The organism is Nostoc sp. ChiVER01 (assembly GCF_034531155.1).
Classification (GTDB): Bacteria; Cyanobacteriota; Cyanobacteriia; order Cyanobacteriales; family Nostocaceae; genus Nostoc.
In genome coordinates this window covers 115,343-173,013 of sequence record NZ_JAVRBS010000003.1, presented here as the reverse complement: position 1 = coordinate 173,013, position 57,671 = coordinate 115,343, and the positions used below count along the sequence as shown (strand labels likewise).

Genomic DNA, 57,671 nt, shown 5'->3' with positions numbered 1-57,671 from the left:
GATATCAGCTAACCTTGGCTAAAATGTCTAGGATAAAGATAGTCATTCACAGATTTTTGCAAAAAATATATTTTCCCTGTCTCAACATCCAAAAGTCTTGTTGTTATGCTTGCAAATTAACAGGATTAATATTAATCAGTTTAATTCCAATTTTAAATATGAAGTTTTCTCGAGATCATGCTTGGCCCTCGACGCTGGAAGAAGCCATAGTTATCCAAGAAAAGCTGCGCGATCAAGTAATTACTGAGGATCAACTCCAAGAACCTATCCACTTCGTTGCTGGAGTGGATATGGGTTTTGAAGCTGATGGAACCATTAGCCGTGCAGCTGTCGCAGTACTGAGTTTTCCTGATTTGCAAGTAGTTGAAACAAGCCTAGCACACCGTCCTACAACCTTTCCTTATGTTCCTGGGTTCCTCTCATTTCGGGAAATTCCAGCTGTTCTCGATGCCCTGGAGAAGATTCAAACAACTCCAGATATCATCTTGTGTGATGGTCAAGGAATTGCCCATCCCCGTGGATTAGGTATAGCTAGCCATTTAGGGTTGCTTATAGATATGCCGACAATTGGTGTAGCCAAATCTAGGTTAGTAGGTAAGTATGAGGAATTACCAGAAACAAAAGGCAGCAGCCAACCACTTATATATAAAGGTGAAACGGTTGGGGCAGTTTTGCGATCGCGCACAGGAGTAAAACCTCTCTACATCTCCAGTGGCCATCGAATTAGTTTACCTACGGCAATTAAATATGTATTACGCTGCACGCCTAAATATCGCCTACCCGAAACTACGCGCATCGCTGATAAATTAGCATCGGCTAAATAAATCTTGTTGAAGTTTTTTCTAAATACTTGCTTGCACCGACTCAATCGTGTTAGGAATCGCACAGAAAGAAGTTGAAGTAGCTAAATACGATTTACGAAGTTAGAACAATGAACGCACTAACTTTACAGTGGCACGATGCAGGCCAAGATAAAACTCAGAACATTTACGAACAACAGCCAAGTAAAAATCTTGGCACTGTTCGCATTGGTCGTGATCCATTCCGGTGCGATATTGTTCTGAGTCACCCCACTGTCTCTGGTTTACACGTTGAAATATTTTTTCATCATCAGCAACAACGTTTTTATATTAGGAATTTGCGATCGCAAAATCCCCCCCTTATCGATGGACGGCAATTAATCCAAGGTGAAATGCCTTTAACTCAGGGCAGTAGTATCACTTTGGGACAAATAAAACTCAACGTTACTAGCGTTTCTACGGGTAGCATTCCACCAACAATTTTGCTGCCACCCCATCCACCAGTACAGATTGGACATCACCAGTATTCAACAACACCCCCTGCATCACCGCCAGGAGTTTATGGCTTAGAATGCCCCAAATGTCATAAAGTTTCCCCAGGAGAAAATCTACAAATTGGCTGTCATTGGTGTGGAACATCTTTAGCTGCGGCTGTGAGTGTGTTGGTAGCAGGGAATTAGAGACAAGAGAGACGCGATGAATCGCGTCTGTACAAGATTTTTTTGCCATGCCCAATGCCCAATGAATGACAAATGACTAATGAACAAATCCAATTGAGTTGGGACGATCCAGCGACAGGTGAACGGCGAGAACCAAGGTTGAGTATGCCGATCGCTTTTGGTCGAGAATTCGCTCGTTTACCTGCTGAACTCAGAGGAGTACGGGTTTCTCGGATGCTGCTTAACAGTAACGAAGTTTCTCGCTACCATGCCCTAATTGACTGGGAACAAGACCATCTAGTAGTGATTGACCAAGGCAGCGTTAACGGTGTATATGTCAATGGTCAACCACAAACGCGCAGTGTTCTAGCTAATGGCGATACGTTGCAAATTGGCCCCTATTTAATAACAGTAACCTTTGCTGCCAACGTACCCGCACCAGATACCAGCCCTCCTTCAACAATTCATTTCAACGCAAATACCAATCTTCCAGACCCCAGCTTGCCTGTAGCCCAGCCGCTAACGCCCTTAACGAGTAATTTCCCGCCGCTAGCGTTTCAGGCACAGAAAGTCGCTGTGCAAACACTTCATGCTACAGGATTACCAGTAGATGAATCTGATTATCTAGCGATCGGGGCAGGATTGGGTAGCTTCGTTTGGGCTGATTTGCTGCGAATTAGTGGTGTTCGTGCTGACAAAATTGTGGCTTTGGGATTAGAGGCACAACCTTATGCTCGTTACAAGCGCCTTTGTTTGAATTCGCAAATTCCCTTATATGAAAGACTGCGCTCTAATTCTGACTCTTGTCCTGATAATATTTGGGGCTGGCCTAGTTATGCCTTGCGTGAAGCTTGGGGAGACTTAGCTAAGGGACAAATAAATTCAGCATTTAAATATTTGTGGCAAGTGTTTGCTGAACCAACATTTGCAGAAACTTATACTCCCCGTGCGGGTAACGTCTTTGATTCCATAGATAGAGAGGCGAAGCGCATTGGCTGGAATCAAATTTATCGCTATGGACGAGTTAGGGGAATTCGCAAAACTGATGATGGCAGGTATTGCATAGCCTATTCTCGTGCCCCAGGAAATTATGCTTTTTTAGTTAGTCGTTATTTACATTTAGCTACTGGTTATCCAGCAATTCAGTTTCTCCCAGATTTGCAAGCTTATAGAGAAAAATATCAAGACTTTAAATCTGTAGTCAATGCTTATGAAGCTCACGATCATGTTTATGAGCAACTAGAGCAACAAGGTGGTACGGTATTGATTCGTGGGCGGGGAATTGTTGCTTCGCGGATTATACAGCGCATTTATGAAGCCAGAAAAAGAAATCGGAATATTGCAGTTTTGCATTTAATGCGATCGCCTAAACCTCAAGGCAACAAATTTCAAAATACCCAGCGCCTAGTCAAAAATCATTACGAATTTCAACCCTTTAACTGGCCTAAAGCCTGTTGGGGCGGCGAACTCCGGGCAATGTTAGAAAAAGCCACCCCCGATGAACGCAAGCGTTTACTAGCAGACTGGGGTGGAACTACCACCGCCGACCGCCACGACTGGCAGCAAATTACTGCCCAAGGGTTAAGCGAAGGCTGGTATCAAATTACCTTCGGTGAGGTTCTGGATGTAGAACGAGATGCCCAAAACCGGACTATTACCCGTATCCGAGAACAAAGCTTTGGGGAAATGAAATTGCTAGCTGATTTTATTGTTGATGCTACTGGGTTGGATGCCAAAGTAGATGCTAATCCCCTGATAGCAGATTTGGTAAAACATTACAATTTGCCAGTGAATCATTTGGGGCGATTGACTGTAGCGAACAATTTTGAATTAGTAGAAATGCGTAGTGATAGAGGTCAAATGTATGCTGCTGGGGCTATTACTTTAGGTGGCCCTTATGCAGCAGTTGATAGTTTCTTGGGCTTGCAATATGCCGCATTAGTCGCCGTTGATGGACTCGCCGCCACCCGTGCGCCCGGAGTTCAAAGATTGAATACTATGAGTTCTTTTAGGCAGTGGTTAAAGTGGGTGTTAAATCAGTCACCTTAGTATTAGGAGGTAGGAGGGATATAGTATTTATCTAGCTGTTTTGAGTAGCAAATCTCAACTTCGAGGATAAAAAGTGCAACTTCGAGGATAAAAGGTGCAACGTTGAGGTTAAAAGGCTCAACTTCGAGGATAAAAGGCTCAACGTTGAGGTTAAAAGGCTCAACGTCGAGGATAAAAGGTGCAACGTTGAGGTTAAAAGGCTCAACGTTGAGGTTAAAAGGCTCAACGTCGAGGATAAAAGGTGCAAGGTTGAGGTTCAAAGGCTCAAGTGGCGATGTCTAGGACGGGCTACGCCTACGCAGAACTCTTGTTCTCTGATATCGTGAATTAAATCGGCGGTTAGAAACCACGCCTACACAGGCAAAACCCACCTCCGTGGGTTTCAAACCTTCAATTTTTTCTTAGTCCGCGTAGGCGGACTTTGTTTGTGTAGCCGCGAATTCTATTCGCCCTGGCTCTAAATTGACTACTTCTTATTTTCCCTTGTCGGCTGCACCATCACAGGCACTAAAGTTTTAATTAAACCCGTAATGGCCACAATCACAGAGGCAATTCCCCCAATCGACAATGAAGTTAAAATTGCCGCCGCCAGAATAATTTCAGTAGGGCTGTATCCATCTCGCATCCAGGTAGATGGATTCTCTATCGATGTTGGCGAGGCGGGTATTAATTGCGAAGTTTGGGTGGTTTGACTAGCCTTGACTGGAGTTGCTAGGGCAGTTTTCATGGCTGAACCTCTTCTAAATGTTTCTATGCAAATGGTATTTCTGCCAGGAGAAGAAAAGATTCCTTAGAAATGGAGACAAAGTAGAAAGAAGGTAGAAATTAAGTAGAATCGAGAATAAATCTCACAAGCTGTCTATGCAATGGGCTGATTTTCTAGCCAACGAAGCTGCTACTAATAGCTTATCCCCAGAGCAAACGGCAGCTTTTGTGGAGCGTTTGAGGACTGAAAACTCAGGAAAGAATGAGGCAAAACTTGCCAGCGAGTTGAACATCGGCGCTGCTGCTTTCAAAAAGCGGATGACTGAGGTTTATGATAAATTCGCCCAGAGTTATCCTGAGTTAGCCAATTCTGAAAGCCGGGGTAAGTTAGAAAAGTTACGGGCTTACCTCACAACGAAATATAATGGCGGGCAAGATGCCCAACCCACAACTAAAGAAATTCATCAAAATATTCCCCCTGCTGTTCCATTTGAAAAATTTGTGGGGCGTGAGGCGGAACTACAAAACCTGCACCAACAATTACAGACATCTCGGCAAGTTGCGATTGTAGCTGTGGCGGGTATGGGTGGAGTCGGGAAAACTGAACTCGCTACCCAATACGCCAAACAGCATTTGCAGAAATATCAAGGTGGGGTTTGCTGGTTATCAGCACAGGGAATAGATGTCGAAATTCAGATTTTCAGATTTGTTGAATTAAAATTCAACAAAATTGCACCAGATGATTGGGAATTAGCGGATAGGCTGAGATACTGCTGGCAGAATTGGCAACAAGGTGAAGTGCTGTTGGTGTTTGATGATGTCACCGACTACAAAAAACAGGTTCAGCCTTATCTACCACCAGAATCACCCCGATTTAAAGTATTGCTGACAACCCGCCTGGGATTTAATAGAACTTTGCCGCAATTACCTTTGGGTGTTCTCAAACCATTGGCGGCGATGAAATTATTAAAATCGCTGGTTGACAGAGAACGACTGAAAAGCGAACCTTGGGTTGCAAGAGAAATTTGTAAATCCTTGGGATATTTGCCTTTGGCGTTAGAGTTGGTGGGACGATATCTGGATACAATGCCAGATTTGTCTCTGGAAAAACTGCTGAAGCGGCTAGAGAAAAAGCGACTGGAACACGAAGCAGTAGCCAAGGCTAACCAATTGATGTGGTATAAATATGGTGTTGCTGAAGCTTTTGCATTGAGTTGGGAACAACTGGATGAAAAAGCACAAGGTGTTGGCTGTTGGCTGAGTTTGTATGCTTTAGCTGATATTCCTTTTTCTGTTGAGGCGATAGAAGATGACGATGAACAAGAACTCTGGGAGAAAGCTATAGCTGAGTTGCAAAAACTGCATTTGCTACAACGACAAAGTAAAGGAATTTATCGTCTACATCCACTGATTCGGCAATTTTTCCAAATGAAGTTGAATGAGTTAAGTGAGGTGGATAAGGTGAAAACTGTTTTTACAGCGCAGATGGTAGAGGTGGCAAAGCAAATTCCGCAACAGCCTAACCGTGAAGATATTTTCAACCTAACTCCACATATACCCCATCTTGCAGAAGTTGCAACTCACCTATTTCAATATCTCAGCGATGAGGATTTGACTTGGCCTTTCACAGGCTTAGGCTGGTTTTATCAAGGTCAAGGACTTTATCAGCAAGCAGAACCTTGGTTGCAGCAGTGTGTAAAAATTGCTGAAAATCGCCTGGGTTTGGAACATCCCGATATTGCCACTAGCTTGAACAATCTCGCCGCAATTTATAAATCTACAGGACGCTACAGCGAAGCCGAACCCCTCTATCAGCAGGCTTTAGAACTGACAAAACGCCTGCTGGGAGACAACCATCCTATTGTCGCCACTAGCTTGAACAATCTGGCAGAACTCTACCGTTATACAGGACGCTACAGCGAAGCCGAACCCCTGTATCTGCAAGCTTTAAGACTGAGACAACGCCTGCTGGGAGACAAACATCCCGATGTCGCCAATAGCTTGAACAATTTAGCATTACTTTATAGTTCTACAAGACGCTACAGCGAAGCCGAACCTTTGTTTCAGCAAGCTTTAGAACTAAAAAAACACCTACTAGGAGACAACCATCCCGATATTGCCATTAACCTGAATAATCTAGCAGCACTGTATAAATCTACAGGACGCTACAGCGAAGCCGAACCTTTGTTTCAGCAAGCTTTGGCACTGAGAAAATGCTTATTGGGAGATAACCATCCCGATGTCGCCGCTAGCCTGAATAATCTAGCAACACTCTATCAGTCTATAGGACGCTACAGTGAAGCCGAACCCCTGCATCTGCAAACTTTAGAACTTTGGAAACGTCTGCTGGGAGACAACCATCCTGATGTTGCCACTAGCTTGAACAATCTAGCAGGACTCTACTGTTCTACAGGACGCTTCAGTGAAGGCAAAGCTTTATTTGAGCAAGCTTTAGCAATTTGTGAACGTACTTTAGGTGTAGGTCATCCCGATACAATGATGGTTCGAGGAAATTATGCAAAATTTTTAAGAGAAGCATATCGCTAACGATCGCACCCTTTCACAAAATCACACCAAAGTTGTAGTTCAAATTTTAGCAGCGATCGCCCATCAATTCTAACTTCAAATGGCGATCGCTCTCTCTTACTTAAATTGAATCAACTTAAGAAAACAACGTTTCATCCCAGAAATATTTAATACATCTAACCAAGGTAAAAGCAAATAGTAGAATATACATCTATCAACAGATGTACTTACCCGCTCTTGTACAGACGCGATTAATCGTGTCTCTAACTTCTACCTCTCTTCCCTCCCCTCAAGTAATTTAATTGGTTCTCCAGTCGAACCATATAGCTCAACATATCTTTTAAATAGCAATGCAGCCTTGTGATTTGAAGTACTACTTAAATTGAATAAACGCCCTATATTTTTATCAGTTAAAGCTCTTAAATACGGCAAATCTTCAAATAGTGTCAAACAAGAAGCAAAATGCAATATTATTTGTAATAATGGCTTTGGCCACTCTAAATCACTATAAATATCTATAAAAAAGTGATGTTCTAAGTCATTTAACGGAAAAGCATGAAATATAACAACTATCCTTTTGTTATTGTAGACTGGAATACTCAGCTCAACAGTATAGGGAGTATGTAATATTAAATCCACCTCTACAATCGATTGACGCCAAATTCTCAGAGCATTACTTGGCGAATCTAATATTGTTTGGAATTTGATTATTCCACCTGTGCTTGTAGGCTGAAAGTGGCTAATTTGAAAAATTTTCAGGTTACTAAGACTAAAGCTATGAACTGTTTCTAAATGCCTTAAATTCAATAAATGATAAATTTGGCAAATATAAGGGAACGGTAAAATATACTCCTGGCTAATCATGTGGAGCTTTTTTACTTGAAGCTTGTTAGCTTGAGTACGGGCGACATATTCTTGATATTCGTTAGGGCCTAAATCATTACTGTTAAAGCTTTCATCAGGCTTGAGATATAGCCAACTCAGAAAAAAGAAAGAGGCTGTAAGTAATTGAAATATTTCTATAGGAGATAAATAACCATCAGCAAATGCAGCTATACTTCTATCGGTTATTCCAAAAAGCCAAGATGGAATACCAAATAGCCAGATATTGCTTTTGATTTGATCTATAAAAAGTGCTATTTCAACATTTGATATATTTCTATCCTTATTTATACTTGAATTCTCATTATTATTTTTAAAGCAATTAGTAAACATAGCCTTATAATTATTATTTAATACTAATGTACTATTTATATTAAGCTTAAATACCAAATATAGTAACAACCTCTATCTTTAGCTGTATATCTAAAATAGATTTTTCATAACTGTTTAATATCAAGCTTTTGTTAGATATAATCCCAAATTTTATGTATATCCAGTTAAAACAAAATTATTTGTAAGTCTTGCCAGTAAAGGATTTTATATTGACTTACGTAATGCATAAATTAAAAATAACAACTTTGCTAAAATCTTTCTGCTAGCTGAGTACAAAACTTGGAATTATCTCATTTTTTCAAAATCGGTATATCTAGCTAGCAAAAAAAGTTGATTTTCCTGACAATAAAGAATGCCGTACTCTCGGTGGTAATACAACGCCAATTAGCTCCAGTAGGGAAACCCGCCCACACAACTGGCTCCTCTACCTGTCTTTTCACGCAATCAAATAGAAACCCTATATAGAACTAATATTTATTTGGAAATTTTGCCTAAGTCCTGATAATTTATCTTGTTTGATGCCAAGCTATCTGGGGAGAATATGTCAAAACTCCAGTGAGGTATAACCAATGGTTAATCAGACATACACAGCGGATGTTTTAGTTGTTGGTGGGGGAACCGGAGGCACTGCGGCTGCTATCCAAGCGGCGCGACGGGGAGCCAAAACGATTCTGGTAAGTGAATTTCCTTGGTTGGGAGGAATGCTAACTTCGGCTGGAGTATCCGCACCCGATGGCAACGAATTAGAAGCCTTTCAAACTGGGTTATGGGGTGCGTTTTTGCAGGAATTGCGGCAACGACAGCCGGGAGGATTAGATAACAGTTGGGTAAGCTTTTTTAGTTACGATCCTCGGATTGGGGCAGAGATTTTTGCAGAATGGGTGCAGGAATTGCCAAATCTGCACTGGATTTCTGGACAAGTGCCAATAGAAGTGTTTCGCCAAGGTGATTCTATTACTGGTGTGCGCTTTGCTGATTTTGCTGTCACAGCCAAGATTATTCTCGACGGCACAGAATTAGGAGATTTATTGGCTTTAGCTGAGATACCCTATCGCTGGGGCTGGGAATTGCAATCTGAGTGGGGAGAACCCAGTGCCCCAGTAGCTTTTAATTCTTTAACTGAAAAATATCCAGTGCAAGCGCCTACTCATGTAGTAATTATGCAAGACTTTGGTGAAGCGATGTCTACGACGGGCGTAGCTACGGCACCAGAAATTCCGCCTGCGCCTAATTATAATCCATCGCAGTTTACAGGTGCTTGGGATAGCTATGGTGCAGAGACATTTTTGAATTATGGACGTTTGCCTAATGGCCTGTTTATGATGAATTGGCCAATCTGTGGCAATGACTACGGCGAAGGAATAGAGCGATTGATAGAGTCAAATGTATCCAGAGACGAATTTATCCAAGAATCTCGCTGGCACAGCCAAAATTTTGCCCACTTTATTCAAAATCAGCTTGGTCGTCGCTATGGTTTAGCAGAAAAAGTATTTCCTCACACCCCCACAGCTTTTGCACTGCATCCCTATTACCGAGAAAGCCGCCGCTTAGTAGGGCTAACTACTGTCCGAGAACAGGATATTTTGCCGATCGCTGGAGGTAGAGTTGCATCTATATATGAAGCGATCACCCTACAGCCCTTTGGGCATCCTACGGCAGGCGTTTGCGTTGGCGGAGCCTCTCGTAGAGAAGCGATCGCAATTGGTAATTACGCCAATGACCATCATTATCCTGGTGTTCAATTCCCACTGCAACCTAAATCTATCCAATGGGGGGGACGCTGGACTGGAACTCCTTTTACAATTCCCTACAGTTCATTAATTCCAGCCACAATAGATGGTTTCTTGGCTTGCGAAAAGAATATTTCTGTCTCCCACATTGCTAATGGGGCTACCAGATTACAACCTGTGGTTATGGGCATTGGTCAAGCAGCAGGGATGGCAGCAGCGATGTGTGTTGAGTTAAACTGCCAACCGAGGGATTTATCTGTTAGGGCGCTGCAAACAGCTTTATTGGAAGATAATCGCTCAAAAGCAGCAATTATTCCTTTATTTAATCTTCCACCCAATCATTCGGATTGGCTGCACTGGCAACTGTATTACTTAAATAACCCACAAGCCTATCCAGCTAGTGGTGATTGTCCTTGCCCATCGTCGAGTGAGTACCCCGACTCTACTTTTGGCAAGGGATTAATTCGGGAAAGTAACTGTTTCCAAGGCATTTTTTACCGCTTGGAGCAGCAGGAGTACAGATTCACTGTCACAGCACCAGCCGCATATCAAGGGCAAAATTGGCAGCTTGTGACTTTGCGATCGCATATCGATGAGCAATTACGCACTTATCCTCACGAACAATTAGTTACATTGTGGGGTCATCAAAACCACTCTGGTAATTGGTTATTAGTCGAGCATTTGAACGGAGGATAAGAAGAGTTTATTTTCAGTAAAACAGAATACTTTTTGATGAATTGTCCGGATATTAGTCAAAAAGCTAAGTATCAGTGAAGTGGAGAGTTCCAAAATAGACATCTGCTATGCGTGCTGCCATTTCTCTTTTAGTCTCGAGTCTGATGTTCGGCCCCTTAGCTTCTAACTGCCAAACAATGGTCAATCACTTATCCTATGGGCTGCCTTCCACGCCTACTTCGGAACAGTGGCGCTCGGCGGCATCTGAACAAGCTTCAGATGATGCGCCACGTCATCGCGGTAGTGGGCGTAGAGAAGTAACGTAAAAATCCGAAAATATCTATGTTGTGGTTTAAATACTGTAGGGTAATGCCTTTTTTTCAACGGAAACAAAGTGTCAGAAAACACAGTATTGTACTAACATCATTTATACAGCTTTTCTGACAGATATATATACAGTTGACACACGAAAATCTTCAGCGTTCGCTTAGTATTTCAACTGCAAACTTTGTATATATAGTTAGCGTAAATCCTGACGAGCAAAACGCAAATTAAGTTAAGTGCCTCGATTAACAGCATCACCAACTTCTCAAAAGTTATACAACTGTTGCTTATATTCGGTGGGAAACTTTGCGTTTCAATTCTCAACTGTTCTAGAACATAGATGTTACTTAGACTATCAGTTAATCTAAAACACATCTAAATTCAGACATTTTACTTGTTGAGGAAACTAGTCTTAGGCAAATCCACTTTATTCCCAAATAAGTTTTCTCATATATTGAGTAGCTGGCTATCTACAATTAGGAAATAATTGATCTTCTCCTTGGCGTGCTTTGCCCAAGCATAAAATCTTTTGCGCTGCATCTGAGCTTATCTAGAGTATAGATTCGCACAAGTAGTATAGGTTTATTGCACTTGGCAGCGAATCTTACTATTTTTAACTTTTGACTTTTTACTTCCCCAAAGGGGCTGACCTACACTTGCTTCAGGTTCCTTCTTCTCACAGATGGCTCTCGAAGAAATAAATATTAAGAAGGATCTGCTAATTCCTCTCAGTCCACTTAATTATTCTACACCCAAGGGCAGATGCAAAATTTTGCATTTGCCCTTTTTAGATAAAGTTTACTTAAAGAAAATGTTTGAGAAGGTTTTATGCTGGCTTATGAGCAATAAAATACTTACTCATAAAATGGACTTGCGTCTCAATATTCTCAAAGCCTACTCTCTGTAGACGTTCTAGCAAGTTATCAGTGGTGTAATGCCTGTAATAGGGTTCATGGAATGTTTCGTGGAAAGAATCCATTATATGTTCCAACTCAGGTGAATCACTCAACTGAATTGAGTCACAAATAATAAAGACTCCTCCTGGTTTTGTTACCCGGAAGCATTGCTCAATCACTGTCTGACGTGCAGTTGCTGGTAACTCATGGAAAAGAAAAACAGAAGTTACAGCATGAAAATAGTTATCTAGATAAGGTAACTCTTCGGCATTTGCTTGTAAAAGTTGTGGCAATTCTCCCGGAATTTGGGATAGTAGTTCATTTGCTTTACGCAAATAAGCTGGTGACAAATCCGTACCAAACAGGGATGCTTGCGGCAATGCTGCCCGAATCAACTTCAAAGTCCGCCCGGTTCCACAAGCTACATCCAAAATACGGGCTTGCCGTGGTGCAACTGGCTCAACTTTCAGCCCTTGCTTGAGAGGAGCGAGAATCCGCCGCCGCATTGGATCAGCTGCCCCACCAAAAAGAATTTCTACTTGTAAGTCATATAAATTAGCTGACAACTCACTCAAGTAGCCATTGCTTTGGTGATGGAAGTTTTGCACGTAGTAGCTGGGATAACCATCTGTGTCAATTTCGGGCGAAAAATCTTGGTAATTCTGTTGTTGAACCCGCTCCCACATTTGAGGGGAATCTAGCCATAGCAACGGATAGTAGCGGACAAAATCATCCCAAGGGTTGTCAAACAGCAAACTTTCTGGGTATATACCTTTTTGGGCATCTTGCCAGTCTGTTTCCAGCAACTGATTCAATCTCTGTTGAAGTTTGAGTAAAAGCTCATTCGGGATGGGTTTGGTCTTTTGTCCAAGTGTCGGATATACCAGGTTCATCAACCGTGAATTTAATATTTTGTGAGCCAGACCAAAGTAATTTTTGCCCTGCTGAAAGGTTTGATAAGTCAATTTAGTTAAACTCTCAGGCATAAAAATAGCTCAAGTTTTGATACGTTTATGTAAATAATTGTAACGAAAAATTACCTATTGTTGGAAAGGTAAAGGCTCCAAGGTGAGACAAATCTGAAGCTAGATGATTTTAGCTATCAAAGGTAGATTAGGAAAGATTTTTCGAACTTTGGGGAAAAACAGCTGATATTGTCAGCAAAAGTAAATATAAACTTTTATAAAAAGTAGCTTATGTTACAGAATTTTCGTTATTGTAGTTTATAGAGCAACCAAAAATTATATATTCACAAATAGAGAGGACTATGGTTATGTCTATCGCAGATAAATCTCGTGCGTTGATGGTGCGTGAACATCAGCAAGTCAAGAATCGCCAACAATCAATGCTGATGCGGGCTGCACAAGAACTTGGTCTTCCTGAAGAAGCATCCCACTACTGGAACCCGATTCAAGGGAAGGTAGACGCTAATACTCGGATGATTTATGGGCCAAGTCATGCTTCTATGAGCTAAGTTTCAGGAGTTTTAAGGTTGATTTGAGTGAAAGTCTCAACTGACAACTCTGGAAAAAAAGCCACCCTTTACTCTAGGGTGGCTAAACTTATATATTTAGATAGCTACGATACTTAATTAAGCATCGTAATAGAGGTAAAACTCGTAGGGATGAGGACGCAGCTGTAACTGCTTGACTTCGTTACCTAGCTTGTAGTCAATCCAATTTTCGATAAAGTCTTCCGTGAATACGCCTGATTCGGTCAAGAAGGCGTGATCTTTTTCTAGTGCTTGCAACGCCAGTTCTAAAGAACCTGGAGTTGAAGGAACTTTTGCTAGTTCTTCTGGAGAGAGTTCATAGATATTCTTATCTAAGGGTTCACCAGGATGGATTTTGTTCTTGATGCCATCAAGACCAGCACAAAGCATTGCAGCAAATGCTAAGTATGGGTTAGAAGTAGCATCTGGACAACGGAATTCTAAACGTTTGGCTTTAGGGTTAGTGCCAGATAAAGGAATACGGATAGAAGCAGAACGGTTCCCTTGGGAGTAGGCTAAGTTTACTGGTGCTTCATAACCAGGTACTAGGCGCTTGTATGAGTTGGTGCTAGGGTTGGTAATTGCCAACAGCGCTGGTGCGTGTTTGAGAAGACCACCAATGTAGTGCAATGCCATGTCGCTCAAACCAGCATACTTATCACCTGCGAACAGAGGTTGTCCGTCTTTCCAAATGGATTGGTGACAGTGCATTCCCGAACCGTTGTCGCCAAAAATTGGTTTTGGCATGAAGGTGACGGTTTTGCCGTGTTTTTTGGCAACGTTCTTGATGACATATTTGTAAATCATCAACCAGTCAGCCGCTTCGATCAACTTGCCAAAGCGGAAACCTAGTTCGCACTGACCACCAGTAGCTACTTCGTGGTGATGCTTTTCAATAGGTACACCTAATTGTGCCATCGTCAACAGCATCTCTGTACGGATATCTTGAAAAGAATCCGTCGGTGAAACTGGGAAGTAACCTTCTTTGAAGCGTGGTTTGTAACCTAAGTTGGGTTTGTTCTCTGTACCAGCTTTACCGGAATTCCAAGCACCTTCTTCAGAGTCTAAGAAGTAGTAGCCTTCGTTGGCGGTTTGGGCAAACCTAGCATTGTCAAAGATAAAGAACTCAGCTTCAGGGCCAAAGAAAGCTGTGTCACCAACACCAGTGGAAACCAGGTAATCTATTGCTTTTTGGGCAATAACGCGTGGGCAACGATTGTACCATTCACCTGTGCGGGGTTCCTTAATACTACAAACTATACTTAGTGTTGGCACTTCCATGAATGGGTCGATCCAAGCAGTGTTGGGGTCGAGTACCATCGTCATATCCGATTCATTGATCGCTTTCCAACCCCGAATGCTGGAACCGTCAAAAGGTACGCCATCAGTGAATGCAGTCTCATCGATTTGGTTTTGATACAGTGTGAGGTGTTGCCAAGTCCCTACTGTATCGATGAATTTGAGATCAATCAGTTCAATTTTTTCATCTTGAATTTTTTTCAAGACTTCTTGGGGTGTTGTCATTGTTACTCCTTCTCTACCAATTTCCTAAAGTAAACCAGAATCTTACATTGCATCCTAACCCTGCTGATCTCAATCAGGCCGTGACACACCAGAAATATCTTAAATACTAGACATTAGCTGATTTTGTAGTTTGTGTTACAGATATCTAGATTATCAGGTTATATTAACCTTTCAGGGATCATCTGTACAAAACTGGAAAGTTCATCATATAGGGGTCAACTTTGGCATAGAATCCATAGATAGTGGATAAATTGTTTTTGTGCCGAATCTATTTTTAATAGCACAAAAATTTACTGGTGCATAAGTGCAGCCAAATAAATATCAAACCATAAATAGTAATGATTGGGAGAAGAAGGAATGCGCGATGCGGTAACAAGTTTAATTAAGAATTATGACTTAGCTGGTCGGTATTTTGACCGGAATGCGATCGATAGCCTAAAGTCTTACTTTGACAGTGGTACAGCACGAGTACAAGCGGCGGCGGCAATAAATACTAATGCGGCTGCACTTGTCAAGCAAGCTGGTTTAAAGTTATTTGAAGAACTGCCAGAATTGATTCGCCCTGGTGGAAATGCTTATACAACTCGTCGTTATGCAGCTTGTCTGCGGGATATGGACTACTATCTGCGCTATGCTACCTATGCGTTGGTTGCTGGAAACACCAATGTATTAGATGAGCGTGTGCTACAAGGGCTGCGGGAAACTTACAATTCTTTAGGAGTACCTATTGGACCTACAGTTCGTGGTATCCAAATTCTCAAGGATCTGATTAAGGAACAAGTGGCAGCAGCAGGTGTAGTTAATACTACTTTTGTGGATGAACCATTCGATCACATTACACGTGAGTTGAGCGAGATAGATATTTAGATTTTAGGTGGGCAAGGTGTCTACCCCGACATAAACATAAATAGCGATCGCACTTTGGTTCAATGGAGCGATCGCTTTTTTGTGAACTCTAGACGTTGAGAAGGGCTTTATTCAAGATTTTGCCCTTTGCGGGCAAAATCATAACTCTCTAAAATTAATGGCACTAATAAAAGCCCTAAGCTATGGAGAATAAGGGTTATAGCTTTTAATACCATTGATCATTAATTAGATACGTTAGGCGATCGCAGTTGGCTTTTGTTTCGGGTTCTAGGAAAAGGAGTATCAACAAGGAGTATTAAATTAGATGCGTCAGGCATCGCGGTTTGGTGGCTTGCAGATGCAGTGAAAAAATAGTTCAACTTTACTATCAAAGGTGCCCAATTGAATTAGATTTGAGGCATTTAAAAACTACTTTGGGTATGGATGTTTGACGATGTAAAACATCCATACCCAAGTCGGTGTGCCATAGGTCACGCCGTCGTCCCTAAATAGCGAAATATGCAGGTCATCAGCTTCATTTATCGCTTTAAATCTTCTGCCGTGAATTATTTATTTTCTGAACTCATTTTCCACCTTTTTCTATCTTTTTGAATATTTTAGTCATCGTCTTTGCGTCTATCGTTTCCATATCAACTAGCTTCAGCGATTTGACCATTTTCTGCGTCGTGGTTTTATAGTGTTGGAAATGCGGGGTTTTGAGATGTGACTCGTATTCTTCGCGGCTGGCGTAGATTTCTAGAATCCTAACCTCAGTCGGATTTTCTTTTTGATACATCGGGAAAATCGAAATAACACCCGGTTCCAATCTGACTGATGCTTCAGATTCTTCTTTCAGAATGGCTTTATATTCATTGAGATAATTGGAATCTATTTCAATTTCCGAGATACGCACCATTATCTCTTTTTGCTGGGTGGAAGCCGCGCTGCAACTGACAAGCATAATTATCAGAATTAAAGAAATAACTATTTTTTGAAAACAGACGATAACTTTATCCATGTTCTTTGGTTCACGACAATAAAGTTTAAAAATAACAGCAAGCTTTTAACAAAATAGATTACTTGTTGTGCGCTGCCGATCGCTGATGAAGCCTGCCGTGATTTTTCTTACATTCTCTCAGATATTAAAATACTTTCGGCAAACAGTTCGCCGAATGAGTGCTACTGCTTTTTTTGTCTGGCAGCAATAACTTTCGCCAAAGATTTTCTGGCTGTTTCAGCCTGCTGTCGGCTGATGTTTTTTTCGATCAAACCAAAAGCCTCTCTTAACCCGCTTTCCGTCAGCCCGGTATTCATTCCCATTGACAAATGAGATTCTAATTGCGATTCGACACCCGGCATTGCGGCGAGTGCTGAAATAGTGGCTAGTTCGCGCTGCTGATAGTTCAAAATATCGCTGTCGAAAATATCGGCGAACAAATGCTCTTTCAAAAAGCGGTCAATCGTCGGACTAAATTCACCGAAACCTTTGGCAGGCTTGGATTGGGGCTGTCCAGTGAGCGTTTCCAATGTCTTTCTGCCTCGCTCGTATTTGTCGCCGGTATCATTAATCGGCGTTGCCGTTTTTCCCTGTGTATCAGCAATGCCCTTATTTTTTCTTTCTTTCAACGCTGTCATAAATGTGTTGATACCGTTTAAGCTGCGCGGAAAACCGCAGTAGGCATACATTTGAACCAAAACTTCTTTGACTTCATTAACGGTCAACCCGGCATCAAGTCCGCCATTTAAGGCTTTTCGCAGATTTTCCAAATCGCCGTTAGCGGTAAAGGCGGAGATCGTGACAATGCTTTGTTGTCGTGCGTTTAAGGTTTGATCGTTGTTCATTGTTTGTGCCTCCGACACAAATAAAAGGCTAAATATCACAACAGACACCAGTGCTAAGAATACGATGAGCTTTTTCATTGGAACTGCCTCCTTAATGGCGCTGCGTTCTACCAGGCGTAGGCTTTGGGTGCCTCGCCGCCGGGACCGGGCCAAATCTCGTCGAGCCGCCGGAGCGTCTCGTCCGAGAGAGATATTTCCAAAGCCCGCAAGCTCTCGGTTAGTTGTTCCACAGTGCGGGGTCCGACGATCGGAGCCGTGACGGCAGGATTGTGCAACAGCCAGGCCACTGCGACATCGGCGGGTCGCTCACCGAGCTTTTCACAGAGCGCCTCGTAGTCCTCGATCTGCGATCGATGCCGATCGATCTGCTGCTGCATCTTCGGCTCAGCTCGGCGACCTTCGCTTACCTTCTGCAGGACACCTCCCAGTAGCCCTTTGCCGCGCGGACTCCACGGAACCAGACCAATGCCATAGTACTGAAGCGCTGGGATGACCTCTAGTTCAACGGTGCGGGCGGTGAGGTTATAAAGGCTTTGCTCCGACACTAACCCCAGGAAATTGCGCGACGCGGCAATATTCTGCGCGGTGGCGATGTCCCACCCGGCGAAGTTGCTGCTGCCAATGTAGATCACCTTGCCTTGCTGTACCAGGAGTTCCATTGCCTGCCAAATCTCCTCCCAGGGTGTGCGCCGATCAACGTGGTGCATCTGGTAAAGGTCGATGCGATCAGTCTGCAACCGACGCAGGCTGTCTTCGCAGGCCTTTCGGATGTGGTAGGCCGAAAGGTGGCGATCGTTCGGCCCGTTACCCATCGGCTGGTACACTTTAGTCGCCAGGACGATCTGCTCGCGCCGTCCGCCCTGAGACAGCCACCGCCCGATGATCTCCTCGGAGATGCCGTAGCCCTTCTCCATGTCCGGGGACTGGGGACCCCCGTACACATCTGCGGTGTCCATATAGTTGATGCCGACCTCCAGAGCCTCATCCATGATCTTGAAGCTGGTGGTCTCGTCCGTCAGCTCCCCGAAGTTCATAGTGCCCAGACCGAGCCTGCTAACCTGTAGTCCGGTGCGGCCGAGATGCTTGTAATGCATTCTGGTTCTCCTCTTCTCCTAATTTTGTTACCAACAGGCGAGTCTCGTATTTGGAGTGCCAAAGCGTGATGACGCAATCTAGCGGCTTCAGCTTTACTTATCAATCTGGTTTTCAGTGAATTCATCGGCTAGATGTACCTGCAACCTGATCTGCAAAACGGCGACATTTATTTGCCTGTCTACTTTAGATAGGGATGGAAATTCTTTAAGCAATAAGGTTCGCCTAAGAGCTGATTCGTAAAGAAAATCTTAAGGATACCCAAATCGTTACCAGGTCTGAGTTTCAGCGAATAAGTGCTTGATTGGCTCAAATTCCTGAAACCCTTACAAGACAAGTACTTTACTTGAGTTTACAAATTAGCTCTAAAGGTCAATTTGGTTATCAATTGGCAAATCCCTTGCCTAGTCAAATCTGAGTTGTCTGTTTAATAAAATTCTAGACCTGACGATGAGTTGTCTGTTTAATAAAATTCTAGACCTGACGAGAAGCCGAAATCGTTTTTCATTGCTTTAACTTCATTATAGGAATCCTGAAAGGCAAGCAATAAAACAATTGTCTAAGATTATTGTACAATCCTACAAACTTACACCCATTTTGATTCAAGCCAATTTTGCGCGAAGATATTGTCTTGGGTTTCCATCCTGCTGAACTACGGCAATACACGGATTTTGCTGTATCTTAATTATCTGAACATTGTGTATTTGCAAAGAATAATACATTTAAATAGCGATCGCTCAATAGATTAAATGTATTAGCTTATGTTCTCTGAACTAAAACCACCATAAGCCACAATAGAAGTTGCCTATGTTTGAGGCGCTGATTATGGAAGAATTATTAACCCTAAAAGACTTGCTTATTAAGGGCGATGTTCAAGGAGCATTAATTATAGTTGAAGAATTAACGGAGATGAGCCGAAATGACATTATTAAGACGATTCGTAGCTATGCAGTGATTCTATTATTACATTTGATTAAACAACAAGCTGAAAACTGCACGACTCGCTCTTGGGAAGTCTCTATTCGGAATTCAGTTCGGGAAATTCAACGGGAAAATAAGGGGCGCAAAGCTGGAGGCTATTATCTCACGCCAGAAGAATTATTAGAAACCTTAGCAGAAGCCTATTTAAATGCCATTGATGAAGCAACGCTAGAAGTAGAGGAAGGTCGTTATGAGTCAGAAGAGTTAGAAGAGCTGGTTAACCAAGAAGAAATTATCAATCGTGCTTTGGCTTTAATCTTATCAGGAGAGTCTAGTTAATTGGCTAAACAGCGACTCGATACATTATTAGTAGAGTTAAATTTATGTTCTTCTCGCGCCCTAGCGCAACGGCTAATTCAGGCCGGGGAAGTTACTGTTAATCAGCAGTTAGTCGATAAACCTGGTACAGAAGTTGATATTGCTGCTCAAATAAATATTAAAGAGCGATCGCCTTTTGTTTCTAGAGGCGGTGAAAAACTCTCCAAAGCTTTGTCAGTATTTGCCATTCCCGTAGCAGACCGCATTTGTTTAGATGGTGGGATTTCTACTGGTGGTTTTACTGATTGTCTTTTACAAGCTGGAGCAAAACAAGTTTACGGCATTGATGTTGGTTACGGACAAGTTGACTGGCGGTTGCGAAACGATTCGCGGCTGATTTTACGGGAACGCACCAATTTACGGCAACTACGCCCAGATGAGTTATATGGTGAAAGCGACCCGATTCCTGATTTGGCGGTGGTCGATGTATCGTTTATTTCTTTAACAAAAATTCTGCCTGCTTTGTGGCAACTAACTCAAGCTAACCGAGAAGCTGTATTGTTAGTCAAGCCACAGTTTGAAGTCGGCAGATCCCGTGTGGGTAAAAAAGGTGTTGTGCGCGATCCAAACGACCAAGCTGATGCCATTTTTCAGGTGTTGCAAACAGCCCACGAATTAGGATGGAAATACAAAGGCTTAACTTGGTCGCCGATCACTGGCCCTGCTGGGAATATTGAATATCTTTTGTGGTTGGGAATGGAAAGTGAAACGCCGCCACCTGATTTAGAAGCAATTAAGCAAATAACGCAATCAGCAACAACTGATTTACGGAAGAATTAAACGTCGTAGATTAGACATTCTACGGATTCAGGATGGCGATCGCAGTAATTTTCCAAAGAGGTTTTCTTTGATTTTGCTTGCTGTTGATCGGATTTTTCAGCTTGTAATTCTTCCACAATGTCCCAGGCTACTGCACAACCAGCAGAATCACTGCCATCTAGCTCACAAGTTGTGCGGGCTTCAGTAATGGCTTGAATAATCGCTTCTTCAAGATTTGTTGCCTCAGCATTAAATGAGTTTAGGGTAGTTGTCATGTTACTTTTACCTTTAATTTACAGAGATAGATATTAACTGTGAGCTTTCAATGACCCAAAAAGCTCACACTCCGGGTGACGCTCCTGCGGACGCTCGTTCCGACGTTCGTTCCTCACTAACGCTGCGCTATCGCTACCGCTTCGCTAACGCCAGTCTCTCTTTGTTGGAGTAGTAAGACCAGGCTGGCTCATATTTCCAGTTTAGATAGGCTTCCTACAGTAGGTAGTGGTAAACACCGCCATCTTTTTAGCAAATTTGAGTGGGAATTACCCTCTTGTCATCTTTGATTCAAAAAGCTAAGGGAATTCTGCTAATTGAAGTCACTGTTAGAGATAGTCATGTTCTCAGTCTTGCATCCCAAATTCGGAATGTCAGTCAATTGTCAGAAGAGTTTGATAGAAGTTGATAAACACTTATAAACGGCAACAAAAGGGAAACAATTTTTATCTATTCTCAATACTTTATGCCTAATTCTTGTCGCAAGCGATACAGAATTGTATTTTGGTCAACTTGAGAGAGAATTTCTTGAATGACGCTGCTAGCGCCCAACTGCCCCCAGGTGCAGCCTTTTTCGAGATACACCTGAGCAGCTTTACCAACGGAGTATGCACCATAACCAGCGATACTAGCTTGAGCGATCGCACTGCCAGCAAAGGCAGTAATATTGCTGGGATTGTCACCACTGGTTATTGCAGCAGTAGTTTTACCCAAACCCAAAAGGAAGCTGCTACCTAATTCTCCCAGTAGCAAGCCACCGGAACTAAATAAAATCGTTTTTAAAATTTTCCCGGCTTCGTAGCTAGTCATTGGCAAACCATACAATCTAGCTAGGGCGCGAATTAAAGCCAAATCCGCAATAGTTCCGCCAAGGATATCCAAAAAGGCGATGGGATTGAGCATTACTGCCAAAGCTTTGTATTTGGTAAATTGCCAAATGATATCTTCAGCTTCTTGTTCGCGTAAGTCGATGGTTTTTTGAGCGATCGCAGTTTCTGCATCCCGTGCTTGGATAAGTGCATTTAAAGCTAAAAGCGATCGCCCTTCCCGATTGAGGATATTTAGAATTGTTTCTTTGAGTTCGTCTACTTCCGGTAGTGGTGTCTCCCATTCATAACTGATACGCCCATCAGGCCATTCAACCCGTACTTCCATTGGCGCTGGTTCCGCCGCCACCATGACAATTTCATCTGGTAGTAAAGGTTTCGCCTGGGGATGTCCGGCACCCAGTTGTTGCAAATTTTGGTAAATTGTTCCCTGGTCTGTATCTGGGTAAAGGTCTATTTTGTTAAATACTAAAATCAGAGGTTTTTGCGCTTTACGCAATTCCAGCAGTGCTTGATACTCAGTACGTGTGATATCACCAGACACGACAAACAAAACCAAATCAGCCTGATGCACGACTTCTCGCGCCATATCTGCCCGTGACTCACCTTCAATTTCATCTAATCCGGGGGTATCAATTAACTCTACTAATACCTTACCACTGGGCTGCCAACGGACGGAACGGGGCCATTGAGTGACACCGTTCAGGGGCCCAGTTTGCAGAATCTTCTCTCCCAGTAAGGCATTTAAAACTGCCGATTTACCACGACTCACCAAACCAAAAGCAGCAATTCTAATGACGTTAGAATCCAACTTGTTGAGTGTGGAGTTCAAAGCTTCTAATTCTGGTTTCAACAAACCTGCCAATTCTGGGTTGGATGAAAGCTGTCCTGACTTACGAAGATATCCATACCAAGCCAGCGCTTGTCTGAGACTGGCGCGGGCACGATTTAAGTGAGTTTCTTGCAGATTTCGCACGAAGTTAGGTTGATTCAAGGTTAGACAAACAACAGGCTACATATCCATTTTGATCTAATTCCAAGACTGTTAGCCTGTTTTGTCTTTCTTAAGCAATTATTTTGATGATTTGCATACCTTTTAATGCAATGCCGATTTAGAACATAGGATCGTGTTCATTATCCCAACACTTGCGATCGCGCCAGCTTCTCCCAGTCTGTTCACATTCAGATGCATTATCTATCCAAGGAATCGATGTAGAGTAGTGCGAGGTTCCAATGGAAGCGGATAAGCTAGCAGTGAATAAAGGTAATAATAAGGATAAAGTTATCAATGTACAAATCGGTAGAACTATTAAATATCCACTGAGCAGTACAATGTTAGTAGGTGTCCAAAAATTTATGCATATTTTATTATTTCTTTTGCAATTTTTTAAACTGGTTTTTGAATCCGAAAAAAGCATGATGCAGCCCTATTAATGTCAAGTTATATAGCAATTCCATTTGATTTTTCACAGCAAAGCTGACTGAGAACTAGCCGAATTAGGTTTTGGCTATCAGTATATTTAGCAAAAATCAAATAGGAATCCTATATGAATACGAATTTTTACGTAAGAATATTATTGAAGCTATACACTTGAATGTCAAAGGTGAAAGTTACGACTTTTTATAAGTTTTAATTTATGGACACTAAAAAGTATTTTTAATGAAAATATGTTGAAGTTTTAGCAATCGTCCTTGCGTGAATCCCAGCGAATTTAACTCATAGCCTTCCACGGCTGATGCTAGATTATTGTATTATTGCGATCGCCTTCTGGGTAAACAGGAAATTTTACTTACCGTCCCAGGCTTTCAGCCTCAAAAGTCTGATTTTGGATTCGCTGCTGAGTGTATACCTAATTTAGTTAGCAAAATTTTGCGTGATGCTGGCAGTATAAAAGTAGCGTTAATTTTTTTATGCCTAGAGACGATAAATCCGAAACCTCAAGCAGGGGTGCATCTGCGAGCGTTGGCTAGGAAGATTTTTTAAGTGAATTAAAAAGTCGAATTTCTAAGGCTCAATTATAGACGGTAGTTGCAATTAATAAAGAATTAATATTGCTCTACTGGCAAATTGGGCGAGATATTCTTAATCGCCAACAGCAGCAAAGTTGGGAAGCAAAAGTTATCAATCATCTGGCGGCTGACTTGCAAAAAGCTTTTCCACGAAACGCTTTTCACGTACTAATCTTATGTACATGAGAGCATTCGCTGAGGCTTACCCAGACGAGCAAATTGTCCAAGAACTTGTTGGACAAATTCCTTGGGGTCATAATGTCCGTATATTGGATACTGTTAAAGATCAAACAGAACGCTTATGGTACATATAACACACTATCCAACATGGCTGGAATTGCAATGTTTTAGTTCACCAGATTGAAAGTAAGCTTTTAATCTATAGCCTTCTGTCGCTGATGGTGTAAAAACCACTTATACAACTCTGGATTATTATATGTCTGCGTCCAAGAGTCGTGCTGGGCTTCTGGGTAAACTGTAAATTTTACATAACCGTCGCAGGCTTTGAGTGCAGAAACCATGATTTCAGACTCGCTTAAGGGAACTACATTATCTTTGGCTCCGTGAAATGCCCACACAGGAAGATTTTTTAGATTACGTGCTGCTTGTGGATTACCACCGCCACAAATAGGCGCGATCGCAGCAAATCGTTCTGGCTGTGCTGCTGCTAAATGCCATGTTCCGTAACCACCCATGCTTAAGCCAGTCAGGTAAACTCGATCTGGATCAACAGGATAGGATGCAATAACTTGATCCAAAAAGGTGCTTAATCGCTCTACATTCCAATATTCACCGCGCGGACATTGGGGTGAAATGACAATAAAAGGAAAATCCGCCTGTTGTTCTACAATCTTGGGAACGCCGTACTTTTTCACATCATCTAAGTTAGAACCTCTCTGACCCGCACCATGTAAAAATAGGATTGTTGGCAAAAGTAGCTGTTGTGTTTCGTTGCGTAGGCGTAGCCCGTCGTAGACATCGCCTGCGTCTGGATGTACCCCATCGGGCAAGAATAGCAAATAGTTGTAGCTGTCGGTAAAACTAACTTGTCGTTGTAGTGGCGGCATAGCGTTAAAAATTTTGTTAGTTCAACTTTTGCGAACAGCAATAGTATAACTTGGGCGCTGTGTTGCTTCTCGTTGAGTTTTAACTAACCGAAAGTCATTATCTATATATAGATGCTCTAAAAAAGAAGTAGCTAGGTAAACTTTTTCAAATTTTTTAACAGTATTTCTGTCTATATTTTTTAATTTGAGTTCTTGCTGTAACTCTATATTTGGCGCTGCTTTCTTAAATTTAGATTCAACTGTTATTGTAAACCACTCGTCTGCATCATGAATTCTCAACGGAATTTCTCTATTCTTCAATGCTTGGAATATTCCAACATTTTTAATATCCCACTGTTCATCCCGAACGGAATACTTTTGCAACACCATTAAGTCACAAGCTGGCAGCTTTGACGCAAATTTTTGCCAAAAACCAGACTGATGTCCTGGTGCATAACGGGCAATATTTGCATAGTAACCATCATTATGAAAAATTTGGTAAGACTGCTCGTGTATCCTACCAGGTAAAATATCTTGAAAAGGTATAGTAGACCATATCGGCAGCCATACTCCCGTGACGATCACCACTTGCTCTGCAACTTTGCTAAAAGGGTTACGTCGGCTCAACTCTGCAAAATATGGTGCTAATTCATTTTTATAAAATTATACTTTAGTCTTTAACGGCTCTAGATCGCGTCCCTTAACAAGTTCTAAAATTTGATTTTTAATTTCTGGCGTACTCCAATATGCCAACTCTTTGGTAGTTGTGACATTTGCCATTACCGTCTATTGTGGGAAAATTCCCAGATTTTGATTGCCTTATTAATACACTAGCTTGCTCAAAGGAGACAGATACGGGGACGCAAAGAAATAACTCTCCCTATCCCTGTGTCCCCGTGTCTCTTTAGTGAAGGGCTACTACCAAATCCGATTTCCATTTTCGTCAACTCGTGCTGCCCGAATTACGTCAGAAATTTCTTCAGCATCTTTGACGTGGTGTAGTGCTTTTTTCTCACCATCGGGTTCATCTACAACAAAATAAGTCGGGACTGTAATTTTGTCACCTGTAATATCTGGTACATCATCTACAGCTACCTGTTTAGCCTTTTCTTCAACAGATTGAGACTCATCAGCAATTTTATCTCCTGGATTTGCTGTTAAGTTTCTTTCATTGACGTTGGGTTCTTGGCGCAAATGTGTATCCTCAGCCACTGGTTGATTAATTTGGTTTTCTTGATTTTTATCAGTCATGATTTTTCTAGGTATTGAAAATACTAGCTTTACTAAATTACATTTTAAAAAATCGAGGATACAAAGAATTCTTTCTCTGGAGAGACTTTGAGAAGAACACGTCTTAGGTTAGATATTTACTCTGATGAATTTACTTCTTTAGTTGAAATGGGGTATATTTCCCTCCCAATGCTTCTACAATTGTACGAGTATTCGCTTCCATCATTTTAATGTACGAATCTCCTGGACTTCCCTTAGCGCCAATTGAATCAGAATATAGTTGATTTGGTACTAATTTAACTCCTGCTTCTTGGGCAACAGTTTTAATTAAAGCCGGGTTAATTGTAGTCTCAGCAAAAATTGCCGAAACTCCTATTTTTTTAATTGACTCTATCAATCGTTGAACTGTTTGAGCGCTTGGTTGTTCTTCGGTACTGATACCAATTAAAGTACCTGCGATCGCAATCCCATAAGCATGTCCATAATATTGGAATGCATCATGGGTTGTTACCAGTTTGCGCTTATCTGTGGGGATAGTTTCAATCTGTTGATTAATCCAACTGTGCAACTGTTTTAATTCATTAGTAAGTTGCAATGCCTTTTGAGTAAATTTTTCTCTATCTTCAGGTGATTGCTTAATCAAACCATCCCGTATTGCATTCGTCATTGCGATCGCATTTTCTGCACTACCCCAAACGTGCGGATCTGGCACAACTTCTCCTTTGCCTTTATCAAGCTGCAAAGATTTCACAACTTCCCCTACAGCTAACTTTTGCGCCTTATCACCAGAAGCATTCATCAATTTAATCAGCCCTGGTTCCAGGTTATAGCCGTTATACAAAATCAAGTCAGCTTCTTCCAAAACCCTGCTGTCTGCTGGTACTGGTTCGTAAACATGGGGATCAGTACCCGGTTTTAGGATTCCACTTAGTTGAATCTCGTCTCCTGCAACCTCTTGTGCTAAATCAGCAATGATAGTACTTGTTGCAACCACTCGCGGCTTGTCTCCCTTAACAGTGTTGGAGTTAGAGTCTTTCTGGGTACAACTGAATAAAGCTAAAGACGCAAGCATTCCCAAACAAAGCCGGAAAAGAATTTTTCCCTTCATTCTGCTGATTATTCCCTCGCCGTCAGGATTACTGGCGTCTATCTCTAGTATTAGTTTCATTTATCTTGGATATTACATCTAATTATAGATTTTTTCATATTTCTCTCATTTTTATAGTAAGCTCAAGAAATAAATATTTAAACCTGATTATGAAAAATGTCTTTTTTCCTGCAAAATTGAGCCTATCACAGACAAAAATAGAGGAAATGCCTGTAAAAACTCTCAATGCTTTTGACACGAGTTCTAAAGCAGCAATTAGCATTGCCCATTTAGGGGTATACTACCGGACACAAGAAGCCTTAAGGGACGTTAACTGCATCGTCAAACCGGGAAGACTAACGGGTATTTTTGGCCCCAACGGTGCTGGCAAAAGTACGCTGATGAAAGCAATGTTAGGCTTGGTTCCTGTTAGTAGTGGTACGGTGCTATGCGAAGGCAAACTCTTGATGCAACAACTAGAGAAAGTTGCCTATGTACCACAACGTAGCCAAATTGACTGGACTTACCCTGCCACAGTCTGGGATGTAGTTATGATGGGACGGGTAAAGAAAACAGGCTGGTTACGTAGCTTTTCGACAGTTAGCCGCCAAGTAGCGAAAAATGCCATAGAAAGAGTTGGGATGAGCGAATATTGCGATCGCCCCATTGGACAATTATCAGGAGGACAACAACAACGGGTATTTTTAGCCCGTGCTTTAACACAGCAAGCAGAAATCTTCTGCTTTGATGAACCTCTAGTAGGCATTGATCAAAAAACCCAGGCAGTGATTTTTGAAATCTTCCATGAACTCGCCGCCGATAACAAAATCGTGCTGGTAGTCAACCACGACTTAGGGGAATCAATTACCCATTTTGATGATTTAATATTACTAAATCGTGAATTAATCGCCACAGGTTCACGCCAACAAGTACTGACACAAGAGAATTTAAATCTCGCTTACGGTGGTAAAGTAATGTACTTTTCAGATGCTGCATAAAATGTTATTGAGATGGGGCATTAGTGAATGACAGATGATAATAAAATATGTTACAAGCATTAATTGAGCCGTTGCAATACGGCTTTATGCAGCGATCGCTAGTGATTGCGATTTTAGTTGGGATGTTGTGTGCAGTTGTAGGCAGCTACTTAATGGTACAGCGACTCGCCTTGCTGGGTGATGCCATCAGTCACTCAGTTTTACCAGGATTAGCGATCGCTTTTATGGTAGGAGCAAATATATATATTGGGGCATTTATTGCCGGAGTTATCAGTACAATGGCGATCGCTTGGATTAGAGTGCGATCGCCAATTAAAGAAGATGCGGCAATGGGCATAGTTTTTTCAGCATTCTTTGCCCTTGGTATTACTTTAATTACTGTTATTCAAAAAGATAACAAAATCGACCTTAACCACTTTCTTTTCGGTAACATTCTCGGTGTTACTATTGATGAAGTGCGGGATACTGCTATTATTGCCACTATTGTTTTAATAGTTGTTCTTTTATTATATAAAGAGCTTTTATTTTACACATTTGATCCTTTAGGCGCTCAAGCCGCAGGTTTGCCCGTCAATCGGCTAAACTTTGGACTGATGGTGCTAATAGCTTTAACAATAGTCGCCAGCATGAAAGCTGTTGGTGTGATTTTAGTATTATCACTTTTAATTACACCAGGAGCTACCGCCTATTTATTAGTTAAACGCCTTAATCAAGTAATGATTTTGGGTGCGGTAATTGGCGTAATTTCTAGTATTAGCGGTATGTACCTCAGCTACTTTTATAATTTACCCTCTGGGCCTGCGATCGTCTTAGTAGTATCAGGATTCTTTATTTTAGCGTTGTTATTCAGTCCTAAATACGGTATTTTTACCTTGAGTAGTAGAAAGCTCACATCATAATCTTTGAATTAAGGTGATTTCCCGGCGTATATCTATACTGCTTTAGTTCAGGTGTGTTGCCACAGATGGGTGGAGAAAAAACTGAGTCCTTGTCGGATGTGTCTGAGCGAAATTATGACGATTGCGAACGCCTTTCACAAGTCTGGGTATCAAACATTTAAGCTACCGTCGAAGGTATAACATCGGTGATTACACCTTTTTTTGAAAGCGGCTTTGCATGAAATCGACATTTAATTTTAAGATTTCTTAGACCGCCAGTTATTTTTATTGCTTCGGCATCATCTATTACTGTGAACCAACTTTTGTTTTCTAGCTTTGTATTTTTCATGAAGATTATCCGTCAGAGAATTCTGAGATAGTACCATTTTTTTTGGAAATTACGCACAAATTCGCTCTAGCTACTGCCACGCCTCAATTAATCTCAGCACCTTGCTATACTACTGATTCGCTTGCGATCGCAAACTTTCTAAAGCCCCCTGCAAAAACTTACCCCATTCTGCTGCCAAAGGGATTTCTGTAAACGGAACCCGCACTGAATCAGTAGATTCTGAAAATAGAAATTCTAACTCTATAGAACGACCTTTTTCTGGTATATTTTCTAAATCTACTTTTTTGTCATCGACTAAAAGAGATACTTCTTTAACATCAAGCAAAGAGAATGTTTCTAGTTTAATAGGCCCTTTAGGCGTAGGTTTTCCCCAAGTTAAATTGTTGCCTTTTTGACCTAATACTGAATAAACATCGTACTTAGCCCGTTCAAATTGTTCTGCCCAAGCGCGATAAGCTTCAACTTTTTGATATTCCTTCGAGCCTTGCCAAGCCAACCAGAAAAACATGACTAATAACGGCAACCACAAAAGACCACGTTCCATCGTTTAAAAAATTCCTGTTCTGAGTGAAACTTGTAACTAAAAGTGCCAAATCCACCACTAAAGGATGGAGATAAGTTATGGTAGTGAGCAAACTGGCAAAAAGCGGTGATGAGTTAATATGAGAAAGCTTATATTATTGTGCTTGTTTGTCATTGGGCTAGGATCTGCCATATTTGGTTTCCTGAATTTCCAGGGATTGGCAGCTAAAGGAGAGTTTGAGACGATTTTGCTTGATTTTCGGGAAGATATTCCATCACTGGTTGTAGAACAGGATCTGCAAGCGATCGCCAAACAATACAACGTTACACCCCAATTAGACAACAAGTTTTCCAAAAAAGATAATGTTTATATTATCAAGGGCGATCGCCAACGGCTCAAAGAACTGAAAAAATCTCAGTTTGCCCAAGCTACAGAATTCATTGAACCAAACTATATCTACAATAAGATTCCTCAACCCGGTAAAGCAGCTTGGTTGGGAGAATTTTTGAGACCCCAAGAAGATGATGATGAGACAACCCCCTCATTAACTGGCCCCAATGACCAATATTACAGCAAGCAGTGGAACTTGCACAAAATCGGCATTGAAGGCGCATGGAGTCAAACTAAAGGCAGTGGTATCACAGTTGCAGTAATTGACACTGGTATTACCAAGGTGCGTGACTTGTATGAGACAAAATTCGTTAAAGGCTATGATTTCGTTAACGACCGAGAAGAAGCCACAGACGATAATGGTCACGGTACCCATGTTGCCGGAACTATAGCCCAAGCTACAAATAACAAATATGGCGTAGCTGGAATTGCTTACGAAGCCAGTCTGATGCCGCTAAAGGTACTTAGTTCTTTTGGTGGCGGTACTGTTGCCGATATTGCCGAAGCGATTAAATTTGCTGCTGATAAAGGTGCAGATGTAATTAATATGAGCTTAGGCGGTAGCGGTGAAAGCAAGTTGATGAAAGAAGCGATCGACTATGCTCATAGAAAAGGCGTAGTTATCATTGCCGCAGCCGGGAATGATAACGCCAATGGGGCAGGCTATCCAGCCCGCTATCCTTACGTCATCGGCGTTTCCGCAACTGGCCCAGATGGTGAAAGAGCGCCCTACTCTAACTTTGGTGCTGGGGTAGATATCTCTGCTCCTGGTGGTAGTGAAGCTGGTAAGATTCTCCAAGAAACTATCGACGAAAAGGGCGAAGGGGTATTTCTGGGCTTCCAGGGTACAAGTATGGCTGCTCCCCACGTTGCTGGTGTTGCGGCATTAATCAAAGCTGCTGGCATCAAAGAACCAGATGAAGTCTTAAAAGTCCTCAAACAGTCAGCGCGAGTTATCCAGGATGATGGTTTAAACTATTATGGCGCTGGACAACTCAATGCAGAAGCAGCAGTCAAACTAGCCTTTAGCGGACAAATCAGTTTTCCAGATTTCTTTCGCTGGTTACGAGATAACGGCTATCTTAACCCCGGCTTCTGGATTGATGGTGGTGCAGTAGCACTCTTACCCAAGGTTTTAATGGTAGTTGGCTCCTATCTACTGGCTTGGTTTTTACGGGTTTACTTCCCCTTCACTTGGAGTTGGTCTTTATTTAGTGGACTAATCGCTGGCAGTTCCGGGTTATTCTTCCTCAAAGGAATCTATATTTTTGATCTTCCCCAATGGCCTTTCCGGGTTTTGGGCAGTTCAATTCCTGAACTAGGAAATACTCTCCAGGGAACCCATGCATTGAATCCCCTATTTGCTAGCGTACTGATTCCCATTGTGTTAATGGCATTGCTGCTGGGACATCCTAGTTGGAGATGGTTTGCCATTGGTTCAACATTAGGTGTAGCAGCGTGCTTGACAGTAAGTGCGTTTTTAGATCCCGCAGTTATGGGTTTAGGAAGTGGTAACATAGCACGCCTCTTCCTCATCGCCAACGCCCTAATCTGTTATGGACTTGCTCGTTTAGCATTGAAAAACGAAGAAAAAATAGCATAATACCGCAAGGCGGAAGTCAAAAGTCAAAAGTCAAAAGTCAAAAGTCAAAAGTTTTGTAGCTCAAGGCTTTTGCTTGGATCAAATGGTAGCTTGATTTCCGCCGTGCTGTAATAAATGGGCATGGGGCATGAGGCATTAGGCATTGGGAATTGGTCGATAATTAATAGTTTTATTCTTCCCCTGCTTCCCCTGCTTCCCCAACCTCCCCTACTCCCCACTCCCTACTCCCCACTCCCTACTCCCCACTCCCTACTCCCCCACTATGATTACACTTACAGGTACAATCGAACGCCGTGATATTGGCACAGGCGCATGGGCGTTAGTTACAGAAGAGGGTGTTACTTACGAAATCCTCAGAGGAGCTGACAAAGACTTGCTCAAAGCCGGACAAAAAGCAAAAGTGAAAGGACAAGTACGTGAAGATATCATGACAGCCGCCATGATTGGCCCTGTCCTAGAAGTTAAATCTTTTGAGGTAATTTAGTTTTGACTCGCTGGGGAATTTAGAACCTCTTGAAGACGGCTTCTAAACTCCCCTTTAGGATGACCTCCTTTTACTTCACCCACAATCTGAAATTCCCCTTCTGGAGAATTGCAGATGATGTAAGTAGGCCACCCCATTTCTGATTTATCGGGATACTGAGTTAATAAAATATTGCGATACTTGCGGTAAGCGGCCGTATCCTGCATTTTTACATCGATAAATTCTAAACCCAGTTCTTGTGCCACCTTTTTGTCATAAAAAGACATTTTGTGGCAGATGCCGCACTCTTCTGAAGAGAACTTAATTACAGCTAAACTCATGGGTTGGAGACTCTTTGATTCTATGCAAAGTTTTTTAGCATAATGCCATGAAATATTACCATATAGCTGGTCATTCTTGGCAACCTAACAGTGAAACCCTAAACCAGTAAATTTTTTTCCTTCCCTGCGCTTCTAGTAGAGAGGGCAATTTTCTGAGAGTAAAGGTCAAAATGTAGAAAAAAAATTAAGAATATGATTAAATATCATAGCAATCATTTTGCTATGGCATCTCTAGCTCATAATAAAAAGAAAGCGATTCAGGAATGGTGCGATCGCAATACTCAAGGTCTACCAACAGTAGCAACAAATATAATAATGCACTACAGTTATGTAGGCGGTGTCTAACGATAAGCCGCTACGCATCTAAGCCAAAAAAAACCCCCAGTGGGTGTTAGCCAACCAGGGGAGTTAGTTATCAGGGTGCATCTACCAATTAAATGTTCTCAGGTTGAACACCATACTCCGGATAAATTTGTACAAAGGTTAGTTATTTATTAAAATAAAAAAACCCCAGTTGGTGTTAACCTAACTAGGGAGTGAGTTATCAGGGTGCATCTACCATTAATCTTTTCTAGGGGCAACCAGTATCTTCCGGAGAAAATAGTCAAAATTGGGGTTGATGGCAATGTCTACGACGGGCTACGCCTACACAACTAGAAAAAACCCCCAGTGGGTGTTAGCCAACTAGGGGAGTGAGTTATCAGGGTGCATCTACCAATAATCTTTTCTACAGTAAATGGGTCGCTACCGGATAAATTAGCAGAGGTTGAATTTGTTACTGTTTGTTTATCAAAGAAAAACCTCAGAGGGGTTAGTTATCAGGACTAATTTGCCAATTGAATAATGGGTGTACCAGCCCTTGCGGGGAAGTCAAAAGTTAAAAGTCAAAAATCAAGCATGATTGTTGCTTTAAGGCTTACGCACAAGAAATCGCCCAAACCCTTGACAAAGTTGGCTCTTAGCATAGCGATCGCAACGCAGGAATGCGTAGGATAGGAACTACTCAAAGGGTTCCCGACTTTTAAAGCTTGCTAGCAAGAATGTCTTTGAAGAGGAGAAGCAACTGACGTAGGCTTATTAGATATAGGTTTCAAGCTTTTAGTGCGTGAGTTTTGTGCTTACTTCCTTTATAAAAAAACCCCCTAGTGGGCGTTAGCCAACCAGGGGAGCTAGTTATCAGGGTGCATCTACCAATTAAATGTTCTAGGTTTAACCACCATGTTCCGGATAAATTTCTGAGAAAATTGATTTTTCTGTTGTTTCAAAAAAACAAGAGTGGATATTAACTAAATTAAGGGAGTTCTAGATCAAGAGACATCCCATCTACTAATCAAGTATTCTAGGGTTAAGCACTATTTTCTGGTAAAGAATATCTGCGTCGGAAGTTGCTGTTGTTTGCCAAAATTAAAAAAACCCCCAGTGGGTTTTAGCCAGCTAGGGGAGTTGAAGATCAAGGTGCATCTACCAATTAAATGTTCTAGTCGCAAGTAATCCGATCCGGATAAAGTTGTAAAGGCAGAAAAAGCAAAACAACTAGAATTCAGAAACATTCAGGGGTGGGATGCATCTAAGTTATCAGAGGGAGCGAAAAATCGACTTGAAACTTTCGCGTTTCAAACCAGATTTAGGAGGCAAACAGGAGAAACTGTGACCCAGGAATTCCACATTTCGGTAACTCCTGTAGGGCGAAATGACTATTTGGTGCGGACGGAACAAGTCGCGCCTGGAGTACCATTGGCAGAAGAATTGGTGACTTGGCCTGTAGCTGATTGGTTAACAACTGCTGGGCATTTGATGAATGATCCGTTGAAGTCGGTGTTGCAAGGAGATCCATTTGCCTCTGGTGGTCACGAAAGCGATATCGCCAGAAACTCTGTTAATTTAGTGGTCTTGGGTCAACAATTTTATAACGCCCTATTTCAAGGCACTCTCAGGGATAGTTGGATTACTGCCCAAGGTATTGCCCAAAACCATCAACAAGTACTTCGCTTACGGTTGGGGCTAAAAGACACTAGATTAGCTCGTCTGCCTTGGGAAGTGATGCACGCAGGCGATCGCCCTTTGGCTACTGGCCCTTATGTCGCTTTTTCTCGCTTCCAAAGTGGAATTTTGGGAGTTTCCCCTTTGCGATCGCTGCGGGGCGCTACGCCTACGCCAAATATGCCCACACCACTACAACAAGGTGGTGTAAGAGTATTGATGGTAATTGCTTCCCCTTCAGATCAAGTCCGTCTTGACTTACAGAAACAGGAAGCTATCAAACTGCAAGCAGAGCTTCACCGAATACCACGAATTGCTGAAAATAGCAATCGGTTTCCAGAAATTGAACTCACTGTATTAGATCAACCAGGGCGGGAAGAACTGACGCAAGCTTTAGAGCAAGGCAGATATCATGTTCTCCACTACTCTGGTCATAGTAACTTAGGTGCCAATGGCGGAGAAATTTATCTTGCTAGTCGCAGAACTGGCTTAACAGAAATATTAACTGGCGACGATCTGGCTGGTTTGCTCGTCAACAATAATATCCAAATGGCAGTGTTTAACTCCTGCTTAGGGGCGTACACAGCTGCATCCGATCCCTCTGGAGATACTGGCGAACGAAATCTGGCAGAAAGTCTGGTGAAGCGCGGAATTAGAAGCGTTTTGGCAATGTCAGAACGGATTCCTGATGAAGTAGCGTTGACGCTTACACAATTGTTTTACCGCAACTTGAGTCAGGGATATCCAGTAGATTTGTGCGTCAGCCGGGTACGCCAAGGATTAATTTCTGCTTATGGTTCTCACCAGATGTATTGGGCATTACCGATTTTATATCTCCAGCCAGAATTTGACGGTTTTCTGAGCCAGGAAACTGAGTTATCGGATGCAAAGCCCAATCAGTATAATTCGCCTTTAGGGGCAACTTCTACGATGTACTCTGCTATGGCAGATGATAGTGAGATGCCTTTAGGAATGGAAGATATGATTCCTTCTGGTTTGGCGCGTGATTCTGGGTTGGACTGGCTAGGTGAGGATACTTGGGGCGATCTTGTTGATGAAATTGAGTATGATGACCCCAGCTATGCAGAAGATTGTGCTATAGTTTCAGATTTATTTCGTCAGCTAGATAACCAAACACCTCCAACTGAACTGGATCAACAAATTTCAGAAAATAGTGTTCAGCAAAGCCACTCAGAAGAAATGACTTCTTCGCAAGAGGAAGCAGATTTGTGGGGAGAAACCCCAACACCTCCGCCTCCAACTCCTGGAAACTTGGAAGGAAATTGGCAAAATTCTGCTGATTTTTTGCGTAGGCGTAGCCAGCCGCAGGTATCGCAACCAGCCCTACCAGCATCTCGTACCCGTCGCCGTCAGCTATGGCCGATTGTGGGTATTGTGGGGATCAGTGCGTTAGTAGCTGCGATCGCTTTAAATTGGTGGTGGCAGCGAACCCAGCAGCCAATTCTGCCTAACATCCCAGTAATTCCTACTCAGTCTTTACCTATTCAAAAGCAACAAAATATCGACTTACAGGCAGCAGATACTGGAATTGTCACCGCCACCGCTACAGAAAAATTGAGCCAGGGCGACTTGCAAAGTGGGTTATTGGCTGTAGAAGAACTACTCAATCGTGGCGCACTGACTGCGGCTGAAACTGCTCTGAAACTGATTTCAAGTAAACAAGCTGACAATCCATCGGTAAACTTTTACAAGGGACGGTTAGCTTGGCAGTCTATCCAAGTCGGAAATAATAACTATAGCGTCGATGATGCCCGCCGTTACTGGGAAATTGCTGCAAAAGCTAACCCAGAATCGCTTTTGTATAATAATGCTTTGGGATTTGCTTACTACACTGAAGGCGATCTAAATCGAGGTAATGATTCTTGGTTTAAGGCTTTGAATTTAGCTCTTAAAGAGCAGAACACAGACTCAACATCTACAAAGACAGCAGTACCTCAAGATGCTTTAACTTCTTATGCTGGTTTAGCTCTGGGACTGTATAAATCTGCACTGAGTCAATCTAATGGTAAGCAGACACAATATCTGAAAGAAGCAATTAAGTTGCGGCAAATGGTTCTCAAGTCCGATCCAGTCAATTTTCAGGTAGATAAATTAGCTAAAAATTGGCTGTGGACGGAGAAGGCGATCGCAGATTGGCGATCGCTCCTTCAGGAAAAAGGTGAAGAACAGTAATCGTAATTTGTTGTAAGGGAAAAGGGCCGTTAGAAACCGCGTCTGCACAGAGAAAACCCACCTGCGTGGGTTTCAAACCCTCAATTTTTCCTTAGTCTGTGCAGACGGACTTTATTTGTATAGCCGCGAATTCCATTTGCTGAGGCTTTTATTTGTTGCCTTGAAACTGTTTAATAATATTGCCAATTAAAGGCAACTGTTCCAGTACCATTTTTGTTAAATCCACAAAAGATTTCTCCGAAAGGCGGTCATCTTGACGGAGTTGCAGAACGCCTATTAAGACGATAAATATTGCTGTACCAATAATTGTTAAAGCTAGATAATGAAATGGTAGGGAACCACCAAAAAATGCAATTAAACAAAATACAACTACAAATACAAATAAATAGAACATTCCATTTCTAAACGCAAACGGAAGTTTAACAATGTCTTCTGGTTGAGAATTTACTTTCTGTTTAGATGGTTTTGCCATTAAATTTGCTTTAACCTCTGACGGCTGAATTACATTAACTGTTCCTACATTTCCCCCGATTGTGACAGAGGAATTCGGCATAAATTCCCTACCCCTCGGCTGTTCTGGTTTAACTAGCTCTCTTCTATCCATCACATCATAAATTAAACTTAAGACCTCGACTTTCTCATAACTCACATCACATTCGACCTTATCTTGTTTGTCTGAAATACGTTTGTTTAAGCTTTCAAATTTATAAAAGTGTGGTTCTTGTTTGTCTTTGCAGATAGTGCAATTACAGGGGATTAACTTGTTGTACTTCAGTCGCTTATATGAGACATGAATTTTATCGAGTTCATGTGTAACTATGGTCATCAAATCTCTTTTGTGACTACCTGAGACTCGAATCTTAATCTCCCGCTTGCCGTAATATTCAATCACCTCTGCCTTCGTCTGGTCTTTGCTGAGAATAACGCCGCTTTTCCAGACATACTGTTGTTCATTTATCAACTCATGGATGGCGACGATGAATTGGCTGATGATCCCCTTAGGCATGAACTCGTAAGTGTAACGCAGAATCAGGTTGTTGGTTTCATCCCATTTATAGGAGGGTTGATTAGCAGATAGCAGTTGTGGGGCAATATACTTTCCTTGGCTTCTAGGAATTTCGTAGCACAGCTTGAAGTTGATCATCAGGCGCAAGAGTTCATCATGCATCGTGGCGTATTCGTCTTCACACCAGATGTTTGCCAAGTCAGACCGGGTGAAACTGCCCAGGTTGCGAATCACCTTTTCATTATCTAGGACTTTGTAGACTGCATCAGTTCCCCACTTTGGCTTGAGGATGACGGTCTTGTTCAAAAGTGCGTCTTCCTGAAAGTGCAAGCATACTCCCAAATCGTGCAGATAGCTGCTCAACTGCAACTTGTCATTTCTTTGGGCGAACCCATTTTGTTGGCAGATATTCAGGTATTCATCCAAGCCGATGTAATTGCGTGCGTCACTCTCCAAAGCTTCCCGAACTCTAACCCAGGTTTTTGGGAGCGGACTACCAATATGAGGTAGGTTTTTAACGTAATGCTTGATTTGTTCTAAAACTTGTTCTAAACCTCTGTTGGTAGCAAGGTTTGTTGGTAAAGTCTCCTTTAAATTAGTAAACTGCCCCCGTAACTGGAGTTCATTAATTTCCCGGTGGCGGTTTTGTTTCTCATTTTTGATGATTAACAACGGACTGTTATCGCTCAACAGTTCTACTACATTCAGCCAGTAATAAAAATCTGTGTCTTCCTTGCGGGTATCTGCTACCAAAACATAGAGAGAACGCTTGGTCAAAAAAAACTGGTGAGTTGTATGGTAAATCTCTTGCCCCCCAAAGTCCCAAATGTTGACTCGAAACTCTCGCCCATTGTCCATTGGGAAACCCCATTGGATAACCTCAATTCCCTTCGTAGAGTCTTCCTCTCGAAGTTGATAATTTTGGTCTTCAATTTTCTTAGCCAGTGTTGTTTTCCCTGCTCCTCCTTCGCCGATAATTAGTAACTTTGCCTCATACAGATAATCTGTGCCTTCTGCTTGCAGTTGCCGGAAATAATCTTTAATCGCCTTAATACCATTTTCAACTACTTCTAGCGGTGGCTGTTCGATGGGGTTGCCCCTTAAATTCAGGAAAGTGAGTTGTTGCAGGCGGGTGATCGCTTCTGGCAATGTCGTTATTTGGTTGTCGCTTAAATCCAGGGAAGTGAGTTGTTGCAGATGAGCGATCGCTTCTGGCAGCGTCGTTATTTGGTTGTCGCTTAATTCGAGGTTAGTAAGGTGTTGCAGGCGGGTAATGGCTTCTGGAAGTGTCGTTAATTTATTGCTGCTTAAAACTAGGAGGGTGAGGTGTTGCAGGTGGGTAATGCCTTCTGGAAGTGTCGTTAATTTGTTGCCTCTTAAAAACAAGGCAGTGAGGTGTTGCAGGCGGGTGACAACTTCTGGCAGCGTCGTTAATCCATTGCGGCTTAAAAACAGGGAGGTGAGTTGTGGCAGGCGGGTGATGGCTTCTGGCAGTGTTGTTAATTGGTTGCTGCTTAAATCCAGGGAAGTAAGGTGTTGCAGACGGGTAATGGCTTCTGGCAGTGTTGTTAATTGGTTGCCGCTTAAATCCAGGGAAGTAAGGTGTTGCAGGCGGGTAATGGCTTCTGGCAGTGTCGTTAATTGGTTGCCGCTTAAATCTAGGGAAGTGAGTTGTTGCAGGCGTATGATGACTTCTGGTAGCGTCGTTAATCCATTGCGGCTTAAAAATAGGGCAGTGAGTTGTTGGAGGTGGGCGATCGCTTCTGGCAGTGTCGTTAATTGGTTGCCGCTTAAAAACAGGGCAGTGAGATGTTGGAGGCGGGTGATCACTTCTGGCAGTGTTGTTAATTGGTTGCTGCTTAAATGTAGGGTGGTGATTTGTTGCAGGCGGGTAATGGCTTCTGGCAGTGTCGTTAATTGATTGCCGCTTAAATTTAGGGTGGTGATTTGTTGCAGGCGGGTAATGACTTCTGGCAGTGTCGTTAATTGGTTGCCGCTTAAATCCAGGAAGATGAGTTGTTGCAGGCGGGTAATGGCTTTTGGCAGTGTAGTTAATTGGTTGCCGCTTAAATTCAAAACCTTCAACCATTCCAGTTCAAACACCTCATCAGGAATCTCTGTTAATTTTTTCTTGTTATCAGTATTCCAATCATTGCTTAAATCTAATCGTTTAAGCTTTTTCTCTTTCGCTTCTCGGATTTTTTCAAGGTAACGTTGAGGCGTATTTGCCATACTGAGGTTCACCTATCAACGAAAGTTATATATAATGCCCCTGATTCGCTGGACAATTTCGCAAATATTAATATTTTGCCCTAATGCCAACAACCGCCATAGGTTAGAAACATAGGACTGCATAGCAAAAGTCCTTTTAAGAGAACTAAATTCTTTCCAGACTTAGGTTTTAGTCCACTTGAGTGGCTTTGGCTATTGGTTTCTAGAACTTCGAGTTTTAGGCGATCGCGGCTACTAATTAAGAATGCTGCAAGATATCAAAGCAATCTACTATTCTGTGTAACACTACATAAGTGCTAAGAATTTTTACTGTATCTAAAAATAATTTATCATCACCAATAGCTTAGATTGGCTTGTAAACGAGTCTTTGATACTCGCGGATGAGTCTTTAATACTCGTGGACGAGTCTTTAATACTCGTGAATGAGTCTTTGATACTCGCCGACGAGTCTTTAATACTCGTGAATGAGTCTTTGATACTCGCGGATGAGTCTTTGATACTCGTGGACGAATCTTTGATACTCGTGGACGAGTCTTTGATACTCGCGGATGAGTCTTTGATACTCGTGGACGAGTCTTTGATACTCGCGGATGAGTCTTTGATACTCGTGGACGAGTCTTTAATACTCTTTTACTTTTTTAGCCGTTTTTTACGCGACTTCTCCAGCTTGAAAAATCTGTTCAGCAGTTAAATTAAACTCTGGAAACGCTAGCGACTGAATGCGATCGCTTCCCCTAAATTGCCTAACTTGATACTCACCTTCAATTATTTGGTAAATCGAGATAGTTGGTTGTTTAGGATTGCCAATAAACCGCCTACCACCTAAACCTAAATAGTCTACAATCCAATATTCAGGTATTCCGACCTCTTCATATTTACCTGCTTTGGTAAAATAGTCGTCTCGCCAATTGGTACTTACCACCTCAATTACTAAAGGAATTGATGCCGCTTGGCTTACAGTAGATTCTTTTTTCCACAGAGGTTCATTTACTAAATTACAGTTATTCAACAACAGTACATCTGGGGAGTAAGCTGCTTCGCTCTGAGTCGGTTTAATGAATGCTGTTTTGGGGATGAAATAAGGTAGTTTTAAACGTTTGTATTCTGTAACTATTTCCCCAACTAAAAATCCAACAATTTGTTCATGTTCACCTGTGGGAGGAGCCATTTCAACAATTACCCCATCATGCAATTCATAGCGTCGTTGTGAATCTGGATACCAAGTAATAAATTCATCAAATGTTACTAGTTTGCGTAAGGTTTGAGTCATACTTTCCCCTTGCTTTAAAGTCAGATAAAAATTTAACCCTTAGCCATCTAAATTACGCGACTTCTCCAGCCCGAAAAATCTGTTCAGCAGTTAAATTCAACTCCGGAAACGCTAGCGAGTGAATGCGATCGCTTTCCCTAAATTGCCTAACTTGATACTCATCTTCAATTAATTGGTAAATCGAGATAGTTGGTTGTTTAGGATTACCAATAAACCGCCTACCACCTAAACCTAGATAGTCTACAATCCAATATTCAGGAATGCCCAAAGACTCGTAATCTTCTAGCTTCAAAGCATAATCATCACTCCAGTTGGTTGAAACAACTTCTACAACCAACTTGACGGAACTACCCCGTGTAATGATAGATTCTTTTTTCCAGCGTGGTTCGTTGCTGATAGCTTGTCTATCAAGAACGATGACATCTGGTTCATAACCTGAATCAGTGTTAAGTGATTTGATGACGCATTCTTTAGGGATAAACCAAGAGATGGACAAACGAGTGATTTCAATAAACAAAGAACCATTGATAAATCCGGCTATCTCTGAGTGCTTCCCTCTTGGCTTAGGCATTTCAAAAATTACCCCATCATGTAGTTCATAATGCCTGTCTGAAGATTCGGGATACCAGGCGATAAATTCATCAAATGTTACTTGTTTGGTTAAGGCTTGAGTCATACTTTGCCTCTTTGCTTTATGTCAAATTTGACCCCTCTCTAAACCTCTCCCCGACATGGGAAGAGGCTTAATCAGCCAACTGAGGTTAAACTTTCGCCGCAGCCGCAGCAGGTAAACTCACTTTCAATCGCTTAAACATCGCTTCTCGTGCTTGTGCAGCTAGGCTATCGTCAAAAGGTTTTAAGGTAATTTGTTGCTGATACTTTAGCCGCAGTGCTGTTTGAATTAACCAATCGGCGACAAAGGGATTTTTCGGTAATAAAGGGCCGTGGGAATAAGTAGCGATCGCATTCTGATAAAATGCTCCTTCTGTCCCATCTTCTCCATTATTTCCCAAACCGTACACCACGCGCCCCAATGCTTCCACTTTTCCCAGTTTTGTACGTCCGCCGTGATTTTCAAAGCCTACCAAATATGGTGTGCTACCGGTCATCTCTTTTAAATCTTGCGCTAGCCGTGAAGCTGTCACTTCGATTACCAAGTTACCAATACAACGCTTAGTATTTTCACCAGGATGCACGGAAACTAAATCGAGTATTCCCAAACCATCAATCCGTTGTCCTAAGCCTGGTTCATAATAATGTCCCAGTAATTGGGGTGAACCACAAGTAAATACTCCTGGTGTTCCATTTTCGATTTTCTCGCGCATCGCGTCAGCTTTTGCACCTTGCAAATCACGCATGACAATTTCTTGCTGACGATCTTGTGCGCCACCACCAACGATGACATCTACAGTTTTTATATCTGCGGCTGTGGCATTTTGATCTAGGGGTAATACTTTAACATCATATCCCCGCCACTCGGCGCGACGTTCTATAGTAATTACATTACCGCGATCGCCATAGGTACTCATCAGCGTCGGGTACAACCAACCAATTGTTAATTCCAAATTTTGATAACTCACATTCATAATTCGTAATTCGTAATTCGTAATTCGTAATTGGATTAGGTGTTGGGAACTAGGTAATGAGAAAAATTTCTCTCATTCCCCACTCCCTACTCCCCAATTTAAAGAATTTTCCGCCCAGTCAGAACTTCTCGCACTTCTAGCATGGCTGAGTAGGTGGGCAGAATGTGCAGAGTTTCATTCTCTGGTGTATGCTCTAATGCAGTTGCGATCGCTTGTCGCAAATCTTCTTCGACAATTAAATTTAAGTTACTCTCAGGGGACTTTTGGCTGTAACGTAGACGTAGTGCCATATCATAAACGCGATCGCCACTCACTACTAAAGTCCCGCCGCGTTCGACTAATTTCTCGGTATCCACGTCCCAAATCCAGGATACATCAGTGCCATCGGGTGTGCGATCGTTCAAGACTAGCAGTGTGGTTTTATCTGTGCTTTGAGTAACTACGCGAATAGTTTCATTCGTTCCTACAGGATTTTTTGATAACAATATCCGTACCCGTTTACCGTTAATTACTAAATCTTCCGCACGACCAAATGCAGCTTGAAAGGTATTAATAGTATCTCTGATTGTTACTTCATCAACTCCCAACTCAATAGCGGCAGTAACAGCAGCTAAGGTATTATATTTGTTGTACAAACCAACTAGAATTTGCGACCATTCACTACTTTCTAAAGTCGGTTTACTTTTACTAAAACCACACTTGGGACAAGTAAAATCTCCCAAATGAGACAAATAAACACCTTTGTAATCTAGAGAATGTCCACATTTGGGACAATAAATAGAATCAACGGCGTGAGGAATTGCTTCTAAATAATGTTCTGGCTCATTCAAGCCAAAAAATAACACCCGTTGGGGTAACTGCTGACCAAGGTTAGATAATGTTGGGTCATCAGCATTGGGAATTACCACTGTTTCTGCTGGTAGCGTAGAAATAACTTTTGTCCAACGTTTACTAATTGTGTCTACTTCGCCGTACCTATCAAGTTGGTCGCGGAACAAGTTTAAACAGAGAATAATTCGCGGCTGGAGTGGCGTTAATACTCTTGGGACAATATTTTCATCAACTTCCAAAATGGCATAATCAGTATTTAGCGTACCTAGTAAGTTGGTGCTTTCTAACAGCGCCGTCATCAAACCATTTTCCAGATTTGCACCTGTAGAATTATGAGTAACGCGGTAGCCTTTGCGTTCTAGTATTGTGCATAAAAGCAGGGCTGTAGTGGTTTTGCCGTTAGTCCCAGCAATTAAAATCACTCCGTTTTTAACTTGCTGACTCAATAATTGTAAAAGTCGGGGTTCAATGCGACGAGCAATTGAGCCTGGTAATACACTAGCAGCACCTAGACGGAGCGATCGTATTATAAACGTTACACTCTTTGCCACTGACACCGCAAAACCCAATCGCAGCCTATCTATGAATTGTATTTTCTTTCCCACATCGGTATCCTAGTCTTCTGGCAGTTGCTAATTGAAAATATTTAACTGCAAATTTAATATGCGTGAGTTTAACGAATCCTAGCTGAAAAAGCCAGCCTTAAAATCAAGTTGCAAGGAATCAGGCAGGAGGCAGGGGAGAGCTAGAGTCAAGTTCATCCATTTGGGAACTCCGTTCATCCTCCTCGGAACTGGATTCATCCGCCTCAGAACTCCGTTTATCTCCATCATCCACTTACGAGAGATAATCTCAGTAGACGTTATCTTAAAAAAGTAGTGCGCGGGCGTAATTACATATCCAGCCCAGTTTGCCGAATTCAGCACAAACTCACGACAAGTAGTAGCTTGCAAGGTTTCTTTTGATGAATAGCACAAAGTTTCTTTTTTTACATAAACAAATTACTGGCTGGCAAAGGTGGGTATCCAAATGCCTGGTGTTGCTTGCAAGTCTTTTCATTATAAGTATGCAACCTGCACATGCTGGTCTTAATAATGATTTATATGATGGCAACATCTTTGTCGTTTATGCTGGCAATGGTTCATTGGTTCCTCCCAGACAGACACTTGCACAAGCTTTAGCGGAACATAAACCCATATTTTTGGCCTTTTATTTGGATGACAGCAGCGATTCCAAAAGATATGCCATTTCCATTTCACGAGTACAGGAATTCTATGGTCGGGTAGCAGAAATTATGCCGATTAGTGTAGATGCTATCCCGCTTAAACAGACCTACGACCCTACAGAAGCAGGATATTACTATTCTGGGGCTGTTCCTCAAGTTGTGGTGTTTAATAAATCAGGTGAAGTCGTTTTAAATAAAAAAGGTCAAGTACCTTTTGAAGAGATAGACGATGAATTTCGTAAAATCTTTGATTTATTACCACGTACTGAAACAGCACAGCTAAAACGGCGAGCCTTTAATGAGTTTAGTAGTGAGTTAGCTAAGTAACTTATGGGGTAGACCAAATAGGTCTGCCCTAATTTTTAGTGATATCTGTTACTACATTGCCGCCGATGTCAAAGCATAATATTGAAATATCTGTGTTAACAGATTAAAAAGTTCATTCATAGTCTATAGTCCATAACAAATGACTAATGACAAATGACAAATGACTAACTAGAGTGTATTCTAATGTCAAAGGTTTACACGACTCAGGAGCTAATTCAAATTTTGGCAGCCGAACGCCAAGCCTGCCTCAAAGGAAAACGCCTAAAATTAGAAATACCAGTCTCTGGTAATCCTGTAATTGACCAGTTTCTCATGACTGATGGGCTGCAAAAGTTCACTGCTTATCAAGATTTTAAAGCTGCAATTCATGAATATCAAAGAGAAAATCAAGTTTCAGGTATTATTTGGCGGGAGGTAACAGTCAAAGGTAAAAACTTAAACTATCCTGAAGTAGACAGTGAGTTAATAGCCCTCGCAAGTGACTTAGAGATATTAAAAACTGCTAAAAATTCTATTGTAGAATTTTGGTATGAAGTCTCTATAGGAATGGATTTATACTTGAGTTTCAATAATAATAAACAGTACCAAAAAATTGTCACATCTGATGTAGAAAGAATTGTTCAAATAACAGAATGGGCAAGCTTATGCAAGTGGGAAAATTCTAGTTTTTTGGAAATGATTTTACAGCTAGGATGGGGTAAACCAGAAGAAGCTTGTTATAAACGAGGAAGACCGCAATCGGGTAGTGAATATATTCATGCAGTCAATCCTGGTAATCGACCTATTGGTTGAGTGAAGAGGTAGGGGGCAGGGAGCAAGGGGGATAATTCGGCGATTCAACCCCATCTATTATGTTAGCTTACCGTAGGGTACAAGAACCACGCTTATGAAATGGGGGATTCCAACTCATGTTCTCCCCTTCATTCCACAGCAGGGAGCAGGGGGAAATGATCCCTGCTCCCTGCTCCCTTGCCTGTTTCAAGGTTGATTCTGTCCAATGAGATTGACGATCGCACTAGCTAAATCTACTGGATCGACGGGTTTAGGTAAGTGTTTTTGAAATCCTGCTGCCATTGCTTGGTTGTAATTAATTTCTCCAGCATAAGCTGTCAATGCGATCGCGGGAATTTGCCCGTTTTTATCTGGCGGTAATTTTCTCACCTCGCGCAGCAGCATATAGCCATCCATTACAGGCATTCCAATATCGCTTAACAAAATATCTGGCTTTGATTGGGCTAGTATTTCCAGCGCTTCACTTGCTGATTCAGCTAATGTTACAGTTGCGCCATATTGTTCTAGTGCAAAGCTAAAAAACTCTCGCACATCTGCTTGATCGTCCACAAGCAAGATTTGGACTCCAGCAAGTAATGTGTCGTCAGTACTAAGTTCTGGTTGAGAAGCCTCATCACTGCTGACTCGTAACTCTGAGTTTTTGAGCAAAGGTAGTCTGACTGTAAAGGTAGCTCCTTGTCCTTCTCCTAAACTCTCTGCCTGAACTGTACCACCGTGAAGTTCTACCAAATGACGCACAATTGCTAGTCCCAATCCCAGTCCGCCAAATATCCTGGTTGTCTTGGCATCTGCTTGTCGAAAGTAATCAAATACGTAAGGCAAAAATTCCAGCATGATTCCCTTACCTGTATCAATCACCTGAATTTGAGCTTCTGATCCAACTTGTTCTAGACGTACTTCTACTTGTCCTTCTGTGGGTGTGAATTTAACAGCATTAGAGAGGAGATTCCACATTACTTGTTGCAAGCGATCGCCATCACCCAAAACTTTGCCGATATCAGGACTTAGCACCGTTTTTATTTCAATTGATTTGGCTTCGGCTGCTAAACGCACCGTTTCTAGTGCAGCTGCGATCGCTACTTTCAAATCCACTGCATAAAGATTTAACCTAACCTTACCTTGTAAAATCCGTGAAACATCAAGTAAATCTCCAATCAGTTGGGTTTGTAATTTGGCATTACGCTCGATTGTTTCTAATGCCCGGATTCTTGTGGCTTCGTCAAAGTTGCGGGTTCTAAGTAACTTCGCCCACCCTAAAATCGGATTTAGAGGAGTTCTAAGTTCATGGGAAAGGACGGCAAGAAATTCATCTTTAATCCGGTTGGCTGTCTCGGCTTGGGCCCTTGCAGTTTTTTCGGCTTCGTAAAGTTGAGCGCGGGCGATCGCTTGGCCACACTGCTGTCCCAGTGTCAACATAAATCCCCGGTCTTCTTCATTAAATATTTGTCCACTGTTAAAGCTAAATCCCAAAGCCCCAATTATTTTGCCTTCTGCTACCAAGGGAATAGAAGCCCAAGCATTATTCGCTATAACAGTCACAATATCTGCTAGGTCGGGATATCTAGCAATCATGGCTGCTAAATTTTCTAAAAAAACCGGCTGCCCAGTTCTGACTGTTTCTGCTATTTGGTTAGATGCTGTGATGGGAAAAGTCTCCCAAGTATTTATAAGTGTTTGCGGATAGCCAATTGCTTGCACAATTTTTAGGGTAGTACCTCCCTCAGTAAGTAAGACAACGGAACCACCAGTAGCTTCCAAGGCGGCAATGCCTTGGTTCACCACTACATTGGCTACCTGTTGGGGAGTTAAGGCTTCCGAGAAAGCAGCAGTTATTTTTTGCAAAAGTATGGTGCGATTGATAGACCGTTCAGTTTCCTGGTATAGTCTTGCGTTGTCGATCGCTATTGCTGCCCGACGAGCAATATCCTCTGCTAAAGCCAAGTCTGTCTTTTGATAGTGCCGACCTGACTCGGCTGTAAAAAAAGAGATTGCTCCAAATAATTGCCCACGGGAACGAACTGGAATTACCATTAAAGAACGAATACCCAGGCTTCGCAGCAATTGCAGATGTTCTTCATTTTGAGCCATCTGGACAAAATTGTAGTCAGATAATTGGGGATAAAAGATAGAAATTCCTAATCCTAGCTGTTCCACAAGCTGTTTTGTTTTGGTTTTGGGTGGATAACGCCGTCGGATTTCGTCTAAAATGCTTTGTTTTGTCGGATCGGCAATTGCGATCGCAATTTGTTTACTTGACCAATCTTTCTGGAAAACATCTACAATACACCAGTCAGCTAGGGTAGGAACTGCTAAATTAGCCACGCTTTCCAAGGCGACTTCATAATCTAATGAGGCAGCGAGTAAGGTGCTGGCTTCGACTAAAAAGTTTTGTGTGGCTTCAACTCGTTGGCGTTCGCGTAGCGCAGCTTGCTGTTCGTGCAGGGCGGCAAGCTGTTCGCTAATATCTTCAATAATGCCTAATGCATACTTTGGTTGTCCGTTAGCATCCCAAACTGCTGACGAAGTTAAATTTACCCAAACAATGGAACCATCTTTGCGGATGTAGCGCTTTTCTAAAGAATAACCACTAATTTCTTTTGCTAAAACTTGCCGAGCATTTTCCCAATCAATTCCTAAATCGTCAGGGTGGGTAATTTCCTGAAAGTTCATTTGAATTAACTCTTCATGGCTGTATCCAGTAATTTCACATAGGGCAGGATTAACTTGAAGAAATCGTCCATCCAACCCTACTAAAGTGATGCCAACAGCTGCCTGGTTGAACATTGCTCGGAACCTTTCTTCGCTTTCTCGTAAAGCAACTTCTGTTTGCTTTGCTGCTGTCACATCTGCCAAAATAATTCCAATCCCTACCGTTTCTCCCATTGCGTTGTTGACCGGGTAATAGTTGCCCAGCCAATAGCCGTAACGTTCTGGTTGTTCCCTTGTATTACCACTGATTTCTACATTCAGCAGGGGTTCTCCAGTATTCAATACGTGCTGTAACTGTAGCTCCAACTCAGCCGCCATCGCTGGCAATACTTCCCCAAATTTACGTCCTAGATGTTCTTCTATGGTCAAACCGTTAATGTCAGCGAAAACTTGATTAATTCGGATATATCGCAGTTCCCGATCAAAAAAGCACACGGCAACGGGAGCAGCTGCTAAGAGCGCATCTAGAAGAGATAGAGATTCGGCATAATGGACTAAAGCCTGGTGCATATCTCGATAAAGTCGGGCATTTTCCATTGCTAAGGCAGCACGATGGGTAATATCTGTTGCTAAAGTGAGGTCAGTGCGATCGTAACGACGGTTTGATTGGGTGCTGACAAAGCTAATAGTTCCGAGGACTCGCCCTTGTGCGATTAACGGCACAATCATCACAGACTTCATCCCCAATTGCCGAACAAGTTCTAAGTGTTCTTCATTCTGAGTACTTGCTACTAATAGCGAGTCAGATATCTCTGAGATTAATTCACTTTGCCCAGTTTGCAGTACTCTAGTAATTGCACTTGCACCCTTATAATCTGTGGCATACTCCTGAAGTTTACGCGCTAACTCCGCTTTGGATGGGTCTGCATGGGCAATGGGTAGGCGGCGAATGGAACCATCTTCATTTAAAATATCAACGCTACACCAATCAGCTAGCTGGGGAACTGAGATTTTGGCAATCTGTTCTAAGGTTTCTTCGTAATCTAGCGAAGTAGAGAGTAAACTACTAATTTGGCCGATATGGCGAAGTCTTTCTTCAGCCTGCTTGCGCTTTGTAATATCAAGAACAAAAAAAGCTCCTCGATCTACAGTCCCTTCAAAGTGGCTACCACCCGCCAAAATTGGGAAGCGCGAACCGTCTTTACGAATATATTCTTTTTCAAAGGGGGTACAAAAGGAATTGTCTTGAAATTGAGTTAGTGCTTGCTTATCAAGTGGCAGGTATTCTGTAGGAGTTAGGTCTTGCCAACGAACTTCTCCAGCAAGTAATTCTTCACGGGTATAACCCACCATACTTAACAAGGCATCGTTAGCATCTGTAATCCTGCCGTCTCTGTGCCAGAAGCCAATACCAATCATATTAGACTCAACCACACTGCGAAACTTTGCTTCGCTTTCTTGCAGTGCTTGCTCAGTTTGTTTCAGTTGAGTAATATCAATTGAACTAATGCCTACTCCTAATAACTGCCCATCCGGGAGACACACCGGATAATAGCTGACAAGACCATAACGATATATTCCAGCAGGATAAGTTTCACCGCTCACTTCTTGATTGAGTAAGGGCTGTCTGGTTTGCATGACTTGCTCAAAAACAGGCTCAATTTGCGCTGCCCATTCCGGCAGTACTTCCCTAAAGGTGCGACCAATATGTTCACTTTGCGGTACACCGTTGACAGCTGCTAACGCTTCATTAACATGAATATAGCGAAGTTCAGTATCGAGAAAAGCCAGCGCTACTGGTGAACTAGTAACCCAAGCATTGAGTAACGCCAGAGATTCGTCTTTTTGCTGAATCGCTTGCTGAAGTTCTTGGTGTAACGTGGCTTTTTCTAATTCTGCCTGCTTGCGCTCAGTAATATTTACACCTACACAGATAATACCTTGAATGCTATTGTCTACATCCCTTAGCGGTTCAATCAGCAAATCGTAGTAACGGTTTTCTCCACCAATTGTCAGACAAACCTCTTCACGGTTTGAAACACCAGTTTCTAGTACCTTCTGCTTAATTGCCGTCAATTGCTCTGCTACTAAGGTTGGAAATAATTCATAGTCAGACTTACCCAGCGCTTCTTCAGCAGTGTGTAGATCTTGAGGATTATGAATCCACTGATGTCGCAAATCGCGATCCTGCTGAAATACCACAATATCTGAACTACTTAACGCTAATCGAAATCGCTCCTCACAAACTCTAAGCTTTTGGAGATTTCCATCAGCCCGGCTTTTAGCAGTTTTTAATCCCTCGTATAAGATACTAAAGAGCAATCCTTGTAATGCAAACAATCCAATTCGCAGAAAGTTGGATAAGTCAAAACTGAGATCATTAGCCAGGGGGAGAAAAAAGTAACTGCTCAGTAACGCAGACAAGGAAGTTGCTAACAGCCCTGATTTCAAACCACCATACCAAGCACTCACCATTACAGCGCTAAAAAACAGCAAGAAAGGAGTTCCACTCATGCTTAACCAGGGGTCTAGCATCAACATCAGCACTAATGTAAGTGCGACAATTAATACAACAATGCCATAACGCAGTAACTGGGAATAACAAATATGGGGCATGAAAATGTTTTGGAATAACCAATACTTATTGCAAAGGCTCTATACACCCTAAGCTAGTTTGCAATTTTTAGTAATTTATCTACAGATAGATTTTTATTTATTTAAAAAACTTCTTTTGTAAGAGGTTAATAACTCAGTAATATAGTACCGAAAGACAATAAATAGTGAAATTAAAGAATCTGCTTTTGACCAAAAGTTTATAGTTGTGTTCAATAATTTTATTTAAAAGGCTTACTATTAAACAATGTATTTTAGGTATTGTTGTACTTATAAGTATTATTTTAGGACAAATTTCAATAGTGTTCAGTTAAGCTTTTTTCTCTTCCCCTGCCTGCCTTAACAGATAAATTTCCTTAACTGATACCAATTCACTAAAATAATAAAACAGATATAAATCCTGAAAGCTTTGCTATATGTTAAGTTTTTTAATGCGTTAGCGAAGCAGTAGCGTTCGCGCAGCGTCTCGTAGAGAGGAACGAGCGTCCGTAGGAGCGTCATTGCCAATTGGGATGAACTGTATTAGGGCAAATTCAAGAAGATGAGAATAAGGCAAGAAGGCAGGTTTGCCTTTTAACAAGCTGATGACATAAAATTGGGAATAACATTAATATCGTTTAGCAAATGCATATTGTTTACATAATATTTTATAGCAACGGACAAAGATATGAGGATGACAATAAAATCACAAAGTACGTTGTTGAACGCGCGTTTACTGCCAGATGTTCTAACAGCTTTGTTGACTACTATATATAAGATTAATACCTCTGCAACTAGAAGCGATCGCACCTCAAAGTTAAACTAGAAAAATCAGTGTTTAGCTTGGCGTCGTAAGCATCGCTCTTATTTTTACATACCCTAATGAAATACAGTATTTCAACACTTAGGATTGGTAGGATCAGGGAATCAAAGCTGAACATAAGCGTTAAATATATCAGGTTTTAATTTAGCTGAAAGTACAAGCTAGATGCAATTAATGTATCAACTGAGTTGCTATCAAGTGGTCGAGAGAAAATATATCCTTGTGCATGCTTACATTTTTTATTTTGAAGCTGTGTTAATTGTTCTCTTGTTTCTATACCTTCGGCTATTACATCTATGTTAAGACTTTCTGCTAGAGAAATAATCGCTTGAACAATTTCCAAGTTTCTTCCATTAGCACCAATGTTGATAACAAATGAACGATCAATCTTTAATGCACTAAAGGGGAAATGATGCAGATAACTCAAGGATGAATAACCTGTGCCAAAATCATCTAGATGTAACTGAATATCCATCTGTTGTAATTCCAAAAGCATAGCAGTAGCTGAATCAGAATTTTCCATCAGTACGCTTTCAGTAATCTCCAACTTTAAACTGCTGCCTTCTAGGCCAGAGTCTAGCAGAATTTGGCGAATTTCCTCAATCAAATTGGGGTGGCAAAACTGTTTACTGGAAATATTTACACTGATGGTTAAGATTGGGTTAGTAGGAAATTTCAGTTGCCAAGCCTGCATCTGACGACAAGCTTCGCGTAACACCCAATAACCAATCGGCACAATCAGCCCAGTTTCTTCTGCTAAAGGAATAAATCTTTCTGGAGAAATAATTCCATGTTCACGATGTTGCCAGCGCACAAGAGCCTCAAAGCCAATAATCTTATAAGTTTCTAACGAGACAATTGGCTGATAGTAAACCTGAAATTCCTGGCGTTCAATTGCCCGTCGTAGATCCATTTCTAACTGTAATAACTGGGCAGCTTGACTGTACATACTAAAATCAAATATTTCATAGCGTGCTTTTCCTTGTGCTTTAGCACGGTACATTGCAATGTCAGCGTCACGGATGATTTCTTCTGGCAAATTATAAGTGTTAGTGCTTAAAGCGATACCAATACTTACAGTAGTAATTACTTCATTTTCAGCAAGATTGAAAGCTTTTGTCAAAGCTACATTTATTCTATTCGCTACATTTTTTACATCATTTAAATCTTTGATATCATCTAATAGGATTGTGAACTCATCTCCTCCTAAGCGAGCAACTGTATCTCCTACACGGACACACATTTGTAATCTGCGTGCCAGCGCAGTTAGCAATTGATCCCCAATCATGTGACCAAGACTATCGTTGATAACTTTAAAGCGATCCACATCTAAGAACAGGACAGCGAATCTGTAGTCTGAATGACGCTTTGTTCGCACCAGCGCCTGCTCCAACCTTTCGACAAATAAAGCACGGTTTGGCAGTCCAGTTAGTGAATCGTGAAAAACATCATAAATTAATTGCGCTTCGGTTTGTTTTTGCTCCGTAATATTCAACACCGTACCAATGAAGCGAATCGGTTTTCCGTTTTCATCAAAGTAGGCTTGCCCTTTTGCCCTCAGCCAGCGTTCAACTTTATCCTGAATGCCGATCGTTCGATACTCAGTATCATAAGAGCCACCTGATGCGGGATTAAGCGCCTCTTGAATAATTTGCTGAAGACGATCGCAATCATCCGGATGTAAACCCTCAAAAAATGCCTCTATACTACTCTCGGCATCAGGCGGTAGCCCAAACATGGCTTTGCAGCCGATATCCCATTTCAATTCTCCTGTAACCAGATTCCAATCCCAAGTTCCCAATTGAGCAGAGGCGATCGCCATCCGCAAGCGGTCTTCATTCTCCCGCAGGGCTATCTCAGACTGTTTGCGATCGCTAATATCTTTGAACAGGATGGCCACTTTGCGTCTCTCTGGCTGCTCAATGCGAAATGCATAAACATCAAACCAACGATTGAGCGCCTCAGAGCCATTTTCAAAGCGAATGGGTTCACCCGTTAGAGCCACTTTGCCATAAGTCTTGAACCAAAATTCTTCCATATTGGGAATGAGTTGGCGTAACGTTTTACCCTCTGCCTGTTGGAGTCCGGTTTGTTGCTCAAATGCAGGGTTGATTTCTAAGAAGCGATAATCAATCGGCGTATTGTTTGCATCAAACAACATTTCAATAACGCAAAAGCCGTCTTCCATCGTTTCAAACAGCATGCGATAGCGTTCTTCAGATCGCCGCAGGGCTTCTTCTGCCTGTTTGCGATCGGTAATATCAATAACTGAGCCGATGTAGCCTTTATACTGCCCATCTGCCTCAAACCAGGGACTTGCTGCATCAATTGCCCAACTATATTCCTCATCGTGACGGCGTAAACGGTATTCTGCTCGAAAGGCTTTGTGATGGATATTAGCGCTTATAAATGTTTCTCGAGCAAATGCAAAATCCTCTGGATGCACGGCATTGAGCCAACCAAACCCCAACCCTGTTGCTTCGGTTTGCCCTGTGAATTCATACCAACTTTGGCTGAGATAGGTACAGTATCCGGTGGCATCCGTCACCCGAACCATTACAGGTGCATTGTCTGCCATTGTGCGAAATCGTTCTTCACTCTGGCGCAGGGCTTCATCAACCTGAATCTGCTCGGTAATCTCTTGACAAACGGTATTGATGCCAATTATCTGCTCGCCATCCTTTAACGGCAAAAAGCTCTCCAGCCAGACACGCTCTACTCCCGGTTGTGCCGGAGTTTTTCCCCGAATTTCGACATTTAGTAATGGTTCTCCCGTTTCTAAGATAGGACGCAGTAATTCTTCAGCAGTATCCGCGATGTTAGGCAGTAACTCTCGAATTGTTCGCCCAATGTGTTCCTCTACGGAAAATCCATTGATCTCTGCTAATCGCTGGTTAATCCTCACAAAGCGTAGGTTGGTATCGAGAACACTCAACCCGATTGGAACAGACTGGTAGATGCTTTCAATCTCAGCCAGTTGCCGTTGCAGCGTTGCCCTGCTTTCCTGTAACTCTGCTTCTGCCTGCTTGCGATGCGTCATATTTTGGGTGAGTACCATGCCTGCAAAAATCTCACCCTGCTCACTGCGTACAGGCAAAGTATGTACTTCATAAACCTGATTAGAGTAAAGCACTTCCTGGACTGAAATTTGCCCTATTAAGGCTGCACGATACATCGGTTCAATTTGTTCACAGGTTTCTGGAGGTAGGACTTCCCAAATAGTTTGCCCCACCAGTGCCGCTCCATCTAATCCCAATTGTTTGATTTCGCTACCTTCTATAAGCAAAAAGCGCAATTCATGGTCAAACAGGTGAACTGCGCCATTAGGGATGTGTTGTGTTAGCGTTCGATACAAGGCTTCCCGTTCTGCCAAGACTGCATTTGCCTGTTCTAACTGGGCAGTCCGTTCGGCAACGCGCTGTTCTAGTTCCTGGTTGGCGCGTTGTAGCGCGGCTTCGACCTCTTTTTGCTGGGTCATCTCACGGGCAACGCAGTATATCACTCCCCGGGCAATCTGCGGTGATGCTGTCCATCCCAGCCATCGGTAGCGGCCATCCTTCGTCCGGTAACGGTTCTCGAAATTGAGTGTTGGTATCCCGGTCTTCACCTTCTCCATTTCTGCTAACGTGGCGAAGTGGTCGTCTGGATGCACGAAGTCTAAAAAAGGACTGGCTAATAATTCTGCTTCTGAGTAGCCAAGGGTTTGGGTAAATGCAGGATTAATCCGCTTAAAGTAGCCATCCAGACCAACGACCGACAGCAGATCAAGCGATCGCTCAAAGAAAAAGGCTTCTTCGGATAAAACCAATCCATTCACGGGTGAGGCAACAGGATCTTTAGAGGTCATAACAGAATTACGGAGCAAATAAAACGGAATTATCGCAAAGCAAACGAGATAAGTTGGGGTAAATTAATACTCAAGCGCTAACACTACTTAAGAATTTGCACATCAGGATAGTTAATAATTTTTCTATCCGCAGTTAACAAAGAACAATCAGTTGGTCAGACGGGTGGTTATGGAAATCGCTTAACTGAGTTGCATCAACTACCATTGGCAAAAATAAATTTAACAAAATGTAGGGGTTTAAGTCCCCGGCTTCTATCAAGCCGCAAGTGTTGTGGCGGGGTCTAAATCCCCGTTACAACACGTAATTACTCTCTTCGTAGCGGGGCGAAGCCCATTGCGTTAGCGAGTCTTCGAGCGTCATTGCGAATTGCGAATTGGTTTAATAGTTGTACACCAGAATAAGCTAAAGCAAGTTCTAGGCATTTATCAACAGCCCAAAGTATAATTATTCTCTTTTATCTACTTATTCAGTAATAAAGAATCTTAATTTGTGAGATGTGCGTAACTTGCTGTCGTAGGCATCGCTCTTATTTTGACCTACCTATCTGAAATGTGATGAATCTATGCTTTAGAAGGATATCCAGTTAATCATCCCTAGCTAAAATTTGAGAAGAAGAGTACTTTTCTCCAAAGCCAAGCATGACAGAAGGAAAGACGCGGCGTAATTTCCTAATTACTAGTATTGCTGTAACTGGAGGTATTGTGGCAACTAATGCTTTTGGGCAAAATACTACCAACACGGCAATATCGCCAGCAACTATGCCAGAACGGTTACTGGGACGCACAGAAGTAAAACTCCCGATCTTTGGGTTAGGCGGAGCAGGACAAACGCCGCTATCCTGGGAAGGAAAAGAGGGTGATGCTACAGCAATTATTCAAAGAGCGCTGGAACTTGGCATTCGCTACTTTGATACAGCTGCTAGTTATGGCCCGAGTGAAGATTATTTAGGCAAAGTGCTACCATCCCATCGCTCAAAGGTATTTCTAGCAAGCAAGACCGATCAAAGAGATCGGGATGGTGCATGGCGAGAATTGGAGCGATCGCTTAAACGTCTCAATACAGATTATCTCGATTTGTGGCAGTTGCATCGGGTCTCTTTTTCTGAAGAACTCGACACCATCTTTAGTCTATCAGGCGCAATTAAAGCTTTAGAAGAAGCCATAGAACAAAAATTGGTGCGCTTTGCAGGTATTACCGGGCATCACGACCCTCAAGTGATTGCCGAAGGTTTGCGTCGCTATCCTTTCCACACTACACTGATTCCTGTGAATGCCGCCGACAAACACCACCCACATCCATTTATTCCAGTGGTTCTACCAGTTGCTCAAGAAAAAAATGTTGGTGTGATTGCGATGAAAGTCCCTGCTTATGGTCGGCTATTTAAACCGGGTGGGTTGACAGGTATAGAGCAAGCTTTAGGTTACACAATGTCTCAGCCTGGAGTACATTGTTGTGTAATTGCCGCAGAAACTATTTCACAATTAGAGAATAATGTCAAGATAGCGCAGGCTTTTGTGCCTCTTAAAAAGGAAGAATTAACAGCGATCGCACTGGCGGCTGCTAATATCTGGGAAGATAGTACATTCTTTCGTGCTTGGACTTAGCCCAGCCTTGCCTAAGTTCCTAGCAAATGGGACTCAAACAAACTTTGCGCTCCTCTGCGCGACGGCAGTCGCTACAACAAAGGGAACCCCCGCAACACGCTGCCTCCCATTTGCGTTTAAATTTCAACCCTCAATTCGCCACGATTTTACCTAAAGCTGTACTTAGCCCAACCTTGTACATATTATAGAGGGTATTCTTACTAATCACGCTGGTAATATTGTGCCGCTTGCGACATATTAAACTGTAATAGCTTTTCCTCTT

The 57,671-nt window shown here is 42.1% G+C and carries 47 protein-coding genes and 1 pseudogene (1 of these 48 cut by a window edge); 23 read left to right on the top strand and 25 right to left on the bottom strand.

What is annotated here, in order from left to right; genetic code table 11:
* The first annotated feature begins 158 nt into the window (after window positions 1-158).
* From nfi to RMY00_RS05340, 3 genes are all read left to right on the top strand, one after another.
* Window positions 159-824, top strand: a complete 666-nt coding sequence (gene nfi, locus RMY00_RS05350) for a deoxyribonuclease V (RefSeq protein ID WP_322646555.1) — start codon at window positions 159-161, stop codon at window positions 822-824.
* Window positions 825-931: 107 nt separating this feature from the next.
* A complete protein-coding gene (locus tag RMY00_RS05345) occupies window positions 932-1,480 on the top strand; it encodes an FHA domain-containing protein (protein ID WP_322646554.1) in 549 nt (182 codons plus the stop codon).
* Window positions 1,481-1,552: 72 nt separating this feature from the next.
* Window positions 1,553-3,508: an FHA domain-containing protein gene (locus tag RMY00_RS05340; RefSeq protein WP_322646553.1), complete on the top strand. Its 1,956-nt coding sequence runs from the start codon at window positions 1,553-1,555 to the stop codon at window positions 3,506-3,508.
* 2 nt (window positions 3,509-3,510) lie between these two features.
* On the opposite strand, the gene RMY00_RS05335 is transcribed toward RMY00_RS05340, so the two are convergent.
* Both RMY00_RS05335 and RMY00_RS05330 read right to left on the bottom strand, forming a co-directional pair.
* The gene (locus tag RMY00_RS05335; RefSeq protein WP_322646552.1) at window positions 3,511-3,768 is read right to left on the bottom strand and encodes a hypothetical protein; all 258 of its coding nucleotides are present in this window, start codon (window positions 3,766-3,768) and stop codon (window positions 3,511-3,513) included.
* Between the two features lie 206 nt (window positions 3,769-3,974).
* The gene (locus RMY00_RS05330; RefSeq protein ID WP_322646551.1) at window positions 3,975-4,235 is read right to left on the bottom strand and encodes a hypothetical protein; all 261 of its coding nucleotides are present in this window, start codon (window positions 4,233-4,235) and stop codon (window positions 3,975-3,977) included.
* Window positions 4,236-4,369: 134 nt separating this feature from the next.
* Between RMY00_RS05330 and RMY00_RS05325 the strand changes: the two genes are divergently transcribed.
* A complete protein-coding gene (locus tag RMY00_RS05325; protein WP_322646550.1) occupies window positions 4,370-6,760 on the top strand; it encodes a tetratricopeptide repeat protein in 2,391 nt (796 codons plus the stop codon).
* Between the two features lie 249 nt (window positions 6,761-7,009).
* On the opposite strand, the gene RMY00_RS05320 is transcribed toward RMY00_RS05325, so the two are convergent.
* Window positions 7,010-7,954, bottom strand: coding sequence for a hypothetical protein (locus tag RMY00_RS05320; RefSeq protein WP_322646549.1), 945 nt, complete (start codon window positions 7,952-7,954; stop codon window positions 7,010-7,012).
* 569 nt (window positions 7,955-8,523) lie between these two features.
* Between RMY00_RS05320 and RMY00_RS05315 the strand changes: the two genes are divergently transcribed.
* A complete protein-coding gene (locus RMY00_RS05315) occupies window positions 8,524-10,380 on the top strand; it encodes an FAD-dependent oxidoreductase (protein ID WP_322646548.1) in 1,857 nt (618 codons plus the stop codon).
* A gap of 107 nt (window positions 10,381-10,487) precedes the next feature.
* Window positions 10,488-10,685 carry a heterocyst-inhibiting protein PatX gene (gene patX, locus RMY00_RS05310; protein ID WP_229552021.1) on the top strand — a complete coding sequence of 66 codons (198 nt, stop codon included), beginning with the start codon at window positions 10,488-10,490 and terminating at the stop codon, window positions 10,683-10,685.
* A gap of 824 nt (window positions 10,686-11,509) precedes the next feature.
* On the opposite strand, the gene RMY00_RS05305 is transcribed toward patX, so the two are convergent.
* Window positions 11,510-12,565, bottom strand: coding sequence for a class I SAM-dependent methyltransferase (locus RMY00_RS05305; RefSeq protein ID WP_322646546.1), 1,056 nt, complete (start codon window positions 12,563-12,565; stop codon window positions 11,510-11,512).
* 287 nt (window positions 12,566-12,852) lie between these two features.
* On the opposite strand from RMY00_RS05305, the gene RMY00_RS05300 reads away from it, so the two are divergent.
* Window positions 12,853-13,053 carry a hypothetical protein gene (locus RMY00_RS05300; RefSeq protein WP_100899525.1) on the top strand — a complete coding sequence of 67 codons (201 nt, stop codon included), beginning with the start codon at window positions 12,853-12,855 and terminating at the stop codon, window positions 13,051-13,053.
* Between the two features lie 117 nt (window positions 13,054-13,170).
* Here RMY00_RS05300 and glnA read toward each other — a convergent pair whose 3' ends face one another.
* The gene (gene glnA / locus RMY00_RS05295; protein WP_322646545.1) at window positions 13,171-14,595 is read right to left on the bottom strand and encodes a type I glutamate--ammonia ligase; all 1,425 of its coding nucleotides are present in this window, start codon (window positions 14,593-14,595) and stop codon (window positions 13,171-13,173) included.
* A 357-nt stretch (window positions 14,596-14,952) separates the two neighbouring features.
* Between glnA and apcB the strand changes: the two genes are divergently transcribed.
* Entirely contained in the window at window positions 14,953-15,462 is a 510-nt protein-coding gene (gene apcB / locus RMY00_RS05290) for an allophycocyanin subunit beta (RefSeq protein WP_322646544.1), read from the top strand.
* 562 nt (window positions 15,463-16,024) lie between these two features.
* On the opposite strand, the gene RMY00_RS05285 is transcribed toward apcB, so the two are convergent.
* The 3 genes from RMY00_RS05285 to RMY00_RS05275 all read right to left on the bottom strand — a co-directional run bounded on the left by RMY00_RS05285 (window position 16,025) and on the right by RMY00_RS05275 (window position 18,377).
* On the bottom strand, window positions 16,025-16,459 hold the full coding sequence (locus RMY00_RS05285) for a putative quinol monooxygenase (protein ID WP_322646543.1): 435 nt from the start codon (window positions 16,457-16,459) through the stop codon (window positions 16,025-16,027).
* A gap of 161 nt (window positions 16,460-16,620) precedes the next feature.
* Window positions 16,621-17,361, bottom strand: coding sequence for a carboxymuconolactone decarboxylase family protein (locus tag RMY00_RS05280; protein ID WP_322646542.1), 741 nt, complete (start codon window positions 17,359-17,361; stop codon window positions 16,621-16,623).
* Window positions 17,362-17,390: 29 nt separating this feature from the next.
* Entirely contained in the window at window positions 17,391-18,377 is a 987-nt protein-coding gene (locus RMY00_RS05275) for an aldo/keto reductase (protein ID WP_322646541.1), read from the bottom strand.
* Between the two features lie 611 nt (window positions 18,378-18,988).
* Between RMY00_RS05275 and RMY00_RS36075 the strand changes: the two genes are divergently transcribed.
* The 3 genes from RMY00_RS36075 to RMY00_RS05265 all read left to right on the top strand — a co-directional run bounded on the left by RMY00_RS36075 (window position 18,989) and on the right by RMY00_RS05265 (window position 20,454).
* Entirely contained in the window at window positions 18,989-19,060 is a 72-nt protein-coding gene (locus tag RMY00_RS36075; protein WP_416212041.1) for an element excision factor XisI family protein, read from the top strand.
* A gap of 140 nt (window positions 19,061-19,200) precedes the next feature.
* Window positions 19,201-19,635 carry a DUF29 family protein gene (locus RMY00_RS05270; RefSeq protein ID WP_322646540.1) on the top strand — a complete coding sequence of 145 codons (435 nt, stop codon included), beginning with the start codon at window positions 19,201-19,203 and terminating at the stop codon, window positions 19,633-19,635.
* A complete protein-coding gene (locus RMY00_RS05265; protein WP_322646539.1) occupies window positions 19,636-20,454 on the top strand; it encodes a TlyA family RNA methyltransferase in 819 nt (272 codons plus the stop codon).
* Here RMY00_RS05265 and RMY00_RS05260 read toward each other — a convergent pair.
* Window positions 20,451-20,708 (bottom strand): Calvin cycle protein CP12, encoded by a 258-nt coding sequence (locus RMY00_RS05260; protein WP_322646538.1) that lies wholly within the window; start codon window positions 20,706-20,708, stop codon window positions 20,451-20,453. The two genes, RMY00_RS05265 and RMY00_RS05260, sit on opposite strands and share 4 nt — an antisense overlap.
* Window positions 20,709-20,983: 275 nt before the next feature.
* On the opposite strand from RMY00_RS05260, the gene RMY00_RS05255 reads away from it, so the two are divergent.
* Entirely contained in the window at window positions 20,984-21,115 is a 132-nt protein-coding gene (locus tag RMY00_RS05255; protein ID WP_322646537.1) for a hypothetical protein, read from the top strand.
* Window positions 21,116-21,162: 47 nt separating this feature from the next.
* Here RMY00_RS05255 and RMY00_RS05250 read toward each other — a convergent pair whose 3' ends face one another.
* Window positions 21,163-22,509, bottom strand: a complete 1,347-nt coding sequence (locus tag RMY00_RS05250; protein ID WP_322646536.1) for a GTP-binding protein — start codon at window positions 22,507-22,509, stop codon at window positions 21,163-21,165.
* Window positions 22,510-22,766: 257 nt separating this feature from the next.
* Here RMY00_RS05250 and RMY00_RS05245 point away from each other — a divergent pair, with 257 nt between their 5' ends.
* Together RMY00_RS05245 and RMY00_RS36070 are read left to right on the top strand one after the other, a co-directional pair.
* Entirely contained in the window at window positions 22,767-22,967 is a 201-nt protein-coding gene (locus tag RMY00_RS05245; protein WP_322646535.1) for a hypothetical protein, read from the top strand.
* A 618-nt stretch (window positions 22,968-23,585) separates the two neighbouring features.
* Window positions 23,586-23,857 (top strand): annotated as a pseudogene (locus RMY00_RS36070) (DUF1016 N-terminal domain-containing protein).
* A 60-nt stretch (window positions 23,858-23,917) separates the two neighbouring features.
* On the opposite strand, the gene RMY00_RS05230 reads toward RMY00_RS36070, so the two are convergent.
* The 4 genes from RMY00_RS05230 to RMY00_RS05215 all read right to left on the bottom strand — a co-directional run bounded on the left by RMY00_RS05230 (window position 23,918) and on the right by RMY00_RS05215 (window position 26,987).
* Window positions 23,918-24,610, bottom strand: a complete 693-nt coding sequence (locus RMY00_RS05230) for a prolyl oligopeptidase family serine peptidase (protein ID WP_322646532.1) — start codon at window positions 24,608-24,610, stop codon at window positions 23,918-23,920.
* 21 nt (window positions 24,611-24,631) lie between these two features.
* Window positions 24,632-25,216 (bottom strand): hypothetical protein, encoded by a 585-nt coding sequence (locus RMY00_RS05225; protein ID WP_322646531.1) that lies wholly within the window; start codon window positions 25,214-25,216, stop codon window positions 24,632-24,634.
* Between the two features lie 291 nt (window positions 25,217-25,507).
* Window positions 25,508-25,840: a hypothetical protein gene (locus RMY00_RS05220; RefSeq protein ID WP_322646530.1), complete on the bottom strand. Its 333-nt coding sequence runs from the start codon at window positions 25,838-25,840 to the stop codon at window positions 25,508-25,510.
* A 130-nt stretch (window positions 25,841-25,970) separates the two neighbouring features.
* Window positions 25,971-26,987, bottom strand: a complete 1,017-nt coding sequence (locus RMY00_RS05215; RefSeq protein ID WP_322646529.1) for a metal ABC transporter substrate-binding protein — start codon at window positions 26,985-26,987, stop codon at window positions 25,971-25,973.
* A gap of 146 nt (window positions 26,988-27,133) precedes the next feature.
* Between RMY00_RS05215 and RMY00_RS05210 the strand changes: the two genes are divergently transcribed.
* Window positions 27,134-27,904, top strand: coding sequence for a metal ABC transporter ATP-binding protein (locus RMY00_RS05210; RefSeq protein ID WP_322646799.1), 771 nt, complete (start codon window positions 27,134-27,136; stop codon window positions 27,902-27,904).
* 47 nt (window positions 27,905-27,951) lie between these two features.
* Complete coding sequence (locus RMY00_RS05205) at window positions 27,952-28,803, top strand: metal ABC transporter permease (RefSeq protein ID WP_322646528.1); 852 nt, start codon at window positions 27,952-27,954, stop codon at window positions 28,801-28,803.
* A gap of 157 nt (window positions 28,804-28,960) precedes the next feature.
* Here RMY00_RS05205 and RMY00_RS05200 read toward each other — a convergent pair whose 3' ends face one another.
* Window positions 28,961-29,131: a hypothetical protein gene (locus RMY00_RS05200; protein WP_322646527.1), complete on the bottom strand. Its 171-nt coding sequence runs from the start codon at window positions 29,129-29,131 to the stop codon at window positions 28,961-28,963.
* Window positions 29,132-29,240: 109 nt separating this feature from the next.
* Complete coding sequence (locus tag RMY00_RS05195) at window positions 29,241-29,675, bottom strand: hypothetical protein (RefSeq protein WP_322646526.1); 435 nt, start codon at window positions 29,673-29,675, stop codon at window positions 29,241-29,243.
* A gap of 118 nt (window positions 29,676-29,793) precedes the next feature.
* On the opposite strand from RMY00_RS05195, the gene RMY00_RS05190 reads away from it, so the two are divergent.
* Window positions 29,794-31,647: a S8 family peptidase gene (locus RMY00_RS05190; RefSeq protein ID WP_322646525.1), complete on the top strand. Its 1,854-nt coding sequence runs from the start codon at window positions 29,794-29,796 to the stop codon at window positions 31,645-31,647.
* Between the two features lie 262 nt (window positions 31,648-31,909).
* Window positions 31,910-32,131: a hypothetical protein gene (locus RMY00_RS05185; protein WP_322646524.1), complete on the top strand. Its 222-nt coding sequence runs from the start codon at window positions 31,910-31,912 to the stop codon at window positions 32,129-32,131.
* Here the strand turns inward: RMY00_RS05185 and RMY00_RS05180 are convergent.
* Complete coding sequence (locus RMY00_RS05180; RefSeq protein ID WP_322646523.1) at window positions 32,128-32,451, bottom strand: thioredoxin family protein; 324 nt, start codon at window positions 32,449-32,451, stop codon at window positions 32,128-32,130. The two genes, RMY00_RS05185 and RMY00_RS05180, sit on opposite strands and share 4 nt — an antisense overlap.
* Window positions 32,452-32,643: 192 nt before the next feature.
* On the opposite strand from RMY00_RS05180, the gene RMY00_RS05175 reads away from it, so the two are divergent.
* Window positions 32,644-32,796 carry a hypothetical protein gene (locus tag RMY00_RS05175; protein WP_322646522.1) on the top strand — a complete coding sequence of 51 codons (153 nt, stop codon included), beginning with the start codon at window positions 32,644-32,646 and terminating at the stop codon, window positions 32,794-32,796.
* A 1,302-nt stretch (window positions 32,797-34,098) separates the two neighbouring features.
* Window positions 34,099-36,624 (top strand): cell division protein HetF, encoded by a 2,526-nt coding sequence (gene hetF, locus RMY00_RS05170; protein WP_322646521.1) that lies wholly within the window; start codon window positions 34,099-34,101, stop codon window positions 36,622-36,624.
* A gap of 148 nt (window positions 36,625-36,772) precedes the next feature.
* On the opposite strand, the gene RMY00_RS05165 is transcribed toward hetF, so the two are convergent.
* The 5 genes from RMY00_RS05165 to RMY00_RS05145 form a co-directional block, all read right to left on the bottom strand.
* The gene (locus RMY00_RS05165; protein WP_322646520.1) at window positions 36,773-39,862 is read right to left on the bottom strand and encodes a COR domain-containing protein; all 3,090 of its coding nucleotides are present in this window, start codon (window positions 39,860-39,862) and stop codon (window positions 36,773-36,775) included.
* A 649-nt stretch (window positions 39,863-40,511) separates the two neighbouring features.
* Window positions 40,512-41,132, bottom strand: coding sequence for a Uma2 family endonuclease (locus RMY00_RS05160; RefSeq protein WP_322646519.1), 621 nt, complete (start codon window positions 41,130-41,132; stop codon window positions 40,512-40,514).
* Window positions 41,133-41,184: 52 nt separating this feature from the next.
* The gene (locus RMY00_RS05155) at window positions 41,185-41,808 is read right to left on the bottom strand and encodes a Uma2 family endonuclease (protein WP_322646518.1); all 624 of its coding nucleotides are present in this window, start codon (window positions 41,806-41,808) and stop codon (window positions 41,185-41,187) included.
* Between the two features lie 85 nt (window positions 41,809-41,893).
* Window positions 41,894-42,718 (bottom strand): type 1 glutamine amidotransferase, encoded by an 825-nt coding sequence (locus RMY00_RS05150; RefSeq protein ID WP_416212037.1) that lies wholly within the window; start codon window positions 42,716-42,718, stop codon window positions 41,894-41,896.
* Window positions 42,719-42,816: 98 nt separating this feature from the next.
* The gene (locus RMY00_RS05145; RefSeq protein WP_322646517.1) at window positions 42,817-44,154 is read right to left on the bottom strand and encodes a Mur ligase family protein; all 1,338 of its coding nucleotides are present in this window, start codon (window positions 44,152-44,154) and stop codon (window positions 42,817-42,819) included.
* 359 nt (window positions 44,155-44,513) lie between these two features.
* Between RMY00_RS05145 and RMY00_RS05140 the strand changes: the two genes are divergently transcribed.
* Both RMY00_RS05140 and RMY00_RS05135 read left to right on the top strand, forming a co-directional pair.
* Window positions 44,514-45,101 carry a thylakoid membrane photosystem I accumulation factor gene (locus RMY00_RS05140; protein ID WP_322646516.1) on the top strand — a complete coding sequence of 196 codons (588 nt, stop codon included), beginning with the start codon at window positions 44,514-44,516 and terminating at the stop codon, window positions 45,099-45,101.
* 183 nt (window positions 45,102-45,284) lie between these two features.
* Window positions 45,285-45,893, top strand: coding sequence for a hypothetical protein (locus RMY00_RS05135; RefSeq protein ID WP_322646515.1), 609 nt, complete (start codon window positions 45,285-45,287; stop codon window positions 45,891-45,893).
* 186 nt (window positions 45,894-46,079) lie between these two features.
* On the opposite strand, the gene RMY00_RS05130 is transcribed toward RMY00_RS05135, so the two are convergent.
* Complete coding sequence (locus tag RMY00_RS05130; RefSeq protein ID WP_322646514.1) at window positions 46,080-51,158, bottom strand: PAS domain S-box protein; 5,079 nt, start codon at window positions 51,156-51,158, stop codon at window positions 46,080-46,082.
* 938 nt (window positions 51,159-52,096) lie between these two features.
* Window positions 52,097-55,804, bottom strand: a complete 3,708-nt coding sequence (locus tag RMY00_RS05125; protein WP_322646513.1) for an EAL domain-containing protein — start codon at window positions 55,802-55,804, stop codon at window positions 52,097-52,099.
* A gap of 639 nt (window positions 55,805-56,443) precedes the next feature.
* Between RMY00_RS05125 and RMY00_RS05120 the strand changes: the two genes are divergently transcribed.
* A complete protein-coding gene (locus RMY00_RS05120) occupies window positions 56,444-57,409 on the top strand; it encodes an aldo/keto reductase (protein ID WP_322646512.1) in 966 nt (321 codons plus the stop codon).
* A gap of 200 nt (window positions 57,410-57,609) precedes the next feature.
* On the opposite strand, the gene RMY00_RS05115 is transcribed toward RMY00_RS05120, so the two are convergent.
* Window positions 57,610-57,671: the final stretch of a DNA cytosine methyltransferase gene (locus RMY00_RS05115; RefSeq protein ID WP_322646511.1), read on the bottom strand. Its footprint extends 1,192 nt past the window's final position; only the last 62 of its 1,254 coding nucleotides appear in the window; its start codon lies off the right edge, out of view — the gene reads right to left on this strand; the stop codon is at window positions 57,610-57,612.

Excerpts from the sequence above, each read along its gene's own strand:
- nfi (WP_322646555.1), top strand. The coding sequence starts at position 159 with ATGAAGTTTTCTCGAGATCATGCTTGGCCCTCGACGCTGGAAGAAGCC.
- RMY00_RS05345 (WP_322646554.1), top strand. The coding sequence starts at position 932 with ATGAACGCACTAACTTTACAGTGGCACGATGCAGGCCAAGATAAAACT.
- RMY00_RS05340 (WP_322646553.1), top strand. The coding sequence starts at position 1,553 with ATGACTAATGAACAAATCCAATTGAGTTGGGACGATCCAGCGACAGGT.
- RMY00_RS05330 (WP_322646551.1), bottom strand. The coding sequence starts at position 4,235 with ATGAAAACTGCCCTAGCAACTCCAGTCAAGGCTAGTCAAACCACCCAA.
- RMY00_RS05325 (WP_322646550.1), top strand. The coding sequence starts at position 4,370 with ATGCAATGGGCTGATTTTCTAGCCAACGAAGCTGCTACTAATAGCTTA.
- RMY00_RS05320 (WP_322646549.1), bottom strand. The coding sequence starts at position 7,954 with ATGTTTACTAATTGCTTTAAAAATAATAATGAGAATTCAAGTATAAAT.
- RMY00_RS05315 (WP_322646548.1), top strand. The coding sequence starts at position 8,524 with ATGGTTAATCAGACATACACAGCGGATGTTTTAGTTGTTGGTGGGGGA.
- patX (WP_229552021.1), top strand. The coding sequence starts at position 10,488 with ATGCGTGCTGCCATTTCTCTTTTAGTCTCGAGTCTGATGTTCGGCCCC.
- RMY00_RS05305 (WP_322646546.1), bottom strand. The coding sequence starts at position 12,565 with ATGCCTGAGAGTTTAACTAAATTGACTTATCAAACCTTTCAGCAGGGC.
- RMY00_RS05300 (WP_100899525.1), top strand. The coding sequence starts at position 12,853 with ATGTCTATCGCAGATAAATCTCGTGCGTTGATGGTGCGTGAACATCAG.
- glnA (WP_322646545.1), bottom strand. The coding sequence starts at position 14,595 with ATGACAACACCCCAAGAAGTCTTGAAAAAAATTCAAGATGAAAAAATT.
- apcB (WP_322646544.1), top strand. The coding sequence starts at position 14,953 with ATGCGCGATGCGGTAACAAGTTTAATTAAGAATTATGACTTAGCTGGT.
- RMY00_RS05285 (WP_322646543.1), bottom strand. The coding sequence starts at position 16,459 with ATGGATAAAGTTATCGTCTGTTTTCAAAAAATAGTTATTTCTTTAATT.
- RMY00_RS05280 (WP_322646542.1), bottom strand. The coding sequence starts at position 17,361 with ATGAAAAAGCTCATCGTATTCTTAGCACTGGTGTCTGTTGTGATATTT.
- RMY00_RS05275 (WP_322646541.1), bottom strand. The coding sequence starts at position 18,377 with ATGCATTACAAGCATCTCGGCCGCACCGGACTACAGGTTAGCAGGCTC.
- RMY00_RS05270 (WP_322646540.1), top strand. The coding sequence starts at position 19,201 with ATGGAAGAATTATTAACCCTAAAAGACTTGCTTATTAAGGGCGATGTT.
- RMY00_RS05260 (WP_322646538.1), bottom strand. The coding sequence starts at position 20,708 with ATGACAACTACCCTAAACTCATTTAATGCTGAGGCAACAAATCTTGAA.
- RMY00_RS05245 (WP_322646535.1), top strand. The coding sequence starts at position 22,767 with ATGGAAGCGGATAAGCTAGCAGTGAATAAAGGTAATAATAAGGATAAA.
- RMY00_RS05230 (WP_322646532.1), bottom strand. The coding sequence starts at position 24,610 with ATGCCGCCACTACAACGACAAGTTAGTTTTACCGACAGCTACAACTAT.
- RMY00_RS05220 (WP_322646530.1), bottom strand. The coding sequence starts at position 25,840 with ATGACTGATAAAAATCAAGAAAACCAAATTAATCAACCAGTGGCTGAG.
- RMY00_RS05215 (WP_322646529.1), bottom strand. The coding sequence starts at position 26,987 with ATGAAACTAATACTAGAGATAGACGCCAGTAATCCTGACGGCGAGGGA.
- RMY00_RS05210 (WP_322646799.1), top strand. The coding sequence starts at position 27,134 with ATGCCTGTAAAAACTCTCAATGCTTTTGACACGAGTTCTAAAGCAGCA.
- RMY00_RS05205 (WP_322646528.1), top strand. The coding sequence starts at position 27,952 with ATGTTACAAGCATTAATTGAGCCGTTGCAATACGGCTTTATGCAGCGA.
- RMY00_RS05200 (WP_322646527.1), bottom strand. The coding sequence starts at position 29,131 with ATGAAAAATACAAAGCTAGAAAACAAAAGTTGGTTCACAGTAATAGAT.
- RMY00_RS05195 (WP_322646526.1), bottom strand. The coding sequence starts at position 29,675 with ATGGAACGTGGTCTTTTGTGGTTGCCGTTATTAGTCATGTTTTTCTGG.
- RMY00_RS05190 (WP_322646525.1), top strand. The coding sequence starts at position 29,794 with ATGAGAAAGCTTATATTATTGTGCTTGTTTGTCATTGGGCTAGGATCT.
- RMY00_RS05185 (WP_322646524.1), top strand. The coding sequence starts at position 31,910 with ATGATTACACTTACAGGTACAATCGAACGCCGTGATATTGGCACAGGC.
- RMY00_RS05180 (WP_322646523.1), bottom strand. The coding sequence starts at position 32,451 with ATGAGTTTAGCTGTAATTAAGTTCTCTTCAGAAGAGTGCGGCATCTGC.
- RMY00_RS05175 (WP_322646522.1), top strand. The coding sequence starts at position 32,644 with ATGATTAAATATCATAGCAATCATTTTGCTATGGCATCTCTAGCTCAT.
- RMY00_RS05165 (WP_322646520.1), bottom strand. The coding sequence starts at position 39,862 with ATGGCAAATACGCCTCAACGTTACCTTGAAAAAATCCGAGAAGCGAAA.
- RMY00_RS05160 (WP_322646519.1), bottom strand. The coding sequence starts at position 41,132 with ATGACTCAAACCTTACGCAAACTAGTAACATTTGATGAATTTATTACT.
- RMY00_RS05155 (WP_322646518.1), bottom strand. The coding sequence starts at position 41,808 with ATGACTCAAGCCTTAACCAAACAAGTAACATTTGATGAATTTATCGCC.
- RMY00_RS05150 (WP_416212037.1), bottom strand. The coding sequence starts at position 42,718 with ATGAATGTGAGTTATCAAAATTTGGAATTAACAATTGGTTGGTTGTAC.
- RMY00_RS05140 (WP_322646516.1), top strand. The coding sequence starts at position 44,514 with ATGAATAGCACAAAGTTTCTTTTTTTACATAAACAAATTACTGGCTGG.
- RMY00_RS05135 (WP_322646515.1), top strand. The coding sequence starts at position 45,285 with ATGTCAAAGGTTTACACGACTCAGGAGCTAATTCAAATTTTGGCAGCC.
- RMY00_RS05130 (WP_322646514.1), bottom strand. The coding sequence starts at position 51,158 with ATGCCCCATATTTGTTATTCCCAGTTACTGCGTTATGGCATTGTTGTA.
- RMY00_RS05125 (WP_322646513.1), bottom strand. The coding sequence starts at position 55,804 with ATGACCTCTAAAGATCCTGTTGCCTCACCCGTGAATGGATTGGTTTTA.
- RMY00_RS05120 (WP_322646512.1), top strand. The coding sequence starts at position 56,444 with ATGACAGAAGGAAAGACGCGGCGTAATTTCCTAATTACTAGTATTGCT.